This is a genomic window from Nitrospirota bacterium (assembly GCA_030684575.1).
Lineage (GTDB): Bacteria > Nitrospirota > Nitrospiria > Nitrospirales > Nitrospiraceae > Palsa-1315.
Window position 1 is genome coordinate 57,009 of sequence record JAUXVD010000003.1, and the last position, 56,710, is coordinate 113,718.

Annotated in this window: 56 protein-coding genes and 1 tRNA gene (2 of these 57 only partly in view); 35 read left to right on the plus strand and 22 right to left on the minus strand. The window is 56.3% G+C overall.

Going from position 1 to position 56,710, the window contains the following annotated elements; translation table 11 throughout:
- The 3 genes from lon to Q8N00_00600 all read right to left on the minus strand — a co-directional run.
- Positions 1–908 carry the start of an endopeptidase La gene (gene lon, locus Q8N00_00590; GenBank protein ID MDP2381280.1) on the minus strand. Its footprint begins 1,489 nt before the window's first position, so only the first 908 of its 2,397 coding nucleotides appear in the window; it begins with the start codon at positions 906–908; its stop codon lies beyond the left edge, outside the window.
- A gap of 151 nt (positions 909–1,059) precedes the next feature.
- A complete protein-coding gene (locus tag Q8N00_00595) occupies positions 1,060–2,973 on the minus strand; it encodes a hypothetical protein (GenBank protein ID MDP2381281.1) in 1,914 nt (637 codons plus the stop codon).
- Positions 2,974–3,106: 133 nt separating this feature from the next.
- Complete coding sequence (locus tag Q8N00_00600) at positions 3,107–4,285, minus strand: class I SAM-dependent RNA methyltransferase (GenBank protein MDP2381282.1); 1,179 nt, start codon at positions 4,283–4,285, stop codon at positions 3,107–3,109.
- 29 nt (positions 4,286–4,314) lie between these two features.
- Here Q8N00_00600 and Q8N00_00605 point away from each other — a divergent pair, with 29 nt between their 5' ends.
- Positions 4,315–4,854 (plus strand): NUDIX hydrolase, encoded by a 540-nt coding sequence (locus Q8N00_00605; protein ID MDP2381283.1) that lies wholly within the window; start codon positions 4,315–4,317, stop codon positions 4,852–4,854.
- Between the two features lie 196 nt (positions 4,855–5,050).
- Here the strand turns inward: Q8N00_00605 and Q8N00_00610 are convergent, their stop codons facing one another.
- The 4 genes from Q8N00_00610 to Q8N00_00625 all read right to left on the minus strand — a co-directional run bounded on the left by Q8N00_00610 (position 5,051) and on the right by Q8N00_00625 (position 6,280).
- Positions 5,051–5,365, minus strand: a complete 315-nt coding sequence (locus Q8N00_00610) for an iron-sulfur cluster biosynthesis family protein (GenBank protein ID MDP2381284.1) — start codon at positions 5,363–5,365, stop codon at positions 5,051–5,053.
- On the minus strand, positions 5,362–5,625 hold the full coding sequence (locus tag Q8N00_00615; protein ID MDP2381285.1) for a type II toxin-antitoxin system RelE/ParE family toxin: 264 nt from the start codon (positions 5,623–5,625) through the stop codon (positions 5,362–5,364). Before Q8N00_00615 ends, Q8N00_00610 begins: the two co-directional genes overlap by 4 nt.
- Before the next feature lie 7 nt (positions 5,626–5,632).
- Positions 5,633–5,836 carry a hypothetical protein gene (locus tag Q8N00_00620; protein MDP2381286.1) on the minus strand — a complete coding sequence of 68 codons (204 nt, stop codon included), beginning with the start codon at positions 5,834–5,836 and terminating at the stop codon, positions 5,633–5,635.
- 117 nt (positions 5,837–5,953) lie between these two features.
- Positions 5,954–6,280 (minus strand): PilZ domain-containing protein, encoded by a 327-nt coding sequence (locus Q8N00_00625; GenBank protein MDP2381287.1) that lies wholly within the window; start codon positions 6,278–6,280, stop codon positions 5,954–5,956.
- Between the two features lie 391 nt (positions 6,281–6,671).
- Here Q8N00_00625 and Q8N00_00630 point away from each other — a divergent pair, with 391 nt between their 5' ends.
- From Q8N00_00630 to Q8N00_00645, 4 genes are all read left to right on the plus strand, one after another.
- Positions 6,672–7,172 (plus strand): peptidylprolyl isomerase, encoded by a 501-nt coding sequence (locus tag Q8N00_00630; protein ID MDP2381288.1) that lies wholly within the window; start codon positions 6,672–6,674, stop codon positions 7,170–7,172.
- A 110-nt stretch (positions 7,173–7,282) separates the two neighbouring features.
- On the plus strand, positions 7,283–8,002 hold the full coding sequence (locus Q8N00_00635) for an A/G-specific adenine glycosylase (GenBank protein ID MDP2381289.1): 720 nt from the start codon (positions 7,283–7,285) through the stop codon (positions 8,000–8,002).
- Between the two features lie 19 nt (positions 8,003–8,021).
- Positions 8,022–8,426 carry an 8-oxo-dGTP diphosphatase MutT gene (gene mutT, locus Q8N00_00640; protein ID MDP2381290.1) on the plus strand — a complete coding sequence of 135 codons (405 nt, stop codon included), beginning with the start codon at positions 8,022–8,024 and terminating at the stop codon, positions 8,424–8,426.
- A complete protein-coding gene (locus tag Q8N00_00645; protein MDP2381291.1) occupies positions 8,423–9,139 on the plus strand; it encodes a 3'-5' exonuclease in 717 nt (238 codons plus the stop codon). Before mutT ends, Q8N00_00645 begins: the two co-directional genes overlap by 4 nt.
- A gap of 6 nt (positions 9,140–9,145) precedes the next feature.
- On the opposite strand, the gene Q8N00_00650 is transcribed toward Q8N00_00645, so the two are convergent.
- From Q8N00_00650 to miaB, 3 genes are all read right to left on the minus strand, one after another.
- On the minus strand, positions 9,146–10,063 hold the full coding sequence (locus Q8N00_00650; protein MDP2381292.1) for a hypothetical protein: 918 nt from the start codon (positions 10,061–10,063) through the stop codon (positions 9,146–9,148).
- Between the two features lie 73 nt (positions 10,064–10,136).
- Entirely contained in the window at positions 10,137–10,268 is a 132-nt protein-coding gene (locus tag Q8N00_00655) for a hypothetical protein (GenBank protein MDP2381293.1), read from the minus strand.
- Positions 10,269–10,697: 429 nt separating this feature from the next.
- On the minus strand, positions 10,698–12,068 hold the full coding sequence (miaB, locus tag Q8N00_00660; GenBank protein MDP2381294.1) for a tRNA (N6-isopentenyl adenosine(37)-C2)-methylthiotransferase MiaB: 1,371 nt from the start codon (positions 12,066–12,068) through the stop codon (positions 10,698–10,700).
- 148 nt (positions 12,069–12,216) lie between these two features.
- On the opposite strand from miaB, the gene Q8N00_00665 reads away from it, so the two are divergent.
- Positions 12,217–12,624: a hypothetical protein gene (locus tag Q8N00_00665; protein ID MDP2381295.1), complete on the plus strand. Its 408-nt coding sequence runs from the start codon at positions 12,217–12,219 to the stop codon at positions 12,622–12,624.
- 137 nt (positions 12,625–12,761) lie between these two features.
- Positions 12,762–14,030, plus strand: a complete 1,269-nt coding sequence (locus Q8N00_00670; GenBank protein ID MDP2381296.1) for an MFS transporter — start codon at positions 12,762–12,764, stop codon at positions 14,028–14,030.
- Here the strand turns inward: Q8N00_00670 and Q8N00_00675 are convergent.
- Positions 14,025–14,321 (minus strand): hypothetical protein, encoded by a 297-nt coding sequence (locus tag Q8N00_00675; protein MDP2381297.1) that lies wholly within the window; start codon positions 14,319–14,321, stop codon positions 14,025–14,027. The two genes, Q8N00_00670 and Q8N00_00675, sit on opposite strands and share 6 nt — an antisense overlap.
- Positions 14,322–14,487: 166 nt before the next feature.
- On the opposite strand from Q8N00_00675, the gene Q8N00_00680 reads away from it, so the two are divergent.
- From Q8N00_00680 to Q8N00_00710, 7 genes are all read left to right on the plus strand, one after another.
- Positions 14,488–14,859, plus strand: a complete 372-nt coding sequence (locus tag Q8N00_00680; protein MDP2381298.1) for a DUF4359 domain-containing protein — start codon at positions 14,488–14,490, stop codon at positions 14,857–14,859.
- 335 nt (positions 14,860–15,194) lie between these two features.
- Complete coding sequence (locus Q8N00_00685) at positions 15,195–18,734, plus strand: vitamin B12-dependent ribonucleotide reductase (GenBank protein ID MDP2381299.1); 3,540 nt, start codon at positions 15,195–15,197, stop codon at positions 18,732–18,734.
- Positions 18,735–18,931: 197 nt separating this feature from the next.
- A complete protein-coding gene (locus Q8N00_00690; protein MDP2381300.1) occupies positions 18,932–19,339 on the plus strand; it encodes a hypothetical protein in 408 nt (135 codons plus the stop codon).
- A 63-nt stretch (positions 19,340–19,402) separates the two neighbouring features.
- Entirely contained in the window at positions 19,403–19,765 is a 363-nt protein-coding gene (locus Q8N00_00695; GenBank protein ID MDP2381301.1) for a hypothetical protein, read from the plus strand.
- Positions 19,766–19,807: 42 nt separating this feature from the next.
- Positions 19,808–20,218: a hypothetical protein gene (locus tag Q8N00_00700; protein MDP2381302.1), complete on the plus strand. Its 411-nt coding sequence runs from the start codon at positions 19,808–19,810 to the stop codon at positions 20,216–20,218.
- Positions 20,219–20,220: 2 nt separating this feature from the next.
- Entirely contained in the window at positions 20,221–20,898 is a 678-nt protein-coding gene (locus Q8N00_00705) for a septal ring lytic transglycosylase RlpA family protein (protein MDP2381303.1), read from the plus strand.
- A gap of 281 nt (positions 20,899–21,179) precedes the next feature.
- A complete protein-coding gene (locus Q8N00_00710; protein ID MDP2381304.1) occupies positions 21,180–22,460 on the plus strand; it encodes a hemolysin family protein in 1,281 nt (426 codons plus the stop codon).
- Here Q8N00_00710 and ligA read toward each other — a convergent pair.
- Positions 22,453–24,480: an NAD-dependent DNA ligase LigA gene (gene ligA / locus Q8N00_00715; protein MDP2381305.1), complete on the minus strand. Its 2,028-nt coding sequence runs from the start codon at positions 24,478–24,480 to the stop codon at positions 22,453–22,455. The genes Q8N00_00710 and ligA overlap by 8 nt on opposite strands.
- A 220-nt stretch (positions 24,481–24,700) precedes the next feature.
- Here ligA and Q8N00_00720 point away from each other — a divergent pair, with 220 nt between their 5' ends.
- Genes Q8N00_00720 through trpA form a run of 8 tightly spaced genes read left to right on the plus strand, consistent with a single transcriptional unit; the run spans position 24,701 to position 32,014 of the window.
- The gene (locus tag Q8N00_00720; GenBank protein ID MDP2381306.1) at positions 24,701–25,354 is read left to right on the plus strand and encodes a LysM peptidoglycan-binding domain-containing protein; all 654 of its coding nucleotides are present in this window, start codon (positions 24,701–24,703) and stop codon (positions 25,352–25,354) included.
- A 12-nt stretch (positions 25,355–25,366) separates the two neighbouring features.
- Positions 25,367–26,863 (plus strand): anthranilate synthase component I, encoded by a 1,497-nt coding sequence (trpE, locus tag Q8N00_00725; protein MDP2381307.1) that lies wholly within the window; start codon positions 25,367–25,369, stop codon positions 26,861–26,863.
- A 24-nt stretch (positions 26,864–26,887) separates the two neighbouring features.
- Complete coding sequence (locus Q8N00_00730; GenBank protein ID MDP2381308.1) at positions 26,888–27,451, plus strand: aminodeoxychorismate/anthranilate synthase component II; 564 nt, start codon at positions 26,888–26,890, stop codon at positions 27,449–27,451.
- A 24-nt stretch (positions 27,452–27,475) separates the two neighbouring features.
- Positions 27,476–28,489 carry an anthranilate phosphoribosyltransferase gene (gene trpD, locus Q8N00_00735; GenBank protein ID MDP2381309.1) on the plus strand — a complete coding sequence of 338 codons (1,014 nt, stop codon included), beginning with the start codon at positions 27,476–27,478 and terminating at the stop codon, positions 28,487–28,489.
- A gap of 7 nt (positions 28,490–28,496) precedes the next feature.
- Entirely contained in the window at positions 28,497–29,318 is an 822-nt protein-coding gene (gene trpC / locus Q8N00_00740) for an indole-3-glycerol phosphate synthase TrpC (GenBank protein ID MDP2381310.1), read from the plus strand.
- Between the two features lie 10 nt (positions 29,319–29,328).
- Positions 29,329–29,961, plus strand: a complete 633-nt coding sequence (locus Q8N00_00745; protein ID MDP2381311.1) for a phosphoribosylanthranilate isomerase — start codon at positions 29,329–29,331, stop codon at positions 29,959–29,961.
- A 38-nt stretch (positions 29,962–29,999) separates the two neighbouring features.
- A complete protein-coding gene (gene trpB / locus Q8N00_00750; GenBank protein ID MDP2381312.1) occupies positions 30,000–31,199 on the plus strand; it encodes a tryptophan synthase subunit beta in 1,200 nt (399 codons plus the stop codon).
- Entirely contained in the window at positions 31,196–32,014 is an 819-nt protein-coding gene (trpA, locus tag Q8N00_00755) for a tryptophan synthase subunit alpha (protein MDP2381313.1), read from the plus strand. The genes trpB and trpA overlap by 4 nt, the downstream gene beginning before the upstream one ends.
- 110 nt (positions 32,015–32,124) lie before the next feature.
- Here trpA and Q8N00_00760 read toward each other — a convergent pair whose 3' ends face one another.
- From Q8N00_00760 to lnt, 7 genes are all read right to left on the minus strand, one after another.
- Complete coding sequence (locus Q8N00_00760; protein ID MDP2381314.1) at positions 32,125–32,727, minus strand: hypothetical protein; 603 nt, start codon at positions 32,725–32,727, stop codon at positions 32,125–32,127.
- A 21-nt stretch (positions 32,728–32,748) separates the two neighbouring features.
- On the minus strand, positions 32,749–33,888 hold the full coding sequence (traF, locus tag Q8N00_00765) for a conjugal transfer protein TraF (GenBank protein ID MDP2381315.1): 1,140 nt from the start codon (positions 33,886–33,888) through the stop codon (positions 32,749–32,751).
- 154 nt (positions 33,889–34,042) lie between these two features.
- Positions 34,043–34,705 carry an ABC transporter ATP-binding protein gene (locus Q8N00_00770; protein ID MDP2381316.1) on the minus strand — a complete coding sequence of 221 codons (663 nt, stop codon included), beginning with the start codon at positions 34,703–34,705 and terminating at the stop codon, positions 34,043–34,045.
- Positions 34,706–34,738: 33 nt separating this feature from the next.
- Positions 34,739–36,019, minus strand: coding sequence for a lipoprotein-releasing ABC transporter permease subunit (locus Q8N00_00775; GenBank protein MDP2381317.1), 1,281 nt, complete (start codon positions 36,017–36,019; stop codon positions 34,739–34,741).
- A complete protein-coding gene (gene lysS / locus Q8N00_00780; protein MDP2381318.1) occupies positions 36,016–37,503 on the minus strand; it encodes a lysine--tRNA ligase in 1,488 nt (495 codons plus the stop codon). The genes Q8N00_00775 and lysS overlap by 4 nt, the downstream gene beginning before the upstream one ends.
- Before the next feature lie 205 nt (positions 37,504–37,708).
- Positions 37,709–38,858, minus strand: a protein-coding gene (gene prfB / locus Q8N00_00785) for a peptide chain release factor 2 (protein ID MDP2381319.1) whose coding sequence is annotated in 2 segments (ribosomal slippage) — positions 37,709–38,791 and positions 38,793–38,858 — 1,149 coding nt in all. Because the reading frame shifts where the segments join, the coding sequence is not laid out codon by codon here.
- 17 nt (positions 38,859–38,875) lie between these two features.
- Complete coding sequence (lnt, locus tag Q8N00_00790) at positions 38,876–40,510, minus strand: apolipoprotein N-acyltransferase (GenBank protein MDP2381320.1); 1,635 nt, start codon at positions 40,508–40,510, stop codon at positions 38,876–38,878.
- A gap of 206 nt (positions 40,511–40,716) precedes the next feature.
- Between lnt and Q8N00_00795 the strand changes: the two genes are divergently transcribed.
- From Q8N00_00795 to Q8N00_00815, 5 genes are all read left to right on the plus strand, one after another.
- On the plus strand, positions 40,717–41,307 hold the full coding sequence (locus Q8N00_00795) for an OmpA family protein (GenBank protein MDP2381321.1): 591 nt from the start codon (positions 40,717–40,719) through the stop codon (positions 41,305–41,307).
- A 66-nt stretch (positions 41,308–41,373) separates the two neighbouring features.
- Positions 41,374–41,994 carry a hypothetical protein gene (locus Q8N00_00800; protein MDP2381322.1) on the plus strand — a complete coding sequence of 207 codons (621 nt, stop codon included), beginning with the start codon at positions 41,374–41,376 and terminating at the stop codon, positions 41,992–41,994.
- A 94-nt stretch (positions 41,995–42,088) separates the two neighbouring features.
- Positions 42,089–42,418 (plus strand): PilZ domain-containing protein, encoded by a 330-nt coding sequence (locus Q8N00_00805; GenBank protein MDP2381323.1) that lies wholly within the window; start codon positions 42,089–42,091, stop codon positions 42,416–42,418.
- Positions 42,419–43,126: 708 nt separating this feature from the next.
- Positions 43,127–45,085, plus strand: a complete 1,959-nt coding sequence (locus Q8N00_00810) for a DNA topoisomerase VI subunit B (GenBank protein MDP2381324.1) — start codon at positions 43,127–43,129, stop codon at positions 45,083–45,085.
- Positions 45,086–45,093: 8 nt separating this feature from the next.
- Positions 45,094–46,200 carry a DNA topoisomerase IV subunit A gene (locus Q8N00_00815; GenBank protein ID MDP2381325.1) on the plus strand — a complete coding sequence of 369 codons (1,107 nt, stop codon included), beginning with the start codon at positions 45,094–45,096 and terminating at the stop codon, positions 46,198–46,200.
- 38 nt (positions 46,201–46,238) lie between these two features.
- Here the strand turns inward: Q8N00_00815 and Q8N00_00820 are convergent, their stop codons facing one another.
- On the minus strand, positions 46,239–46,463 hold the full coding sequence (locus tag Q8N00_00820) for a hypothetical protein (GenBank protein ID MDP2381326.1): 225 nt from the start codon (positions 46,461–46,463) through the stop codon (positions 46,239–46,241).
- A gap of 297 nt (positions 46,464–46,760) precedes the next feature.
- Here Q8N00_00820 and Q8N00_00825 point away from each other — a divergent pair, with 297 nt between their 5' ends.
- From Q8N00_00825 to Q8N00_00850, 6 genes are all read left to right on the plus strand, one after another.
- On the plus strand, positions 46,761–47,024 hold the full coding sequence (locus Q8N00_00825; GenBank protein ID MDP2381327.1) for a thioredoxin family protein: 264 nt from the start codon (positions 46,761–46,763) through the stop codon (positions 47,022–47,024).
- Positions 47,025–47,039: 15 nt separating this feature from the next.
- On the plus strand, positions 47,040–47,204 hold the full coding sequence (locus tag Q8N00_00830) for a hypothetical protein (protein ID MDP2381328.1): 165 nt from the start codon (positions 47,040–47,042) through the stop codon (positions 47,202–47,204).
- A 113-nt stretch (positions 47,205–47,317) separates the two neighbouring features.
- A complete protein-coding gene (locus tag Q8N00_00835; GenBank protein MDP2381329.1) occupies positions 47,318–50,524 on the plus strand; it encodes a PD-(D/E)XK nuclease family protein in 3,207 nt (1,068 codons plus the stop codon).
- The gene (locus Q8N00_00840; protein ID MDP2381330.1) at positions 50,517–53,867 is read left to right on the plus strand and encodes a UvrD-helicase domain-containing protein; all 3,351 of its coding nucleotides are present in this window, start codon (positions 50,517–50,519) and stop codon (positions 53,865–53,867) included. Before Q8N00_00835 ends, Q8N00_00840 begins: the two co-directional genes overlap by 8 nt.
- Positions 53,868–53,880: 13 nt before the next feature.
- Positions 53,881–54,285 (plus strand): tetratricopeptide repeat protein, encoded by a 405-nt coding sequence (locus Q8N00_00845; protein MDP2381331.1) that lies wholly within the window; start codon positions 53,881–53,883, stop codon positions 54,283–54,285.
- Between the two features lie 21 nt (positions 54,286–54,306).
- The gene (locus Q8N00_00850) at positions 54,307–54,693 is read left to right on the plus strand and encodes a metallopeptidase family protein (GenBank protein ID MDP2381332.1); all 387 of its coding nucleotides are present in this window, start codon (positions 54,307–54,309) and stop codon (positions 54,691–54,693) included.
- Between the two features lie 174 nt (positions 54,694–54,867).
- Here the strand turns inward: Q8N00_00850 and lgt are convergent, their stop codons facing one another.
- The gene (lgt, locus tag Q8N00_00855) at positions 54,868–55,662 is read right to left on the minus strand and encodes a prolipoprotein diacylglyceryl transferase (protein MDP2381333.1); all 795 of its coding nucleotides are present in this window, start codon (positions 55,660–55,662) and stop codon (positions 54,868–54,870) included.
- 367 nt (positions 55,663–56,029) lie between these two features.
- Here lgt and Q8N00_00860 point away from each other — a divergent pair, with 367 nt between their 5' ends.
- Together Q8N00_00860 and Q8N00_00865 are read left to right on the plus strand one after the other, a co-directional pair.
- Complete coding sequence (locus Q8N00_00860) at positions 56,030–56,290, plus strand: YtxH domain-containing protein (GenBank protein MDP2381334.1); 261 nt, start codon at positions 56,030–56,032, stop codon at positions 56,288–56,290.
- A 127-nt stretch (positions 56,291–56,417) separates the two neighbouring features.
- A tRNA-Leu gene (locus Q8N00_00865) sits at positions 56,418–56,507 on the plus strand.
- A 4-nt stretch (positions 56,508–56,511) separates the two neighbouring features.
- On the opposite strand, the gene Q8N00_00870 is transcribed toward Q8N00_00865, so the two are convergent.
- Positions 56,512–56,710 carry the final stretch of a hypothetical protein gene (locus Q8N00_00870; GenBank protein MDP2381335.1) on the minus strand. It continues 356 nt past the right edge of the window, so 199 of the gene's 555 nt are visible here — the last part of the coding sequence; its start codon lies beyond the right edge, outside the window; its stop codon occupies positions 56,512–56,514.

Genomic DNA, 56,710 nt, shown 5'->3' on the forward strand with positions numbered 1-56,710 from the left:
GGAAGCTCCAGCACCAGTTCGAGATAGGTCCTGAGGACCTGATGGTCCGGCGAGGAGGGGGGGACCTTGGCCAGTTTGGCGAGTTCTCGGGCCACTTCCTTTTGTATGGCATCAGGAAGATCGGCTTCCTCGATTTTCTTCTTGAGTTCGGTGATTTCGCTCTCTTCTCCCTCGCCTTCGCCGAGTTCCTGTTGAATGGCCTTTAGTTGTTCGCGCAGGACATATTCTCGTTGAGTCTTCCCAATCTTGGCTGACGCCTCGTTGGTGATCTTGTCCCGCAATTGCAAAATCTGGATTTCTTTCGAGAGCGCTCCATAGAGCGAGCGCAATAGCTCGGTGGTCGACGAACTTTCGAGCAGCTTTTGTTCCTGCTGCACCGTGAGGTTGAGGAGTGAGGCCACGCGATAGGCCAAGGAGATGGGATTGTCCTCGTTGCTGAAGGCCACCGCAGCTTCCTGAATGCCTGGAGCCTGAATCAATCGAGGCAGGTCTGTGACCAAGTCCTGGATGGCCCGATGCAGGGCTTGAACTTCGGTGCCTTCATCGGTTGGGCGATCGATCTGCCGGGCCTGGACGAGCAGAAATGGTGTCGCCTGCTCGACCTTGATCAAGGCGACACGCTCCAGGCCCTGCACGATGGCATGGATGGTGCCGTTTTCAGACCGGCCGACTTGTTTCACGATGGCTTTGGTGCCGATGGTATAGAGGTCTTCGAGCCCCGGCTCTTCTGTCAGGGGATCGCGCTGTGCGACCACGAGGATCGTTTTCTCTTCTGTCTTCATCGCCGCTTCGACGGCAGCCATGGATCGTTCGCGCCCGACGGTCAGGGGCATCATGATCCCGGGGAATAACACGGTGCGCTTAATGGGGAGGACGGGTAGTTGTACCGCCAATGCGTCGTTATTCATGTAGATGTATCCCTTCCTCTGGGTCGGTGAAAGGAAATGAAATGAATATATGAGTGAGAGATAGCGCCCGTCGAGATGAAGTCAAGAGGAGGGATGAGGAAGTCTCGATAACTCGTCGAAATCGTGAAGTTAGATTAGGATCCGTTCATCTTCAGCGATCGACGAAGACGCTACCCTCGGGATAGAAGAACAGTTTTCCGTCACCGGGACGAGTCTCGACCGATAGTGATGGATCGGACAGCGTATAGCTGTCGGTGCCCTCAAGGTCAAAAAATGCTGCCACACTCTTCTCCGAGGAGTTTCCTAACCCGGATTTGGCCTGGTATTGGTCGGCGCCGCCCTCGTCGATGAAGAGCCCCCAGCTTGTATAGTCGGCTCGGCCAAGACCGGTTGAGCGGTCGAAGGCATAGGTGTCGTGGCCTGTGCCGGCATCGATCATGACGCTCACGCTGCTATCCCACGCGACTCCGCCGTTGTAGAAGGGGCCGGAGGAGCCATAACGATCGTCTCCATGATGGTCGATGAAGAGACCGACTCCGAAGTGCGCGGACGCGCCATGCCCATACCGAGCGGCCCGATGTTCGTCGTCACCCGCTAAGTCCAACTTCATGCCGATGCCGAAAAAGTAGCCGTGCCCTTGCGAGAAATTGGCGCTGTCGTAATGATCCTGGCCTTGGATATCCAAGAGGAATCCCCAGCCACCGGCGAGGTTGTACGGTTGCCACTCCACGTTCTTTGTCAGAATCCGTTGTCCCGCTCCGGTGCCTAGTCCGAAGCAGTCGTACTGATAGAGGGGATCGCCGGGCTTTCCCGTGGGTGCGTCTTGGGCATTGTAGGCGCTGGGATAGAAGCCGCCGCATTGATAATGGTCGTCGCCGGTGATGTCGATGACGGCGCCGACACCCAGAGGACCACCGAACCCGATGGCGAAGCCATGGCTGGTATACCGGTCGTTCCCTTCGGCATCGAGCAAGAGACCGAGCCCCCCAATGGCTGCACCCTGGGTCAGTCGATTGCCCATATAGACATCGTTGCCCTTCGCGTCGAACAAGATTCCGAGACCTCCGAAGCCTGTGCCTCCCGATCCCATGTCGAGCTGGTAGACATCGTCGCCGTCATGATCGATCAACAGGCCCACCCCCAGCCTGCCGGTGGCCAGTCCGAGCGGAGCCCCGTCGTAGGTATCGTCTCCACTGAGGTCGATGACGACGGCATTGCCCTGATCTTCGTCTGTCGATGAGGCAATCATGCCTCGATAGAGATCGTTGCCACCTACATCGATAATCAGGCCGATGCCCTTGCCCAACTCGTAGGTATTCGGTCCGGGACCACCGATGATAATCAGTCCGTAGGATGTTTCTTGAACGAACAGCACGTCGCCTGTGACGCCGTGCGGAGGGGAGGACGCGTGGATGGGCGTCGTCCAGGCTGCGGCGACCTGGTGCAGCCAGCGCTCATTAGCAAGGCGAGCGAGTACCTGGGCTGCCGCAATGAGGCTGGCATAATCCACCTGTTCCTCAAGCAGTTCGGTAAACCGGAGATCGGCTTTGATTCGAGCGCCCGTTGGCTCAGACAGATTCGAAATCTGCGGGAGGTAATGTTTCGCCATCGACTCGGCATGCAGAAATAGGAAGCGCCGTTCTGCTTCGGTGAGATTCCTCAGCGCTTTCTCTCGATGGAGTGAGGCCTGTTCCAAACTTTCGACCATGAAGGCCAAGAGGTCCCGGCGCGCGGAGCTGATCGGCAGATGGACGGGCTTGTAGAACGTGGAGGTGCGATCCATGCCGGCTTCTAGCAGGTCGAGGAGGGCTGGAAGATTGACGGACCCGCCTTCAGCCATTTTCGCTAATAAGAGCCCTTGATGTTCCAGGTCGGTGAGACCGTCCCAGGGTTGTTGCAACGCCTTGAGCGCCAGCCGACGTTTGAATTGCGCCGGGGTCTTTTCGACTGTGTCATGCGCGGCGATCAGGTCTCGATGCTGGGATCCTGTCAGTTGCTCGAAGTCCTTGCGTACGGTGGGAGCCAGTCGATCGAGCGCCGAGTCTCGTATGTGGCTGGTGGGCATGGCTGCGGAAGGTCCTAGCAGCCCGAAGAATCCTTGCACTGCGCTGCAACCAGGCAGCCAGATGAGGAGAGGCAGGCTTATGAGCAGTCGCAGGTATCGTGTCATCATTTCTGTCTTTAGCAGGGGTGAGGAATCATGCGTGATGATCGGGTAATGGGCTCGTTTTGCGCATCGATCCCGACACAATCTGAAACTCATAGAGACGACATTCGAGCGGACCATTGAAGAGCGGAATGCGTTTCGACGGTGCGAGGCCGATTAATTTCGGGACTCTTAAATCGCCGGTAAAGATATAGGCGCGCCATCCATTGAAGCGTTGTTTCAACCAGTCTCCCAGCTTGGGATAGAACGCATCAAGTTCTTCTGGTCGGCTGAGGCGGACTCCATAGGGGGGATTGATCAGGATCACGCCCTGTTCAGCCGGTGCCTCGAGGGCAAGGACGTCGCTTTCTCGCAGGCGGATATCGAATGCGACCCCCGCACCCTGAAAGGTCCGCTGGGCGATCTTCACCGCAGCGGGGTCCTGGTCGGACGCATAGATGGCCGCCGGCACCTCTGCCAGTTGTTTCACCCGTGAGGCTTCGCGCAGATGGCCCCACCGTTTGGGGTCGTGGACGATCAAGTGCTCAAACGCGAAGGTTCGCGACTGCCCCGGTGCGATCCGGCGTGCCATCATCGCCGCTTCGAGCGGGATCGTTCCGCCGCCGCACATGGGGTCGAGTAACACCTCTTTGGGCGTCCAGCCAGCGAGTCGCAGCAAGCCCGCCGCCAGGTTCTCTCGCAACGGGGCCTCGACGGACACCACTCGATGGCCTCGTTTAAAGAGCGGGTCACCGGAGGTGTCCAGATAGAAGGTCACCGTGGACTCGTCGAGAAACGCGTCGATCCGGAGGTTCGGGTTATGGGTATCGACATTCGGTCTCTTATGCCGCACCGCCATGAACTTATCGCAGACGGCGTCTTTGATCCGCAATGTGATGAAGTCCAGGCTGGTGAGTGGACAACGGCGCGCACTCACTTTCACCTTGATGGTTTGTGACGAGGTGAACCAGTCCGGCCAGGCCAGACTATAGGCGGCGCGGTAGACATCGTCTTCCGAGAGATAGGGGGCCTGTCCGACTTCCCAGAGCACGCGGCTGGCAATGTGACTCTTGAGATTGACCCAGTACATCGTGGCCCAGGGCGCCAGGAACGCGATGCCTCCGTCCGTCTTTGTGGTCATCGGCACGCCCAGGTCGTGGAGTTCCTGTTCGAGGACGCCCTCCAGCCCACTCGGGCAGGGTGCAAAGAACCGTAGTTTTGTGCTATCCATTCGAGATCACCATCCCACTGAGCTTCGCGATGAACTATTGCAGCGCCTGCGGCACGTCTGTGACGAAGAAAATTCCAGCCGGAGACAATCGTCTGCGGTTTGTGTGCGATTCATGCCAGACTATTCATTACCATAATCCGAAAATCGTCGCAGGCTGTATTCCGGAGTGGGAAGATAAAATCCTTCTCTGCCGACGCGGGATCGAACCCAAATCAGGCCTCTGGACCTTTCCCGCTGGCTTTATGGAAATTGGCGAGAGCATCGAACAGGCGGCCGCTCGGGAGACCCTCGAAGAAGCGCAAGCTCTGGTGGAGGGGATTTCTCTCTTTGCGGTCCTGAGTCTCCCGCACATCGGCCAGGCATACCTGGTCTTTCGAGGGCCGATGGGTTCACCTGAATTCGGGGTCGGTGAGGAAAGCCTTGAGGTCCAATTGTTCACGCTCTCCGCCATTCCCTGGGATGAGATCGCCTTCCCTGTGGTGAAGGAAGCTCTTCGCCGTTACGTCGACGATGTCACGCGGGGCACGTTCCAGGTCCATGTGGCGAGTCTGCCAGACCGACTCAGTTAGCCGTTCGCAGGATGCTGAAACAGGCTTCCAGCTTCGTTCTCGCATCGTTCAGACCCTCCACGTACCACAAGGGTACGCGTCGGTCCTTCACTCGCTGCGGCCTTGCTGGATGGCCTGTTTGAGCATCCTGCAGGCTTGTGCCATGTGGCCGTTGATATGCTTCAAGAGCTATTCCGCAGCCGACCAGCATTCTTCATTAGTTTAGTGTGGGAATCGTGAGGAGTGGCCGGCTGTGGCCCTCGCCGTCGTGGAGAAAACGAAACCCGCCGGCTTCGGTATAGTCGACTGTCACCCCTTCCATCCGCGGTGCACTGCGCCGATCCACTGCTATCGTGAGACCGTCGACTTCCTGCACGTCATCGTCTGGCTGGGTTGTGGCTTCCAACGTAATATTGAAGCTTAAGCGCGACTCGTCCAGGTCGCGCACGGACACCCGGACGATCGGATCCTCGGGATGGTTGACTTGGATCGATTTCAACTGTGCGATGGCGGCAACCGTGATAGCAATCATGCACGAAGCTCCCTCTGGCGAACGATGCGGTGTATGTCGACCAGGTGATCGTCCCGGTCGATGGAGTAAAAAATTCGCCATTCCTCGACCGCATATTTGGAAAGGCCTGGCAGGTCCGGCGTGATCGGTTCGTGCCTCAAGTTATCGACGTTGGAGGCAATCCATTTGGTTTTGTCCAGGAGTCGCTGTGCCATGGCCGGATCCAGGTTGGTAAGATCGTGGAGCACCGCTGGTCGATAGGCGAGTCGGTACCAGGCCATGATGTGTTTACCAGCGGAGCCCGAGCTGATCCGCGAGGTCTTCGCCTGAGAGTCTTTCCGTGCTGGAGAGGGATTCTTTCAGGCGGGCACGCAGCTCCTCGCTCAGCTGGAGTCCAAGGTCAGGATCGCCCAGTAGCTCACGTAGGCGATCGTCGACAATTCCGCGTACGAGTTCTTTGAGTTGTGCCGGGGAAAGTTGAGCGAGGTCCATAGAGACGGAGGATACGGAGGCTGATGCCTAAAATGCAACAGTCGGCGACTTTTCTGGCATGCTCATTCCCGCAGTGGCCTGGTCCTGTATCGAGAATCTTGCCAGGGAGAGGGTGCTCTACTGAAGGCCGGCTTTGGGTTGGAGCTGCTTGATCATGAGGCTCAAGCGGTCTTGTTGTGGGGCGGCTATGGTCAGAAACTCTATCCCGATGCCGGCGGATCCGGACCAGCGCACGGTGGCATTGTCGATCAGAATCGGTTGAGGTTCGCCTGGAACATGTAATTGCATGGCGATCTGCATGCCGGTAAAGGGGCTGATCAGACTCTCCACGCGACATCCCTTGGCCGAAAGGTCTCGGATTGACCCTGTATGGCGGAAATGATTCTGGTGCACTAAGGTGCTGGAGAGCGACACGGGAAACCTGGGGTGCTTTCTTGTGACCATAACGGTGCTCTGAGCCGGCTGCTAATAGGCGATGATCGCCCGGAAATGTAGCAGGGAATCCCTCCAGATAGCGAGGGGGCGCCGTTGTTTCATTCAAACAATTATTATCAGGCGCCTAGGAATTCCTGCACAAACTATGGAGAAGGGGTGGTTGTCACATCCCTGTCGTGTTCTGATGGTTCAGACTTGGCGCTGAGTGGAAAGCGAGCGAGGGCTATGATAAAAATCCTGGTCGCGAATCATAGATGAAGCCGGCCGGCATGCAGGAGCGTTCTATCTGTGGCAGGTTTTGGCTGTTCCTATTCTCAAGCGAACCATATGGAGGATTCGAGTGATGGCACGATTGGCATTCCTACGAGGTGTCTGTTCTGTTTGTGTGTTCTCTTTGGGCATGATGAGCTCTCAGGCCTGGGCCGAGGCGTCCAAGCCTGATACCGGGGCGACGGTTGCTGCCGGGAACATCGTGTCGTTGGAATACACGTTGACGCTCGACGATCAGTCCGTGCTTGAATCCAACGTCGGCAAGGAGCCGATGACGTATACGCAGGGTGCGCATGAGATTGTTCCAGGATTAGAAACTGCCATGGTAGGTATGAAAAAAGGGGAACGCAAACATGTCATTGTCGCTCCCGCTGATGGCTACGGACCGATTGACCCGCAAGCTCTTCGAGAGGTGAAGAAGGACCTCATCCCGGCTGCAGCGCAGAAAGTGGGGACTCAGCTTCAAGGCCAGTCGGCCGAAGGAGCGACGGCGTTTCCTATTGTGAAGGAAATCAAAGGCGAAACGGTCGTGCTCGATTTCAACCATCCGCTGGCAGGGAAGACGTTGCACTTCGACGTGACCGTTCTGGCCATTACCGGGGGGCAGGCCCCGGCGCAGCCGGAGAAGTAATCGCGGGGATGAGAGCTTCTTATGTCTGAATCGTTTCCACTGTGCGATCCAACGGCATTTGATTTTCGGTGGAGGCGCTTCTAAAATGCCGCCTTTGGATTGATGCTGTGATGCCCACCAGTTCTCGCGCCCGGACAACCGCTCCACCTAAAAAGAAGGCTCGTAAGAAGCCTCTCGTCCTTGACGCGTCGTACAAGCGCCGTTTTCAGGCCAGGCTTCTGAAGTGGTACGCGAAGCATGGCCGTGATCTGCCTTGGCGAAGGACCTCTGATCCCTATCACATTCTGGTCTCTGAAGTGATGTTGCAACAGACCCAGGTTGATCGGGTGATTCCGAAGTACCATGAGTTTCTGGGGCGTTACCCAAGCTTTAAAGGATTGGCTGACGCACTGGTCTCGGATGTGAAGAAGACGTGGTATCCGCTTGGGTATAATATTCGGCCTGAACGGCTCCATAGTATCGCGTGCGAGACGGTTGCGCGTTATGGGGGGCAACTTCCGAGCGCTGCGGAGGAGTTGCTGTCGTTCAAAGGCATTGGACGGTACACGGCCGGCGCCATTCGGTCGTTCGCGTTTAACGAAGATGCGCCGATCCTGGATACGAATGTGATTCGGGTGCTGCATCGGGTATTTGTTGCGAAGGGCGACCCCAAAACGCAGAAGCCGAAGCTCTGGGAATTATCTGAAGCGCTGATTCCGAGAGGGAAAGGTTACGACTTTAACCAGGCGATCATGGACTTTGGGGCGACCTGTTGCACGGCGAGGAATCCCTTCTGTGGGACATGTCCGATGAAACCAATCTGTAAGACGTATCCGTTCGTTCGGACGTAACCGGGGATGTCGGCTGGCCATGAAGGTGATTGAGGTCGCAGCAGGTCTGATCTGCCGAGATGGCCGCTATTTGATTGCCCGACGGAAGCCTGGTGTGCATTTGGCAGGGTTCTGGGAGTTCCCGGGCGGGAAGCGCGAAGCCGGTGAGACGTTGGAAGAATGTCTGCAGCGAGAGCTGTTCGAAGAGCTGAATGTTCGTATCGATGTACCGCTGCCCTTCCAGGTCATTCGGCACCAGTACCCTGAGAAAATCGTGGAGCTGCATTTTTTTCGTTGTCGAATTGAGAGCGGGGATGCCATGGCGATAGACTGCGCGGAGATTCAGTGGGTCTGGCCGCACGAATTGGACGCCTTCGAGTTTCCTCCGGCAGACCGTCCGGTTGTTGAGGCGTTACAGAGTCAGGCTATGGGGCAGGAATTATGAAAGTCGTTCTGGACATTGAGACGATTCAAGCGCCTCGGGATGAATGGGCCAGGCTGGCTGGAAAAGTTCCTGAGGACAGCGCATTCGAACCGGCAGAGGGGAGCTACGATTTATTCACGGCTGGGGCGGCAGATGAACGACGTCGCATCGACGATGAGCAATATGCGAAGTCCGCCTTCGATGGTACGTTCAGCCAGATTGTCTGTATCGGGCTATTGGAATTTTCAGACCAACTCGAACCCCGCGGGGCGGTGGCCTGGTTTGGAGGGGATGAGCGGGAGCTGCTGCGGCAGTTCTGGAGCCGATTGGCGCAGAACCGCCCGTCGCTCTTCGTCACTCATAACGGCCTGGGCTTCGACCTGCCGTTTATTCGGAAGCGATCGATGATCCATCAAGTCAAGCCGAGCGTCGAGGTGAATCTCGCCAAGTTCAGGACGGAGCCCGTCTATGACACGATGGCAGTCTGGAGTAATTGGGATACCCGCGGGTGGGTCAAGCTCGATGTGCTGGCGAGAGCGCTGAACGTCGAAACGAAGTCTGGGAGCGGGTCGCAGGTGGCCGAGATGTGGGAGAAGGGACAGGGGCTCGAGCTGGCTCGGTACTGTCTCCAAGATACGTATGTGACGTATGCCTGTTATTGCCGGATGAATTTCCGGCAGCCCCTGTCCAGCGAAGTGGTCTTACTCCAACCGGAATTGCTGAACGTCGGTTGAGGAACATTAGCGCGTCTGGGTCGCCTCAGCTTTTTTCTTCTTCGGTGCCGGTTTTGCCGATACCTTGGTCGACGTCATCGCTTTCATTTCCTCCGCTCGTTCCCGCAGTTCGCGCTTCATCCATTCTGATTCCTTGCGCAGCATATTGATCTCGGTATCCTTCTTGGTAAGCGCTTCTTTGGCTTTCCCTAACTCACCGAGCTGCTGAGCGGTCATTTGGCTCTCGCTCATATTGACCGACACCGGCTGAGCTTTCGCTGGGGCGGCTGCCGTCATGGGCGACAGGGGATTGCTCGGCGTGGCTTTTGCGGTTGGCATGGCGGCAGGCATCGGCGCTTTGGCCAAAGCATGATAGTCGATGACCATTGAGATGGCCCCGACGGCGCCACCAGCGGCATAGGCCGGAGCTGGTTCGATGCGAGCCATGGACTCAGGAAGGAAAGCGGTCGGCTTGGCGCCCTTTCCTATGGTGAGGTAGATCGATCCCTTCGAGACATACAGACTGCCCGTGGTGGGTTCAGAGCCTGACCCTGCCGATGAGGATACGCGGAACCCGACAAGCTGTTCGGGTTTCGCCTTTGATAGGCCTTGTGCGAGCAGGGGAGAAAGAAACTCTGCATCCTCATCGCTGAATACTCTCATCGGCTTGCTGCCACCAGCGGACATTTTCGACGTTCCGCTCATGCCGTCATTGCCGTAGACCCCTTTCACGATTTTTGTAATGGTCTGTTGATCGATCACCGCCGGATGGCTGGCTTCAAACGACCAATCGGTCACTTCCTCCAGTGTCACGCTACCCTTTGTATTGTGCGCCAGCTTTGTCCCGCCGGCACAGCCGCTGATGGCTAGGGTAAGAGCGGTAATTCCGACGAGGCCCTTCAGGATAGAGTTCTGCAGGTTTCTTGGTCTGAGGTCGTTTTTCATCGAGGCGCTCCTTCTTTCAGGACTGGTGTGTGGGGCGATTTCAGCGAACCGCGATGTTTCGACGGCGTCGGAACTACCAGATTCCAAGGCCCATTAATGTCACGCTCAGCGCAATCCATCCGAAGAGTCCCATCGCAATGATGGTCTCAAGGCTCGTGGAGGCATCTGCTTTTTCGCTGGCATTGTGATGTTGATTCTCGATCATGGCTCTTCTCCAAGGAGTGAGTGTGGGAAATGCGTATACGTGATTATTTGTAAAGCAAAGGCTATGCCTTCATAGGGCAAGCAAGCTGGTGCAAGAGGTGCCTGAGGGTCATGAAGGAGGAATGCGGAGAGGTTGTTACCTCTGTCCGTCTGGTAATTAAGCGATGTAATAAGCGATGTATTAGCTATAATATGATGAAATAATTTAGTAATTTATTATTTATAGATATGATTGTTTGCAGGTTTATAAAGCGGAATGGTCGAGTTTTTTCTGGAGAATTTGTTGAGAATGGGAAGTGAGTGGGCAAAATATGCCTGCTTAGTAGAGGAGTTCGTGGGCCTGTGGTGGAGGCAGATCTCGTACAGCGTTGTTCGTTTTTGGAGCCGTACCTTGCCGAGCAGTCTTTAGGGAGGGGACGATCGGCACGATTTAATTCACAGGCGGACGTTCTGCGTACAAAGTTGTGGACGACGCATCGTAAATGGCAAGGGAGAGCATGTCTCCCGGTTTGGAAGGTACTGCGCCCTTATCCCAGATGACGGTGATATTGCCATCTGATTTGCCCATACCCTGTGCGGCTGAGCGTTTGGCATCCCCTTCGACCAGGATGGGGAGAGTGCGCTTGAGATACTCCCGGTTCCGCTCGTAGGAAATGTTCCGTTGGAGGTCGAAGAGCCGCGTCACGCGTTCAGTCTTTACCGAATCGGGAACATCGTCGGGGAACTTGCGTGCCGCGATGGTGTTCTTTCGTTCGGAATATTTGAAGATGAATGCCGAGTGAAACCGTATGTCTTCGAGAAGCCGGTACGTCTCGGCGAAGTCTTCCTCGCTCTCCCCACAGAAGCCTCCAATGATATCGGTGCTGAGCACGATGTCAGACTGCAGGGTGAGGATACGGTCGACTAAGGCACGACATTCTTTATTGGTATAGGTGCGATTCATCAAGCCGAGGATGCGGTCGCTGCCGGATTGAAGCGGCAAATGAATTTGCTTGCAGATACGGGGATGCGACACGACGGCCTCTAACAATGAAAGCGGAAAATCTTTGGGGTGGGGGGACGTGAATCTCACCCGTTCGATGCCCGGTACATCCGCGACGGCCGTGATCAATCGTGTAAAGTCCCAGTTGTCGAATCGATATGAATTGACGTTTTGTCCGAGGAGCGTGATCTGCTTAAACCCTTGCTCGGCGATCCGTCGAGCTTCCTGCACGATGCCTTCTGGGTCACGGGAGCGTTCCCGCCCTCGCGTATAGGGGACTACGCAAAAACTACAGAAGTTATCGCAGCCACGCATGACGGCAATCCAGGCATTCACCTTGTCGTTTCGATCGGGTATGACATCGTGGTACGTCTCATATTCTGAAAGGTCGACCGCGATTCCCTTTTGATCCTCTCCCTCTGCTTGGGAGAGCATGGCGTTTCGGATCAACCTGGGCAGCTGGCGATAGGCATCAGGGCCAGCGAGCACATCCACGAGTGGCTGGATGTCCGTCAGCTCTTCTTTGAGGTTTTGTGCCATACAACCCAACACCCCTACGACCAATGGGCGTTGGCGCTTGAGTTTTTTCAGCTCAGATAAGTGTTTGTAGACTTTATTATGCGCATTCTCGCGAATGGCACAGGTATTCATGAGGATGACGTCTGCACGTTCCCGCTCGTCGGTAAATACAAAGCCATCCTGTTTCATCAGCGAGCGAACGAGTTCCGAGTCGTACTCGTTCATCTGACAACCGAAGGTTTCAAGATGTACTTGGGTTGGTGCGAGCGGGATCTTCATCATCTCGATAGGTTTGATCATAGCGGCGCCATTATAGGAAGATCTTCGTGATAGGAGCAAGGCACTTTAGCGAATAGGCGGTATTGTGACCTGCTCTCGGTTGAAGGGCTCCGTATCCCATGGTAGGATCTTGTCCATCGTTGCCAGCTCACTACACCGTGAGTCATTTGTGACACCTTCACCGTTGGCCGTTTCCATTCTTACCTTCTTTCTATTCCTCCTCCCTGGGGCTGGAGGATGGACGAAGGAAATTCTTCCCATCGAGCCGGATCTCAGTAGCAGAATCGAAGAACATTACGATCACGAAGCCCGGCTCTTTCTGATGCTCTATTCTCTGCATGGGAACGGCACAGTCGATTATGTCACCGGGCGTCTCGTGCAGGAATATTCCAGGAATAGTTACGGCAATCCTGTCTATGAGACTGAGGCCTATCCCATGTTCTATTGGTGGAACCACACCATGTATAACGATCCGGAGCAGGATGGTGTGAATGGCAATGAACGGGTCTATCAGGAGAATATGGAATTCGATATTTCCCGCTATAAGCCCTGCAGCTTCAACGGCCAACCCTGCTGAGTTTCGCGGTGCGACTGCGTGACAATTGTGCCTCGGCCCATGGCCAATGTTTTCCCGCCCGATATTTTTTGAGAATCTCCGAGTCTCTCTTCTCTTCCGATGATATGCTACGCCCCCATGGATATTGAAACGACTCGATGAAAACCCCATCGCTTTTACAGATTCTTGCGAACCGGCGCATTGGCATCATGTTGCCTTTAGGGTTCGCCTCGGGGTTGCCATTGGCGCTCACATCCGGGACGCTGCAGGCCTGGTTGACCGTTGTCGGCTTCGACTTGAAGACCATCGGTATCTTTACGCTCGTCGGGCTCCCATACGCACTGAAATTCTTGTGGGCTCCGCTGATGGATCGTGTGGTCCCTCCCTGGCTGGGACGCCGCCGTGGATGGATGCTCATGATGCAGCTTGGCGTCGCGCTCGGCTTGGCGGCTATGGCGGTGACGGGGCCCGGTGACCGTCCTGAGATACTGGGAATGTTGGCTCTCGTGGTGGCGTTCTTCTCCGCCTCACTCGATATCGTGTTCGACGCCTATCGGACCGATCTGCTCTTACGTCCTGAGCGGGGATTCGGTGCAGCCGTGTGGGTGAATGGTTATCGATGTGCGTTGTTGCTGGCAAGCGCGGGCGCACTCCTGTTGGCCGATCATATTGGATGGCGAAATACCTATTTGTTGCTAGCTGCGCTCATGGCAACCGGAGTGCTCACGATCCTCGTGAGTCCGGAACCGCATGAACCGGCTGCGGCACCGGCAAGCCTCGCGGAAGCAGTCGGTGGACCACTGAAAGAACTTTTTGCCCGTCCTGGGGTGCTCGGGCTTCTGGCCCTCATCGTTCTCTACAAGGTTGGAGATGCCGTTGCGGCCTCACTTCAAACTGCATTTCTGATAGGGGGGATGGGTTTCTCTGTCAGCGAGGTCGGGTATGTGAAGGGGCTTGGCCTCGTGGCCACATTGATCGGCGCATTGGCCGGGGGCGTTGCCATGGCCAAGCTCGGGATGGTCCGGTCGTTGCTCCTCTTCGGTGCCTTGCAAGCGGTCTCAAATCTTGGATTTATGTGGCTCGCATGGATGGGGAAGAGTTACGCGGCACTCACGACATCCATTCTCGTCGAGAATGTCACCGGAGGGATGGGCACCGCTGCGTTTGTCGCACTGATCATGTCGCTCTGCGACCATCGGTATACGGCAACTCAGTTCGCGTTGCTCTCCTCCCTCGAAGCGCTCGGACGGGTGTTCTCTGGGCACCCGTCGGCCGCCTTGGTCGAACTGGTCGGCTGGGCACAGTTTTTTTTCTGGTCGTTTCTCATCGCTCTGCCTGGCATCTGGCTGGTGTGGGTGCTTCGAGTGCAGTTACATCAAGAAGCCGGACGCGATGCGCAAGCCAGAGCCGGCTCAGCCGATCTATGACGATTGGATGCGGCGCTGGAGGAACAAGACGAACAGCATGAGCGTCGGAAGGGGCGCCAGGATGAAGGGCACGAGCCAGACCCAGACATTCTTTCCGCGCATGCGGGCTTGGTCGATCATCCAGACAAACACCCACGCAATCAAGCCGACATAGTTGAGGGCCATCCAGCGAGTCGTATGAATCTTGAGGCCGCTCGTGCTATCCGGAGCCGCATTGAAGAGAAAGACTCCCAATATGAGCACAAACAGCCCCAATAACGTTGCGACAAGTTGCTTGCTCCAAACAAACATGATGATCCTCCTGATACAGACCCTGTGCGCAGCGGTATTGCTGCAGCAGATATGAGGAGCGTAGGCTAATCATGCGTCTATCGTTTGTCAAAGGGGAACAGTGCACTGTCGCTCCTATTGAGCCTGTCACGAACAGGGCTCGGCAGTCATCAATCTGAGAGTGGCAATGAGTCTCCTGCGTTTAATCCTGCTGGTTGTGGTCCTGGCTGCCAGTGTCGTGCTGGCACAGACGAACCCCACCACGGATCACTACCTGATCTTTGTCCAAGCCGAACTTGCGAAGGCCATGGATCGCATGGATCAGTCCACTCCCGAACGGGAAGGGGAGGTGGTTAGAAATATCTTTCGCCGGCATAGCCAGGAGTTGCTCAATAGCATGGTGCGTCCTCATACGATCCGTCATAATTGGGGGCTCTTCAGCCAGTTTGAAACCACGGTGTTGGGTACTCGGGTTGTGGTTATCGGCATCGGTCATCGCTTCATCCCGGTTGAAGGGGTCGACGAAGCTATTTTGGCCCTCGGACGCCGCGTATTTTAATTTTTCCTCCATCGTGATTCCTCTGCCCAAAATGACCGGTATTTTCGATCAAAAGTCTGTGGATAAGTCTGCCTAAATCCCCGATAGATGGCGATTCCCAATCGTTTGCAGTTATCCACAGGATCTCCTCTGTTTCCCCAGCCACCCACTACACTTGGTGTTGACAATTCACCCTGATCGCTATATGTAGATGCACCTTAGATAGACCAAGCATCAAGATAGTAAAATATAGGCGTTCACCGCATATCAGACTGATCAAGATTGAAGCTTAATTGTTCCTGTTGGGGATTGAGAGCAGTCCCACACCAACTACGCAGACCGGGGGAGGGAAAATCGTGAGAATAGAACGCCGATTTACACATCGCGGACAAAGTCCCTATGAAGGCCTGCCGTTTTCGAAACGTTCGTCGGAAATTCGCAATCCCGACGGATCGACCGTGTTCAAGTTAGAGAACATCGATATCCCGGAGCCCTGGTCCCAGCTCGCGATCGACATTCTCGCGCAAAAATACTTCCGGAAAGCCGGAGTACCCCAGCATGATGAGCAGGGCAATCCGATCGTCGGTCCGGACGGCAATCCGAAATTGGGAGGGGAAAGCGATTCCCGGCAGGTTTTTGAGCGGCTCGCCGGTTGTTGGACTTCCTGGGGCAAAAATTTCGGTTATTTCAAGACGCCGGAAGATACAGAAGCCTTCCATGACGAGCTCTGTTACATGCTCGCGCATCAGATGGTTGCGCCGAACTCTCCCCAGTGGTTTAACACGGGGCTGCATTATGCCTATGGGCTCTCAGGGCCTGCACAAGGGCATTACTACGTCGATCCCAAGACCCGTGAAGTCGTCAAAGCTACCAATGCATTTGAGCATCCGCAACCGCATGCCTGCTTCATTCAGTCCGTCGACGACGACCTGGTCAGCGAGGGCGGTATTATGGATCTCTGGGTGCGGGAAGCGCGCCTGTTCAAATACGGATCAGGGACCGGCACCAACTTCTCCAAGCTGCGTGGCGATGCCGAACCATTGTCCGGCGGCGGCCGTTCATCCGGATTGATGTCCTTTCTGCGCATCGGCGATCGTGCTGCAGGCGCGATTAAGTCAGGCGGAACGACCAGGCGAGCTGCCAAAATGGTCTGCCTCGATTTAGATCACCCCGACATCGAAGAATTTATCAATTGGAAGGTCGTGGAAGAGCAAAAAGTCGCCGCCATGGTGACCGGCTCTAAAATCTGTGCCCAACGTCTCAATGCCGTCCTCAAGGCCTGCCATGTCGTCGATAGCGCCGGTCAGATGAAAATTGAGATCGATGCCAAGCAGAATCCTATCCTCAAGGAAGCGTTGGCCGCGGCTCGGCGCGATGCCGTTCCAGAAGCCTATGTCCAGCGGATGTTTTCCTATGCGCAGCAGGGCTTCACGCATTTTGCGTTTCATGAGTACGACACGAATTGGGACGGCAAGGCCTACCAGACGGTCTCCGGCCAGAACTCCAACAACAGTGTGCGTATTCCCAACGAATTTTTTGCGGCGTTAGAGGCGGATAGCGATTGGCAGCTGAAGCGCCGGATCGATGGCAAAGTCTCCAAGACCCTCAAGGCACGGGACCTTTGGGATCAGATCGCTTGGGCCGCCTGGATTTGCGCAGATCCCGGCACGCAATACGACACCACTATCAACGAATGGCATACCTGTCCGGAGGATGGCCGTATCAATGCTTCCAATCCTTGCTCGGAGTACATGTTCCTTGACGATACGGCATGTAATCTGGCCTCGCTCAATCTCGGTCAATTCTTTTCGACCGACGCCCAATTCGAGCTGGAGAATTTCCGCCATGCCGTCCGCCTCTGGACGGTCGTGCTGGAGATCAGCGTACTCATGGCATCGTTTCCCAGCCGTGCTATTGCCGAGAAGAGCTTTGAGTTCCGGACGTTGGGGCTTGGTTATGCCAATTTGGGTACGGTGCTGATGCGGCAAGGCATTCCCTACGACTCACCAAAAGCCTTGGCGATCTGCGGCGCCTTGACCGCCATCATGACCGGCGAGGCATACAGCACGTCCGCTGAAATGGCCGCAGAACTATGGCCGTTCCCTGGTTATGCCAAAAACCGCGACGCGATGTTGCGTGTGATCCGCAATCATCGGCGCGCCTCGTACAATGCCGCTCCGGAAGAATATGAGGATTTGACGATTACCCCGATTGGGATTCAGCCGGAGCATTGCCCGCCCGAGCTGCTCGTTGCGGCCCGCCGTGCATGGGACCGCGCTCTTGAATTGGGGACGGCCTATGGATATCGCAATGCGCAGGTGACGGTCATTGCCCCCACCGGCACGATCGGGCTCGTGATGGATTGCGACACGACCGGCATTGAGCCGGATTTTGCGCTGGTGAAATTTAAGAAATTAGCCGGCGGAGGCTATTTTAAGATCATCAATCAAAGCATCCCCGCAGCCCTCAGAACATTGGAGTATACCGAGTCTCAGATTCTGGACATCGTGAACTATTGCGTCGGCCGGCAAACCTTGCAGACTGCACCGTTCATTAACCATGAGGCTCTGAGGCAGAAGGGGTTCGACGACGCCGCACTGGCACGAATGGAAGGCGGGTTGGCGCAGGCCTTTGAGATTCAATTTACCTTTAATAAGTACGCGTTGGGTGAGGATTTCTGCCGAGAGAAGTTGGGGTTGACCGACGCACAATTGGCAGAATCCAACTTCAATATGCTGCGGGCGTTAGGCTTCACACAAGAGGAAATCGCTGCGGCGAATGACTATTGCTGCGGCACCATGACGGTGGAAGGGGCGCCACATCTTAAAGCCGAGCACCTTCCGATCTTCGATTGCGCCAACCGTTGCGGCCGGATCGGTCAGCGGTATATTGCGGTCGATGCGCATATCCGCATGATGTCGGCGGCACAACCGTTCATCAGCGGCGCCATCAGCAAAACGATCAACATGCCGGCCGATGCGACATTGGAAGAAGTGAAGTCCTCCTATTTGTTTGCCTGGAAGAGCATGGTCAAGGCGGTGGCGCTGTATCGCGACGGCTCGAAGTTGAGCCAGCCGTTGTCGGCCTCAACCGACAGCGGCAAGACGATTGAAAGCTCCTCAGAAGTGCTATCGATTGCGGAGAAGATCACCGAACGCGTGATGGTCCGGTATCTTGCAAAACGACGACCGCTTCCGAGCAGACGGAATGGGTACACGCAGAAAGCCGTCGTGGGAGGGCATAAGCTCTATCTGCGTACGGGTGAGTATGAGGACGGGACGTGCGGCGAGATCTTCCTGGATATGCACAAGGAAGGGGCCGCCTTCCGCAGCCTCATGAACTGTTTTGCGATTGCCATTTCACTCGGTCTCCAGCATGGCGTGCCGCTGGAGGAGTTCGTCGAAGCCTTCGTGTTTACCCGCTTCGAGCCGAATGGGCCGGTTAAGTTGAACGACCGTATCAAGATGTCCACGTCGATCATCGATTATATCTTCCGGGAGCTGGCGGTGACCTATCTCGATCGTTATGACTTGGCACAGGTCCAGGAAGAGGATCTTCGCATGGATTCGGTCAAGAAAGACGAGCAGGATCCTGAATGCGTTGAGGAGGAAGCTACTCCTGAAACGCTGGCATCGACTTCAATTAGTACGGAGATATTCCCGTCGCGAAGGGGCGCCGCGCCTCGCCATAAGAGCAACGGCCATGGGAATGGTCATACGAGCGTTTCCCACACCGTCGAACTGAAGCGTGAAACGTTGACCTTGACCGCGATCCAAATGGCCCGTCAAAAAGGTTATGAGGGTGATCCCTGTTCTGAATGTAAGCAGTTCACCATGGTACGGAACGGAACCTGTCTGAAGTGTGAAACCTGCGGCACCACGAGCGGCTGTTCATAGGAGAACTGTACATGGGAACTAAGACCATAGCTGTGAAGTGCAGACTCTGTGGCGTACAATATGAGAGAAAGATCAGTATGACTGCTTCTCTTACAGGGTCAGAGACCCGTTCAGATTGTCCCAATCCAAACTGTGCCTCAAAAGGATTTAATCCACTCTTCGTTGAAAAACGAATTTCGTAACCAGAGTGTTTCTAAATGAGCATGATTCTTCGAGAGCAGGGTATCGAAACCATTCATGATCAGGTGGTCAGTCTGGTCGCCCAGCGATGGGCCAAGGCGTTTCATTGCAAGGTCACCATTCACACCAGTCTTGAACAGGATCCCTGGGCGGATCCTCAGCAGCAGTGCGATATCGTCGGCTGGCAGGTGAGTTCCACCGCGAATACGATGGAATGGATGGCTGAGGTGGAAACCGCCGACTCAGTCGGGGATCCTGAGACTCTGTTGAAATGGACGCAGGCGATGGGGCACGGTATTCCATTTTATCTGCTCGTGCCACGCGGCTTCAAAAATTCGGCACAGAAGCTGGCAGAGCGGGGTTCTGTCCATTGCAGTGGTATCTACGAGTACACGTTTGTGAACGATCTTTGCCAGGTGCTCTGATGGATAGCCTGTTCAAAGTTGGGGAATGTTGTTTCGCGTGATCGTCGTATCGATGGAGATGAGATGAGTTTTTTAAGCCTTCTTCCTCAAATCAATGTTCCCGCGATCGAGCCTAGAGGCTCCGACGACTCTTGCCAGGCCGAACAGTTTGTGAATCGGCTTAAAGCCCGTCTTGCAGAAATGCAGCGGGACCTTGCCACGCATGAACAGCTGGACGTGGTTGCCTTTCTCCCTTCTGGCCAAGCGATTTCCGTAGAAGTCATGGGTTACGACAATCCGGCACTCGTCACCCTGCAAGGCCAGGAGCAGGGGAGCGGCAAATCCTGTACATTGCTCGCACATCAATCGTCGCTACAAGTATTGGTGTCGATAGAAATGATTCCCTTCGGCGCTCAGCGGAAAATGGTGAATTTTGAAACTCGCTGAAACGAGCATCCTCACTTACCACGACGTCACGGAGTAACCCCCATGCCCACAACAACACAATTGGTCATCAGCGGAAAGAGCAAGCCAGGCGTCATCGCCCAAGTGGCCCAGGTTCTCGGAGATGCGAAGGTCAACATCAAGGCTTTCTCTGCGCCGGAGGTCATCGGAGCGGGAAAACTGAGGCTCTTGGTTGCCGATCTGGAGGGGGCCCGTGCCGCATTAAAAGCGGCGAAGATCAGATTTACTGAAGAAACGGCGCTGATCTTGAGTTTGAAGAATAAGCCAGGGGCTCTCAGGGAAGTGGCGGATTTGCTGACGAAGTCGCGTATCAATATTAAATGCGGTTATTGCACACCCTCCCGCGAAGGGAAACGTGCCATCGTCGTCCTGACGGTCTCACATACGGCGAAAGCGCTGACCGTCTTGCAGGATCAATCGCTCGACGAATTCTAGTCATGTCTCGCCGACCTCAGGCCTGCTGCGCTCGTTGGCTGGTTCTTCTTTTCGTCACCCTCCTGGCCGGTACCATGGCCGCTTGTGGAGGCACTCCCAAACCGGTCTATTTCCCAGGCTATCCGATTGGATTTGTCGAACGAGGCGTCGCCTCGTGGTATGGACCTGGATTTCACGGGAACAAGACGGCAAACGGTGAACGGTATGATATGCATCAGCTGACGGCGGCTCATCGGACATTGCCGCTTGGTTCCATTGCGGTCGTGCGATCGCTGAGTAGCGATCGACAGGTGACCATCCGCATTAACGATCGGGGTCCGTTTGCGAGAGGTCGTGTGCTCGATCTCTCACTCGCCGGGGCGCAAGCGCTCGGGATGACCGGAGCAGGAACCGATCAGATTGAATTGCGGGTCGTGGGGTATCAAGGACGAGCGGCCGATATGGGGGTCTTGCGGGTACAAGTCGGGGCATTTTCCGATCAACAGAATGCGCTCACTCTGTTAGAACGGGGCAAACATCTCTACCAGGGAGGCAGAATCCAGACGGTTGATCTGCCTGAGGGAAAGCGATATCGAGTCCAGATCGGTCAGTTTTCTACGGAGGCCCAGGCGGAAGCTGCCGCATCTCACCTCGATTCCGTCCTAGGGCTCCAATCCTTTGTATTTCGCGACGATCCGTAGTATCAGTTTCAATAAACTCGCCATTCCAATTCTTCAGCTATTCTGCGAACATGCAATGCAACTGTTTGATATTGTGACGTGTTTTCATCATATGCTTGCTCGCCACACCGTCCTATGGTACATGTAGAGTCCAATGGATACAGGCCCGATAAGTCCCTATCACGTTACTCCGTTCTCCCACTTCTCACATTGCTGGTCTAAGGCGATAGGGGATAGCCCCTGGATTCTCCGGCATTCAAGGCCGACCGGTATGGCCGGTCGCTTCTAATAGATTGCAATCTATGGATATTCTCATCCTCTTGGGTCTCATTATTATTTCGGCAGTTATCTCTACGGCCGAAATCGGTTTCTTTGCAGTCAATGAAACGAAGCTGAAGGCACTGGCCCTCACGGGCAATGCCCGAGCAAAGTTGGCACTTCATCTCCGCAGTGACCCGCAAAAACTCTTGTCGACCATTCTTGTTGGCGACCGCCTGATCGGTGTGGCGACGCCGATGTATGCCACCTTCCTGACGCTGAACATCTATGGAGGCCGTAATTTCTTTGATGAGGCGATTGCCGTCATGGTCGGTCTGCTGACCTTTGTGCTCTTGGTTGCTGTTGATGTGATCCCCAAAACATTAGCCGCTAAATTTGCAGTTCCCGTGACGCTGAACATGGCCTACCCTGTCTATGGGGTTCAGTTGCTGCTCAAACCGTTCCTATTTGTGATGGTCCCTCTGATCCATAAGTTGACCGGAGGGAAGGGACTGACGCTGCCCCTCGTGACCGAAGAAGAGCTGAAGATTATGCTGGATGAGGGAGGGAAGACGGGGACGATCGAGGTCGAGAAGGTGAAGATGATCAAGAACGTCTTCCAGCTCAAAGATATCACCGCTGAAGACGCGATGACCCCTCGCCTCTATGTCTTCTCCTTGGATGGGAATCTGCGCCTGAAGGAGGCCCAAGAGCTTCTCTACAACTCGAAATATTCACGGATTCCCGTATATGACGGGACGATGGATAACATCACGGGCATTCTGTACAAGACGAGAGCACTCACTGAACTCGCCAAGGGGCGGAATGAGGCCAAGCTCAATGATATTGCCTATCCGCCGCTGTTCGTGCCGTCCGGAAAAACCGCAGACGACCTGATGAAGCAGTTTCAGCAGGAGAAACGCCATATGGCCGTCGTGGTGAACGAGTTCGGTGGCGTCATGGGGATTGTCACACTTGAGGATCTTCTCGAAGAAGTGGTCGGGGAGATCATGGACGAAACAGACATCACCGAAGAGCTGATCAAGCGGCTAGGGAAGAACCACATTTTGGTTCACAGCAGGACTGAAGTGCGCAAGGTCAACGACTTCCTGAAGGTCGATCTCGGCGACGAAGCGGTGACGATCGGAGGGCTCATTCAGCAGGAGCTTGGAAGAATTCCCAAGGTGGGAGAAGAAGTGCGGATCGCCAACTGTCGAATCCTCATCCATGAAGCCGAGCCTCGATCCATTCGAAGTGTCCAAATCTTTCGTGAAGAGAAATCGCCGGCTCACGTCGAATCCCAGAACCTCGACCTCGTCAGCTAGGCTTGCCCCTTTCCTTTCCAATCAAGGCGGCGAACTCCTGCTCCGTCAGAATCGCTACCCCCAGCACACGAGCTTGATCCAGTTTGGAGCCCGGGTCTCGTCCCGCGACCACGTACGACGTCTTTTTACTCACGCTTGAGGCAACGCGCGCTCCGGCCGTTTCGACGGCTTGCTGTGCCTCATCTCGTGTGAAATGATCCAGTCCCCCGGTAAACACGATTGTCTTTCCCGCGAGCGGAGATTCCATCCGGTCACCTCGGGCCATGCCCGGCGCGATCTGCAGCCCCAATGTTTGGAGTTGTGCGATGGCTTCTCGATTGCGTGGCTCAGACCAATAGGCCACCAAGCTGTCCGATATCTCAGGGCCAATTTCACGAATCTGCAGAAGCCGCTCCCGATCTGCTGCCATGATCTCTTCAAGAGACGTGAACTCACGGGCTAGGACTTTGGCGATATGTTGTCCGACTTGTCGAATCCCAAGTCCCATCAGAAATCGATCGAGTGAAACGGCTGCACTGCCCGCAATCGACTCCACGAGGGCTGTGGCAGACCGATCGGCAAATCCTTCAAGCCGAACGAGATCGGCGTTGGTCAGGCGATAGAGATCGGCGAGTGATCGTACCAGTCCCTCGTCAACCAGCTGCGCCACGGTCTTCTTTCCTAAGCCTTCGATGTTGAGCGCATGTTTGGACGCAAAGTGTTCGATTGCCCCCTTCAATTGGGCGCCACATACCAATTGACCGGTACAGTAGAAATAGGCACCCTCGCGGCCGACGTTCGATCCGCAGACCGGACAGTGATCCGGCATCAGAAAGGGAGCGTTCCGTCGTTCATCGGGGATGGGGACACGTTCAGCAATGGCGGGGATCACATCGCCGGCCCGTTCAACTTTGACGGTATCCCCGATCCGAATATCTTTTCTGGCGACCTCATCGGCGTTGTGTAGGGTGGCTCGACTGATGGTGACGCCACCGACTTCCACCGGTTTCAAGAGTGCGACTGGTGTGAGGGTTCCGGTTCTCCCGACGGACACGACGATATCCTGTATGACGGAAATTTCCTTGCGCGGGGTAAATTTGTAGGCGAGGGCCCAGCGTGGGCTGCGGGACTTCATCCCCAGGCGATGTTGCCAGTCTCGGCGATTCACTTTCACTACTACGCCATCGATTTCATAGAGTAGCTGGTCCCGGATCGATTCCGTTTCGCGGTGAAAGGCCATTACGTCATCGATCGAGGCACAGAGCCGCCGATGCGTCGGCACCGGGATCCCCCATCGGGCCAATTGTTCAAGCTCCTCCCAATGTGTGAGTGGCGCGGGTGTGGAGAGGGCCATGATTTCATAACAGGTCACAACCAATGGACGGGTCGCGGTAATCGTGGAATCCAATTGCCGGAGAGAACCAGCGGCCGCATTGCGTGGATTCGCAAAGGCGTCGTCGCCTCGTTCGGTGATCCGTCGATTCAAGGCTTGGAAATCATCGAGGCGCATGTATACCTCGCCCCGTACGACAAGATGGTCAGGAAACCCTGACTGTGCCTGTAATTGCAGCGGGAGCGAACGAATCGTTCTCAGGTTGACGGTCACATCCTCTCCGGTCGCTCCGTCGCCCCTGGTCGCTCCACGGGTGAACATCCCATGGTCGTAGACCAGTTCGACCGATAACCCATCGAACTTTGGTTCCGCGCTGTACTCAACGGCAGGGGTTTCCAGTTCGCGTTTCATCCGTTGGTCGAATGCCCGGACCTCCTCCTGATCGAGAATCGAGTCCAGACTGAGCATCGGCTGCTCGTGGGGAACCTTGATCAGCGACTCAAGCGGTGGCGCGCCGACCCGTTGGGTCGGGGAATCGGGCGTGACAAGTTCAGGATGCGCTTGCTCCAGATCGATCAGCTCGCGGAATAGACGATCGTACAGGGAATCAGCAATTTCTGGACGATCCTTGACGTAGTAGAGATAGTCGTGGCGTCTGACTTCGTCTTTGAGCGCGATGAGTCTGGCAAGGATGTCGGCGTGGGCCATAAGGCTTGGATGGTAACGAACAGAGGATGTGACGGTTTCGAACGTACCATAGGGGTAGGGAGTGGGTCAAACGACGAAGGTGCCATATTCGCTTTGACTTTCGCTGCGTTAGACATTATTCTACTGCTTCTATTTGAGTCGTTTTTTCAGTGCATGGCAGTCGGTGTCCACTTCCTGCTGCGAGAGGGAAGGTCCCTCTCGACCGTCAGAGGAGGTATCCATGAAAGAGGAGAATTACGTGATCAAGTCAATGTCCAGATCCATCTATCACGGTGTGACGATCGTCTGTGGAATGCTCCTATTGAGCGGGTGTGTGATGGCCGAAAAGTACGAGGCGGAAAAGGCGCGCAGCCTGAACTTTCAACGGCTGTTGGCCCAGGAAGAGAAACGAACCGGCGAACTGGATAATGAAGCGAAGCGGGGCAAGAAAGAACTGATGGAGTTTGAGGCCAGAAACCGGGAGCTCACGGCGCAGGTGCAAGCCGTTCGGGAGCAAATGGCCCGTGTGCAGGAAGAAGCCGACGCGATGAAGGAGTCGGCGCTGCTGGAACGTAAAGCCAAGGCCGATATGAAACGTGCCGCCTCGCCTGGGCGCAAGGCGCTGCAGGTTGAACCGACTCTCGATACGACCGATACCGTGGACCTGAGCGCGACTGCTCTCGGGATCGCTCCGGAGGTTCCGGCTGTGTCAGGGGCAGTAGAGTCGTCGATGGGAAGCTTGCGATCGCCCACCGTTCATGTCGTGAAACCCGGCGAAACGCTTTACCGGATCAGTCGGAAGTATGGCGCCACTGTCGATAAGATCAGGAAGTGGAACAGACTGCCGGACGACATTATCGAAGTAGGGCAGAAGCTCATCGTAGGCCAAGAGTAATAGGACGATACCGTGGCGCCGCCGCAATACTCGCTCAGCCTCGACCAATTTCGGCAATATGCCGAACAGGGTAATCTCATTCCGCTCTATCGAGAGATTCTCGCGGACTATGAAACCCCCGTCTCTGCCTTTTCCAAAATCGATCATGGCCCCTCCGCCTACCTCCTAGAGTCTATTGAGGGGGGTGAGAAATGGGCGCGTTATTCCTTTCTCGGCAGTGGTTCGCCCGTTGTCGTCTACGAAGATCGTGGCGACCTGGTTGTCGTGCAGGGTACACGCAAGAAGCGTATTCCCAGTCGTGGAAATCCGCTTGAACGTCTGCGTGAGATGATGGAGGGTTATCGCCCGGTGACGGTGCCGGACCTGCCCCCGTTCGTCGGCGGTGCTGTTGGATATCTGAGCTACGATATGGTGCGGACGTTCGAGGACATGGCCGCCAGGCAGAAGGATCCTCTGAATCTGCCGGACTGTGCCTTCCTGCTCACCGATACCATGCTGATTTTCGACAATGTCGCCCAGAAGATCAAAGTCGTGTCTACTGCGCATATCACGGCGAAGGGGGAGCGTGGCCTCAAGGCCGCCTACCGGTTAGCCACGGAACGGATCGAGCGCATGATCGCGCGGCTGAAACGTCCGCTTCGCCGTGCTCGTCCGCATCGCCGCCGGAAGCCGGTGACGTTTACGTCGAATATGAGCAAGGCAGATTTTGAGAAGATGGTCGTGCGGACGAAGGAATATATTCGGGCCGGCGATATCGTCCAAACCGTGGTTTCTCAGAGATGGGAGACCAACCTGCAAGCGCCGCCGTTGCAACTCTATCGCGCCTTACGTGTGGTGAATCCGTCTCCCTATATGTATTACCTGCGTATTGCAGGGGTTGAGCTGGTCGGCTCCTCTCCTGAGACGCTCGTCCGGTGCGAAAACGGTGTCATCTCTCTTCGTCCCATTGCCGGCACGCGCCGCCGCGGGGCCACGCCGGAAGAAGATCAGCAGATGGAGAAGCGGTTGCTGGCGGATGAGAAGGAACGGGCCGAGCATGTCATGCTCGTGGATCTCGGGCGGAACGATGTCGGACGTGTGGCGAAAGCAGGGTCGGTCGTGGTGGATTCACTCATGCACGTCGAGCGGTATTCGCACGTCATGCACATCGTCTCGAATGTGACAGGGCAACTGGATGAGTCGAAGACCTCGTACGACGTATTGCGGGCTTGTTTTCCTGCCGGTACGGTCTCCGGCGCGCCGAAGATTCGCGCGATGCAGATCATCGATGAACTCGAGCCGACCAGGCGCGGGCCCTATGCCGGCGCGGTGGGATACCTCAGCTTCTCCGGCAACATGGACATGTGTATCAACATTCGCACTGTCGTCGTCAAAAAGCACCAGGCCTTCATCCAAGCCGGGGCTGGCATCGTTGCCGATTCGAATCCTGAACATGAATATGAAGAGACCTGCAACAAGGCTCAGGCCATGATGAAGGCTGTCCAATTGGCCGAGCAGGGATTGGAATGACCTGCGCGAGATACGAGTACTGACATGCTGCTGATGATCGACAACTACGATTCCTTCACCTACAACCTGGTGCAATACTTCGGGGAGTTGGGTGAAGATGTTCGGGTGTTTCGTAACAATAAGATTACGATTGAGCAGATTGAGTCGCTGAAACCCAGCCGCATCGTCATTTCTCCAGGGCCCTGTACGCCGATGGAAGCGGGTGTGTCGGTCGAGACCATCAGGCATTTCGGCGGGCGACTTCCTCTCTTGGGCGTCTGTCTCGGCCATCAATCTCTGGCCGTGGCGTTTGGCGGTGACGTGGTTCGAGCTGAACGGTTGATGCACGGGAAAACGTCGAAGATCCGGCATGACGGGAAAACGATTTTCTATCAGCTTCCCAATCCCTTTGATGCCACTCGCTACCATTCCCTGATCGTGAAACGGGACACCCTTCCGTCCTGCTTTGAGATCTCCGCCGAGACGTCGGAAGGGGAAATCATGGGCTTGCGCCATCGCTCATTGGGCATTGAAGGGGTGCAGTTTCACCCAGAGTCGATCCTCACCACGGCGGGGAAGGACCTCCTCCGTAACTTCCTGAAGTTGTAGGAAGGTCCGCCTGATTTCCCAGCCATGATCAAAGACGCAATCGCCAAACTTGCCGACCGCTCTTCTCTCACCGAGCTCGAAGCCGAATCGGTGATGTTGGAGATCATGGAAGGCGCAGCGACTCCGGCCCAAATTGCCGCCTACTTGATGGGGCTTCGTCTCAAGGGAGAAACCGTCGAAGAAATATCCGGTTCCGTGCGGGCGATGCGAGCCAAGGCTGTCCGCATCGCCATCGGAGATCCTCTCACCGTGGATCCCTGTGGTACGGGCGGGGATGGCGCGCATACGTTCAATATTTCCACGACGGTTGCGTTTGTCATCGCAGGGGCAGGATTAACCGTGGCGAAACACGGGAACCGTTCGGTGTCATCCAAGTCAGGAAGCGCAGACGTTCTCTCGGCGCTCGGGGTGAAGATCGATCTACCGACGGAGCGGGTGGCCGATTGCATCAATGAAGTGGGCATCGGCTTTCTCTTTGCCCCGCTCTACCATGGAGCCATGAAACATTGTGCCGGTCCTCGACAGGAGATGGGCATTCGAACCATGCTGAATCTCTTAGGCCCGCTGGCCAATCCGGCAGGAGCGACCATCCAAGTGCTCGGCGTCTATGAGGGGAGATTGACCTCTCTGTTGGGAAACGTCCTCATGCATTTGGGATCGCAACATTGTTTTGTCGTCCATGGGATGGACGGACTCGATGAGATCACCCTGACCGCAAAGACGCAGGTGTCAGAGGCCAAAGGGGGCGTGCTGTCGAACTATCTTCTGGATCCGGCGGATCTAGGATTGGCACTGGTCCCGGCGAAACAGCTCGCAGGAGGGACGCCACAAGAGAACGCGCTGATCACGCGTGACATTCTTCAGGGGCGTAAAGGCCCCAAACGGGACATCGTCTGTTTGAATGCCGCTCCGGCTCTTGTCGCTGGGCGCAAGGCGACAACTCTTCAAGATGGTTTCCGTTTGGCTGGCCAGGCCATCGATTCAGGCGCTGCCGCCGAGAAATTGGCGCGCCTCATCACATTTACGAATAGGGGATGACGGTCTCGTGATTCTTTCTCGTATTCTGGAGCATAAGAAAGCGGAACTCCGGCATAAGCAAAGCCGCGGGTACCTCTCTGAGCTGAAGAAAAGAATTCAGGACGCACCAGGTGTGTTAGGTTTCGCCGTCGCTCTCGAAGCGACAAAAACGGCCGGCAGCCCGTCGCTGATCGCCGAAGTTAAAAAGGCCTCGCCCAGTCTTGGTCTCCTCCGGCCCGAGTTCTCCGAGCGGTTTAATTACCTCGAGATTGCCAAGGCCTACCATGCGCATGGCGCGTCGGCTCTGTCTGTCTTAACCGACAAGGATTTTTTTCAAGGCAGTCTCGACTACCTTCGCGAGATCAAAGAATCGGTGCCGATGCCTGCCTTGAATAAAGAGTTCATGGTCGAAGAGATCCAGTTTTACGAGGCGCGTGCCTACGGAGCCGATGCCGTGCTTTTGATCGTCGCAGCATTGGAACGTCAGCAATTAATAGACTTCTATGCGCTCGCTCGCGGGTTAGGGCTGGATGTCTTGATCGAAACTCATCATGAGCGAGAACTCGACAGAGTGTTGGAGCGTGTCCCGGACGCGCGGCTGATCGGTATCAACAATCGGGACCTCAAGACCTTCACGACGGATCTAGGCGTGACTCTGCGGTTGGCTAAACGAATCCCGGTGGACAAGCTGATCATCAGTGAAAGCGGGATCCACACACGTGCTGATGTCGAACGGCTCGTCGAAGCCGGTATCCATGCCATGCTCGTCGGAGAATCGCTCATTCGCGCAGAAGATACGGCGGCCAAGATCCGCGAGCTGATGGGAATACCGGATTCATCTCATATCTAATATGTCCTATATCGCTAAAGTGAAAATCTGTGGCATTACCAGCGCTGAGGACGCGAGGGTTGCTGTCGAGGCCGGTGCCGATGCTCTCGGCTTTATTTTTTATCGAAAGAGCCCTCGATACATCGAGCCTGCGGTGGCCAGGCAAATCATTATGAATCTGCCTCCCTTGGTGATCCCGGTGGGGGTCTTCGTCAATGAAGAGTCGCAAGCCGTTCGGAATGTCATGGACGAGTGTGGCCTCGCATTCGCCCAGTTGCATGGGAATGAAACCGCGACCTATTGCCAGGAGTTAGGCCGTCCGGTCCTCAAAGCACTCCGCGTGAAAGACCGGAGTGCATTTCTTGCGTTGGCGGAATATCGTGGACGGGCCGGCGTTCGAGGGTTCGTGCTGGATGCATTTTCCGATCAGGCCTATGGGGGCACCGGACAGGTGATCGATTGGGCAGTTGCCGCAGAGGCCGCCAAGGCTGCGAACATTCTCCTGGCTGGAGGGCTCACTCCGGACAATGTCGGGGAGGCGATCAAGGCTGTGCAACCCTATGGCGTGGATGTCAGCAGCGGTGTGGAGCGTGAGCCAGGGAAGAAGGATCACGAGAAAGTGCGCGCATTTATTCGCGCTGCCAAGGTTGTCTCTCAAGACTAGCCACGTTTATACTAAATCGACATCAAACGAATGTGAGGATGACGATGGGCGCAGTTCCCAACAAACAAGGCCGCTTCGGTGCCTACGGTGGACGGTATGTTCCTGAAACACTCATGCCCGCGTTGCTTGAGTTGGAAGAGGAATATGCCCGTGCGAAAAAAGACCGGCGCTTCCAGTCCGAGCTGGCCTCTTATTTAAAGCACTATGTCGGTCGACCCACCTCGCTCTACTTCGCGCAACGACTCACCAAGCGTCTGGGTGGCGCGAAGATCTATTTGAAGCGTGAAGACCTCTGTCATACCGGCGCCCATAAGATTAATAACGCGATTGGCCAGGGGCTGCTGGCCTTGCGGATGAAGAAGCCGCGCATCATCGCTGAAACAGGGGCCGGGCAACATGGCGTAGCGACGGCAACCGTTGCGGCGATGTTCGGTTTGCAATGTGAAATCTACATGGGGACCGAGGACATGCAGCGCCAGGCGCTGAACGTCTTCCGGATGAGATTGCTCGGTTCGACCGTGACCGGTGTCGATGCCGGGAGCCGCACGCTGAAGGATGCGATCAGCGAAGCCATGCGGGATTGGACGACGAACATCCGCACGACGCACTATATTCTCGGTTCAGTGCTTGGGGCCCATCCCTATCCCATGATGATTCGGGACTTCCAAGCCATCATCGGGCGAGAAACCAGACGTCAGATCCTGGCAGCAGAAGGCCGGTTGCCGGATTGTCTGATCGCCTGCGTCGGTGGCGGCAGCAATGCGATGGGACTTTTCCATGCGTTCATCAAAGACAAGAAGGTGAAGATGGTGGGCGTCGAGGCGGGAGGCCTGGGGGTGGCAAGCGGAAAACATGCCGCGCGTTTTGAGGGAGGTAAACCTGGCGTCTTGCAAGGCACCATGACCTATCTCCTCCAGGATGACGATGGGCAAATTAACCTGACGCATTCCGTCTCGGCCGGGTTAGATTATGCCGCAGTCGGCCCCGAACATAGTTATTTGCGGGATCAAGGTCGCGCCTCCTACACCTCGGTGACCGATGATGAAGCGATGGCGGCGTTCGACTTGCTGGCGAGAGAAGAGGGGATCATGCCGGCTCTCGAAAGTGCCCATGCCATTGCCCACACGGTGAAGGTAGCGCCCACGATGAAGAAGAGCCAGATCCTGGTCGTGAATCTCTCCGGTCGTGGAGATAAGGACGTGCAACAGGTCGCAAAGATGCGAGGAATCACGTTATGACATCGAGACTGGACCGAACCTTTGCACAACTTCGACAGAGGGGAGAGCAGGCCCTCATTGCCTATGTGATGGCAGGCGACCCTTCACTGGAAGAGACAGCACAACTGGTTGTGGAGTTAGAACGTGCTGGAGCCGACATCATCGAGTTGGGTGTTCCATTTTCAGACCCGATCGCCGATGGTCCCGTGATACAGCAGGCAGCGGAGCGAGCGCTGCGCAGCGGGACGTCGCTCCGCAACATCCTTCCCATGGTGACCAGACTGAGGACTCAGACTCAGATTCCATTGGTCTTGATGGCCTACTACAATAATATCCATGCATTCGGCCCTGAGCGGTTTTGCCATGAGGCGGTCCAGGCCGGTGTCGATGGGCTGATCGTGCCGGATATGCCGCCGGATGAAGCGGGCCCGCTCAAAGGCCCTGCTGCAGCAGCAGGGCTTCAACTGATTTTCCTCCTTGCTCCCACGAGTACAGCTGATAGGAGAAAATTCGTGGCGCGCCAATCACAAGGCTTCGTGTATTACGTGTCGCTCACCGGGATCACCGGCGCAAAACTGCTGAACGTGGCCGATGTGGCGAAGAATGTCGAGAAGATCAGGAAGGTGACGCAGGTGCCGGTGGCGGTCGGCTTCGGAGTGGCGACACCGGAGGATGCGGCCAATGTGGCCGCCATTGCCGATGGTGTCATTGTCGGCAGCGCCATCGTAAAGCAGATTGCCGCGCACCAGCAGAAGCCGGATATGGTCAAGCAGGTCGGGGAATTTGTCCGCTCATTGAAAACGGCGATGAAGGCATCGCTGGCTAAGGCCCGCTAGTCGTCGACTCGACATCTCTCTGTATGAAAAGCAGGGAGAGGCACTCCCCCATCTCTGATGGGCAGGTCAGAATCTCAACTGTGACGAGAATAATTCAGGCGGGACAGGAACTATCGTTTGGCTTGGGGGGGCATGGCCTTAATCATCTCTGCTGCCAGCTCTTTCGCTATATCTTTTAAGTTCGGGCGATAGAACATATAGCTGCTCGACCGTTCATGGCGCGCCTTCCAGACGGTGGTGCCGGTTGTGGCGTCGACAAGACGGATGCTCAGGCCCACGCGCCCGACGTTATCGCCTTCCTTGCGCATGTATTCCCAGGAGTTCACTCGGACGACTAGGAAGGAGTCCACGTTCATCGCCTTGCCCAACTTCAGCGCCGAGTCCTTGTCGGACTGGCCGGTCATTTCCAGACGTGAGAAGTAGAACACCAGCGCATCAAACGCTTCCTTGGACGCTTGGAAGATATCCGTCACATTTTCTGGAGACACGACGCGTTCGATATTGGCGACCTTATTCAGCGCGGCGGATAAGACTTCTTGAATATCCTCGCGTGCGCTGTCGTATTGGCTGGCCATGGGAGGGAGCACCGCAATGGCTTGAGGCCGGAACATTCTCGCCCCTGGTCCTTCCCAGACTTCCTGTAAGCCGCCACAGCCGGCAATCAGGAGCGGAAGTACACAGAGGAGGATGGCGCGTCGTAGGTGATGCAGCATGAACATGGGTTCAGTATACCATTAGAACGTCAAAGAGAGAGAAAGAGAGCCCAGTGCTCCCTTCTCACGAAAATCATATCCGCCCCCGACATCCATACGAAAGGCAAAGATCCGTAGGCCCAGCCCTGCAGTCGGGGTAAAGGGAGTATTGGCATCTTTCATGTTTTTAAAACCGCCAACCCGAAAGGACAGAAACTCTGACAAAATGGTCTGTTCCGCACCAAGGCTCAAGATCTGGCTCTTCACTCCAGGCACAAATGTTTTATTCGCCATGGCATCGACATCCGCGGTTAAGGTGAGAGAAGAGTAGGGGTTGATGGCCATACCGCCGCGAATTTGCGGCTCCAGCTTCAATTCTCCACCGCCTGCGGCCGTGAAGGTCGGTTGATTGATATCTTTGGCCACGGCACCAAAGCGGAGCCATGAGGAGGGGCGGTAGATGGCACCCACGTCGATTCCAAATGCTGTCGAAAGCGTGGACTTCCCAAAGTTGTCTCTCACCGATACGTCGGTTCCTCCGGTGAGCGTCGTATTCGCATTGTAGGAGGCGCCTTGGATGATTTTCCCTGTTACGCCAACCGAAAATGTCTTATCTGCGAACGCATAGGCATAAGAGAATGCCAGCTGTCTGGCCTCCAGGCCACGGAGCGCCATGGTTCCAGCTAAATTCACGGCTGCTCCATTTTGAGTCGCTGTAGCTGGAGCACTGACGAAGGCACCACCTGTTGCGACATCGGAAACATTCAGGCCGAAGGCATGCTCACCTAAATGGCCTTTGATATAGAGGCCCGTTGATCCATTCAACGATATCGCGGCGCCGGGTTTATTGATGCGAGCGGCGATGTCTTGAGCCTTTGCAAGATTTGCAGCGGTGTTCGGATCATTTGGATTGAATTTCTCAAGGTCGTGGATCGCATCTGCAATACCGAGACGATCGAAGACCTGAGCTCCGCCTAGTACTCTGATATCCACCGTTTGCGTCATGGCCAAGCCGGCCGGGTTCCAATAGGTCGCCAGGGCATCTGTCGTGACCGCGACTCCCGCACCACCCATACCCATGGCGCGAGGACCCACCGTGACGAATTCCACCGCACATACTTGTGCGGGAAGCGCCAAGATCATCAGAGACGTCACCGTGTACAGCCACCGCGAATAGATCATTGAACGCCATTTCCAAGGAGTTGAGATATTTTGCTGAGTCTATTGGATGAAGCAGCTCTCGTCAAGGGTAGACGAGGGGACTCTCGCGCAGGTAAACGGGGGGATTGTGCCGTCTCGGGAGTTTGAGAAAATAGATCAGATGTTCTGGGCGGTCTTAGACGATCTGGCCATCCTGCATCTGTATGATCCGGTCGGCCTGACCTGACAGCTTATCGTTATGGGTCACGATGACGAAGGTCGTTCCGCGGGCTTTGTTCAGCTCGCGCATCATCGCAAAGAGGGCATCGCCCGTATGCGTATCCAGGTTTCCGGTCGGTTCATCGGCCAGCACGAGATCCGGCTTCTGTAAGAGGGCCCGTGCTACTGCCACACGTTGTTGTTCTCCACCGGACAACTCACCAGGCTTGTGATGCAGGCGGGATCCCAGCCCGACTTCCTGCAACAAGGCGATGGCTTCAGGTTCAATATCTGCTTGTTGTCGTCGCTGGATCAGGGCCGGCATACAGGCATTCTCAAGTGCGGTGAACTCCGGCAGGAGATGGTGAAATTGAAAGACGAACCCGATCCGCCGATTCCGAAATTCTGCCTGCTCATGTTCCGACATCTGAAACATGTCCTGACCGTCGAAGTAGACCGTGCCTGTCGTGGGCCGATCGAGCATCCCGATAATATGGAGGAGCGTGCTCTTTCCGGCTCCCGATGCCCCGACGATCGAGACAAGTTCGCCTCGTTGAATGTCTAGACTGATGCCTTTCAGCACCGTCAGCTCATTTCCGCCCATGACAAAGGTCTTCGAGAGATCAGTGACACGAATCATAGACACCCAGCGGGCTTAAGTGGTGAGACGAGTTTATTCATAACGAAGGGCCGCCACCGGCTCGAGTTTGGCTGCCTGACGAGAGGGGAGAAGCGTCGCGGCAAAGCTGATGAGGATCGCCGAACCGGCAACCAGGAGCACATCGGAGGCCAACACGTGTACGGGTATGCGTGAGATGTAATAGACCGTCGGATCGAACGTCCAAAACGTTTGGATCAACCAGAGAAAGGCATAGCCAAGCGGAATGCCGATGACGGTGCCGGTCAGTCCGATGATCAGTCCGTTCAGCATGAAGATCCGGCGAATGCTTTTCTTCGTGGCGCCCATCGCTTTCAAAATAGCGATCTCTTTTTGTTTTTCGGTCACGATCATCGTGAGTGTGCTGACGATGTTGAACGACGCCACGATGGTAATCAGGACCAACAGGAGAAACATCATCGTCTTCTCAAGCTTCAAGGCAGAAAAGAGGTTGCGGTTCATCGCCATCCAGTCGCGCGCCCCGTAGGTAAATCCCAATGCATGTTCCACCGATCTGGCGATCTCATCGGCGCGAAAGACGTCGGTCACCTTGATTTCGACGCCCGTGACTGACCCACTCATGTTGAAAAACTTCTGCGCCTCGGCAAGGTCGATATAGGCCAGCGAGGAGTCGTATTCATACATGCCGGATTGAAAGATACCGGCGACGGCGAAGGTCCTGATCTTCGGGACCATGCCGATGGCGCTAATGGGACCAGCAGGAGGAGAGACGACATTTACCGTATCACCCATAAAGGCGCCGAGTCGCAACGCGAGTTCTTTTCCCAGGATAATTCCGGGCCTTTCGATGTCGACCGGGGTTCCGGTTGGATCGTCAGCCGGCGGTTGCTTGATCGTGATGGGCTTCTGGAGATCGCTCAACTCGCCAGTCGAAAGATTCTTGGCCAGCTCCGTGACCGTTCCTTCCCGTTGGGGATCGATCCCCCTGATCACGACGCCTTGCACGCCGGATGGCGTGGTCAGCATGACTTGCTTCAGGATAAAGGGGGTTGCGGCGACCACATCCGGCACCTCCTGTACCTGTATGGCAACCTTGTCGTAATCGGTCATCCCGTCTTTCATGCGGTCCTGCACGATGATATGGGCCGTCGTGCCGAGAATCTTAGCCTGGATGTCCTCTTTGAAGCCGGTCATGATGCCAACGGTGCCGATCAAGGCAGCCACGCCCAGCGTAATGCCCGCAATCGATACGAAGGTGTTGAGTGAAATCGTCCGGTTGCGCCGTTTGGCCCGCAGGTATCGGAGCCCGACAAAAATTTCGTAGGGAACGGTCATTGTGGTTTCTCAGGTCTCAATTGTGGAAAGAGGACGACATCGCGAATGGACGCTTGGTTGGTCAAGAGCATGATTAAGCGGTCGATGCCGATGCCTTCGCCGGCGGTCGGTGGCATGCCGTACTCCAAGGCGCGCAGAAAGTCTTCGTCGACCAGATGAGCTTCTTCGTCGCCGGCTGCCCGTTGCGCCGCTTGCCCTTCAAATCGCGACCGTTGATCCAGGGGATCGTTCAACTCTGAAAACGCGTTGGCGATTTCGCGGCCTGCGATATAGAGCTCGAACCGGTCGGTCAGGGCCGGGTTCGAGTCTTTGCGTCTGGCGAGCGGAGAAATTTCGATCGGGTAGTCGGTGATGAACGTCGGCTGAATCAGACTCGGTTCGACCGTTTCCTCGAACAGTTCATTCACGATATTGAAGAGCGGCCAGTTGGGGTCGACCGCGACGCCCAGTTGTTTGGCCGCGGCAATCGCTAGATCCTTGTCCTGCAGGACAGAGGGACTCAGGTTGTTCACTTCCAGGATCGACTGATGATAGGACCAGCGCCTCCACGGAGCCGTGAGGGTGATTTGTTTGCCCTGATAGTCGATCACCGTGGTGCCGAGGACCTGTTGTGCCAGGGAGGAGATGAGTTCTTCCGTGAGGATGATCAGGTCCTGATAGTCGGCATAGGCCATATAGAACTCGAGCATCGTGAACTCAGGGTTATGAATCGTCGAGATGCCTTCGTTCCGGAAGTTCCGATTGATTTCGAACACGCGGGGAAAGCCGCCGACGATCAGCCGCTTTAAATAGAGTTCCGGTGCGATGCGGAGATAGAGATCGACCCCGAGGGCATTATGGTGCGTGACGAAGGGTTTGGCCGCCGCACCTCCTGGAATCGGATGCATCATCGGCGTTTCGACTTCCAGGAACCCTCGTTCGATCAAGAAGGTACGAATGCCGGCGATGATTCGGCTGCGCGTGGCGAAGATGCCATGGATCTCGGGATTGGAAATCAAGTCGACATATCGCTGCCGATAGCGGGTCTCCACATCCGTCAAGCCATGCCACTTTTCCGGAAGCGGTCTGAGGGCCTTGCTCAAGAAGGTCAGTTGGGTGACCTCGACGGTAAACTCATTGGTCTTGGTACGAAAGAGGAGGCCGGTCACACCGATCCAATCGCCCAGGTCGAGCTGCTCGGCGACACGATAGGCTTGTTCAGTGAGATGGTCTTTCTTGAGATAGACTTGCAGCCGGTCCGATCCATCCTGCAGGACCGCGAAGCCGGCCTTGCCGAAGCGCCGCAGTGCGACAATACGTCCGGCAAAGGTGCAGGAAATCTTTTCTTCTTCCAGGACTTCTTTGGTCTTTTCGGAGTGGAGCTTGATCAGCTGGCCTGCACGATCCTTGACTTCGAATCGCGCTCCGTAGGGGGCCACGCCTGCCTCACGCAGGACATCGAGCTTCTTGATCCGTTGCTGCTGCTGTTCGTTCAGTTCGTCCATGATGTACGCCTTTATCAATTGTCTTTCCCTGCTTGGCAGGGTGCTGAAAAAGTCCGCCAGCGTCGTTCTCAGCTCATCGAAATCCTCAACGTACCCCTGAGGGTACGCCTCCGGTTTCGACTCGCCTGCGGCCTTGCTGGACAGCCTTTTTGAACACCCTGTGCGGATGCTCGCTCGTTGTGCCGCAACACCTTTTTCTAGCCTATCAGCTGTCGAACTCGTCCGTTCCGGACTGTTGATAGCTGAGCGCGGTTTTCCCGAGCTGCTTCATCTTTAAATAGGCCTCGATAAAGCCGTCCAGATCACCATCCATCACGGCGGCGACCTGGCCCACTTCATGCCCGGTCCGGTGGTCTTTCACCATTTGATAGGGCTGGAATACATACGAGCGAATTTGGCTACCCCAGGCATTGTCTTTCTTCTCGCCCACGATGGCGTTGAATTCCGCCTCTTTTTTCTTCAGCTCCAGTTCGTAGAGACGTGCCTTCAAGACCTTCATGGCGCCATTGCGATTTTGTAGCTGCGATCGTTCGTTCTGACATTGGACGACGATCCCGGTCGGCAGGTGGGTCATCCGAATGGCGGTCTCCACCTTATTCACATTCTGGCCACCGGCGCCGCCTGCCCGAAAGGTATCGATTCTGAGGTCTTTGTCTTCGATCACGAGGTCGATCTCCTCGTCCACCTCAGGATAGACGAATACCGAGGCAAAAGAGGTATGCCGACGCTTGTTGGCATCGAAGGGCGAGATGCGAACCAATCGATGAACGCCTGCCTCAGCCTTGAGATAGCCATAGGCATAGGGGCCCGTTACGGACAGGGTCACGCTTTTCACTCCGGCTTCTTCTCCGGGAATTAAGTCCAACGTCTCGATCTTGAACTTCTTGCTCTCGGCCCAACGGACGTACATGCGGAGCAGCATCTGCGCCCAGTCTTGTGATTCTGTCCCGCCGGCACCGGGATGGATTGCCACAATCGCATTGTTGGCATCCAGCTCGCCGGAAAGCAGCAGTTCAAGCCGCAGGGCGGCAAGTTTCGGCTCGAATTGGTCGAGTTCGGCTGCCAACTCTTTCAGGAGTCCGGTGTCGTTGGTTTCTTCCGCGAGCTCCAGTAAGGCGCCAATATCATTGATCTTCCCATCGATCTCGCGCCACTCTTGCAGCTCACGCTCGATCGTGGACTTTTTCCGGCTGATCTTGGCGGCTTTCTGTGCGTGGTTCCAAAAACCAGGTTGTGAGGTCTGTTCGTCCAGATGTGCCAGCTCGGTTGTCATGCGAGCGAAGTCAAAGATGCCCCCGTAGTTCCGTTACCGATTGTCCAACGGCCCGAACGCGAATCCGTATCTCATCCAACATGGAGCGATCCTTTCACATTACACCGGTGTGGCAGCCACGGTGTTGGGCTCAGGGCCCTTGGTCCTGAAATAGCTGAACAGGAACAACAGGAGGCAGATTATCACACAGCCGTAGGCAAACACATCCCCGTGGCGGCTGTAAAACGTATGCGGGCGCCAGACCTGCATCGTGCCTTGAGCGGTGTGTTCCGTGAAAATTGGCGTCGCTTCGACGATGCGTCCGAACGGATCGATGAAACCGGAGATGCCCGTGTTCGCGGCACGGGCAAAGGCTAGATGATTCTCGACCGAACGGAAGACCACCATCGCAAAATGCTGTGAGGGCGCAGCCGAGCGGCCAAACCAAGCATCGTTCGTAATCGTCACGAGGAACTCCGCCCCATTCGCGGCGAATCGCCGCACGAGGTCGGGGAAGATCACCTCGTAGCAGATCGCCACGCCGAACTTGACCGGTCGCGGCGATGAGCCGGACGTACCTACCGCCGCCGCTTGCGGCTTCGGTGTTACGGTGAGAATCGTGGGACCAGGTCCCGCTTCGAAATCGCCGATGCCTTCGACCAATTTGTCGAGGAAAAACAGGAGCGAGGATTTCAGTGGAATATATTCTCCGAAGGGCACCAGATGATGTTTGTCATAGCGACCCAGGAGCTGGCCGTCTGGTGCGAGAAGATAGGCACTGTTCAGCAGATAGGGATGCCGATCTGGGTAATGCCGTACGGCAGGGCTTCCAAATAAGATCGGAGCCTGAGCCCGATTGGCCAGTGCGATCAGTTGCAGTTGATAGACCGGCTCATGCTCAAAGACGAACGGGGTGGCGGCCTCCGGCCAGATCACCAAGTCGGTGGCACGGCCCAGTTGTCCCGTGAGCCGGTCGAACCGCGCGAGGGTCTCCTCCCGATAGGCGGTATCCCACTTCGCGGCCTGATCAACGTTCGGCTGCACGACTCCCACGCTGATGGACGAGCGAGGGATACCGGAAAACGGCGCTCCAGATAACGTCCGAAGCCCATATTCCCATGAGAGCGCGACCAGCAATGCCGTCATCGCGACGAGTTCCCACGGAAGTTTGGCCGGACGGAATCCCCGCAGTAGCGGCATCAGACAGGACAGGAGTTCGGCCAGCGCGACATTGACGAGCACAATGAGAAACGAGACCCCATAGACCCCCATGTGATCCGCGATTTGAATTACTTCAATTGTTCGATATTGCGAATAGCCGAGGAGGCCCCAGGGCATGCCACTCAGCGCATAGGTCCGGATCAGTTCGAGGCTCACCCACAAGCAGGGGACGGCAAAGAGACCATAGCGGGGAATCAGGGTTCGGCACCAGACGGCTCCGGCAGCATAGAGACCGATATAGAGGCCGAGGTAGGCCGTCAGCAGCAACATGATGCCGTAGCTGATCACCAGTGGAACCTTCCCGTAGGTGGTCATGGCGGTCACCACCCAGGCCATCATCCCGGTAAAGGCAATGGTGCCGCAGAGCCAGCCGATCCAGAACGCCTGTTGCTTGCTCTTGCCGTCCAGGGCCCAATGCAACGGCACAAGGGCAATCCAGGCCATCAGACCGAGGTCGTAATTCGGGAAGCTCAGCGGGAGGAAGAGCCCACTCGCGCCAGCAAGGACGAGTGAACGCGCGAGGGAATGGGTCATACCCGCACCTTAGCGAAAGCCGTAAAGGGATGCAACTTCCTGCTCTCCGAAGCGGGCACGGTCCAGCGCGGATGGGGGGGAAGATTATGGGTTGACGGGCCCCGGCCGAGTACTTATAAATAGGGAGGATGACAATCTGTTCGCGAGCATGCTGAATAAGATGAAACCGTTCACCCAAAGATCACGTCAATGTGAGGAGGCCCGTCATGGATCGTAGAGTTATCAGTCTGTCTGTCACTGTGAGCGTCATGCTCCTGTTCTCGGGCTGCTCCGGCAAACAAGTGGCGTCGTCATCCGGAGATCAGTCCTCCAAGTCCGGCCAGGTCAAGAGCGAGTCGATCCAACCGGATGCGATTAAGCCGATACCCTTGGAGCGATCGCTCGACCGGCCATCCGGTAGCGGGACCATTCCTGCCGGTAGCGCCTCATCCAATCCTTCGCTCCTGTCCGGGGCTACGTCAGGCGGCGCTGTACTCGGCGATGTGTTTTTTGCATACGATCGTTTCCAAGTCGACAAGGACGCCATGCCGATCCTCGATAGCAATGCCCGCTGGCTTCGTGCCAACGGTAGTAAGACGGCGCTGATCGAAGGCCATTGCGATGAACGAGGGACCCTCGCCTACAACCTTGTGTTGGGTGAGAAGAGGGCGCGCGCGGCGAAGAAATACCTTCAAGATCTTGGCGTTCCGTCCGCTCAGCTTCAGATCACGAGTTACGGGGAAACGAGACCCTTCTGTGAGCAGCAGAACGAAGAATGTTATCAACAGAACCGCCGTGCGCATTTCGTCACGAAATAAACATGGGTCGGTACAGTCGCAAGCCCCATGCGCTGCATCAGACCATTTACCACGAAGGAGGCATCTGTGAAGTACGCGCATATCGTCGGATTCGGGCTCCTTGGAATCGTTTTGACGGCTGGTTGCGCTGGCAAGGGCGAGCGCATCGCTCTCAAGGTCCCTATGTCATGCGGGGCCGATGAGAAGGTGGCTGCAAAGCATGCCGCAACCGTCTCAATTCAGCCATTTGAAGACAGTCGCACAGACCGGTCATTGCTCGGTAGCCGGCAACATCTTTGGGGCGGGGAGAGTCACTTCAGCCTTTCGAGCGGCACGCTCGGTGATGCCACGGCACAGGCCTTTGCCGACTATCTCAACTCGAAAGGCTGGAATGCGACCGTTGCCAAAGGCACCGGAGCCATAGGGGCCGATATGACGATGACCGGCAAACTGGTCGATGTCGGGGTAGAGGCGAAGAGCGGTATGGGGCAGACGACCCTCAACGCTAAGAACCGGATGGTTGTCCAAGTCAAGAACCACGTGGATGGGAGTCAAGTCCTCGAGACGTTGACCAGTACAGGAACCAACCAGGTGTTCTGGTTCGATCCGGAGGATGCGCAGGAGTTGCTCAACGAACTCTATAGCAAGAACTTTGAAAAGTTCGTCGCCGATACCAAGCTCGATGGCAAGATCCTCAAGCTCAGGTAGCTGAATGGTCACTACGGAGCGGGAGGCCTTCGATGCGGGGATCGGTGATTGCGATCCCCGCAGAGTCCTGTCGAGACCGGAGTCTTGAATCAGCATGGAACGTCGCCAACACCGGCGGGTACCGGTACAGGTGCAGGGATTCTTGTTGGGGAACTCGCATGAAACCGAAGCGGTGACCCTCGACCTGTCAGTCGGTGGCGCCAAGTTCGATTGCGACCTCGAAGTCTTTCCCGGCAAGGTGCTCCATGTGCGACTCATCATTCCGGGGTCTGAAGAATCGGTCTCGATTGCGGATGCGCGAGTCCAGTGGGTGGGGGAGGACATGTTCGGAGTCTCGTTTCAGAATGTCCATCCTGGCGAACTGGATGAGTTGGAGCAGCTCATCGACGAATATGAAGAGGCCGAAGGCGGAGGTCACGCATAATTGTGCCAATGCTTGACTCGCTCCCATCGGGGGAATATCGTATCGCTGTGGGGGGAGCTTAACGCCCCGAGGGAATATGGTTCATCAGGGGATCGAGCGTTGGGATGGTGTGCAAGCCCAGCTTGACTGGGAAGCCTAAAGTCCCGCCGAGATTTCCGCCGTACCTAGCTGTCCTCGGCAGGTGCGCGCTCCTCCCACCCTAATTAGGATGCTGAAAAAGTCCTCCAGCTTCGTTCTCGCATCGTTCAGACCCTCAACGTACCCTCCGGGTACGCCTCGGATCTTCACTCGCTGCGGCCTTGCTGGAAGGCCTTTTTGAGCATCCTTCTGGCGTGAGTACCCGTTGCGCCGCTCGTTCAGGCCATCGAAACTTCGGCGTAGCACAATAATTTTCCTGCAGCCTACTAATCTCTCTTGCATCCTGGTCGGTAGTTTTTCCATCTCACCGCCGCGCCATGGTCCGATTAATTCTTTTGCTGCTCATCCCTCACGCTGACATCAAGAAGCACGCGTGACCATTTCACTGGCTTCGGATGGCCTGAGGGTTTGCTGAACCGCTCAATCTGTGTACAATGCCGTTCCGTTTCATTGCGTCAATTTTTGAGAGGATGAATGGCCAAGCACAAGGCTCCCTTATCGGTTCCAACTACTGCATCTTCCTCGAAAGCAGCCACTCAACCACCTGCATCCAAGAAACCAGATTCTCGTGTGGCCCCGGCCGTCACGGCGGTTGAGATGGGCGCCCGGCAGCGGGAGATTTCCGTTTCCGAGTTCTTCACGAAAAACCGTCATCTGCTCGGGTTCGACAATCCGCGCAAAGCGCTGCTGACCTGCGTGAAGGAAGCGGTCGACAACGCGTTGGATGCCTGCGAGGAAGCGGGAATTCTCCCTGAAGTCACGGTGCAATTGGAAGCCGTGGCCATTGGAACGGCGGCTATCCCGCCCGCGAGCCAGGCCACCCGGTTCAGGATTACGGTAACGGACAACGGCCCTGGTATCGTTCGCCAACAGATTCCACGAGTCTTCGCCAAGTTGTTGTATGGCTCAAAATTTCATCGCCTCCGGATGAGCCGCGGTCAGCAGGGGATCGGTATTTCAGCGGCGGGCATGTACGGACAGCTGACGACGGGTAAGCCGGTGAAGATCATCTCGCGGACCGGTTCAAAAGCGGCGGCTCATTACTTCGAAGTGCAGATCGATACGAAGAAGAACGAACCGCTGGTTCATGAGAACAAGCAGATCGAGTGGGACCGGCCGCAAGGCACGCAGGTGGCGATCGAAGTTGAAGGCCGTTATCAGAAGGGCCGCGCGTCGGTGGACGAATATCTTGAACAGACGTCGATTGCCAATCCGCACGTGAGACTGATCTATCGAACGCCGGAAGGCGAGACGAAGGACTATCCCCGCGCCTATCACGAGCTGCCGCCCTCGCCGAAGGAGATCAAGCCGCACCCCTACGGCATCGAATTCGGGATGCTCCTCAAGATGCTTCAGGAGAGTAAGTGCCCGACGCTTTCGAGCTTTCTGCAGAGCGAGTTTTGCCGGGTGCCGCCTGCGCTCGCCGATGAGATGTGCAAAGCGGCGAAGGTTTCGCCCAAGGCGAAGCCCAGGGACGTTCGCGGCGCAATCGCTGAAACGCTCTATCACACCATTCAAGCGACGAAGATCATGGCTCCCCCGACGAATTGTCTGTCGCCTATCGGCGAGAAAGCGATTCTCTCGGGCCTCTACAAACAGATCAAAGGGGAGTTTTACACGGCGGTGAGCCGTCCTCCCGCCGTCTATCGCGGCAATCCCTTCATCATCGAAGCAGGCTTGGCCTTTGGTAAAACGCCTGAAAGCGCGACGAAACCGGAGAAACAGGCGATGCCGTTGGCCGAAGGGGAGGAGGAGGAGGGAGATTCGGAACTGGCGCGAGTGATTCGCTACGCGAATCGGGTTCCACTGCTCTATCAACAATCGTCCTGTGCGACCGTTAAAGCGGTGCTTGCCACGACCTGGCGCAACTATGGGATTTCCCAGTCGCGCGGGGCCATGCCGGCAGGGCCGATGGTGATCTTTGTGCATATGGCTTCCGTGTGGGTTCCTTTTACGAGCGAGTCCAAGGAAGCGATTGCCGAGTATGACGAGATTCACAAGGAGATCACCTTGGCGCTCCGCGAATGCGGGCGGCGACTCGGACTGTTCTTGCGGCGGCGGGAGCGGGCAGCCAGTGAGTTCCGGCGGCGCAATATTTTCGAACTCTATATCGAGGAAGTCGTCGAAGCCTGTAACCGGTTGAAGGGTGGGAAACTTCCCACTGCGAAGTTGAAGGCGCAGCTGCAGAAAATTGCCTCCTCGCGGACCGGCGGTATCAAGACGGATGAAACGCTCGGCAAGACAGGCGCTGGACCGGAAGGTCTGCCGTACTCGATTATTGTCACAGCGGAAGGTATCGAAGGAGAGGTGCCATCTGTGGCAACCAGTGACGAGGCGGTTGCTGTCACAGAGCCGTTGCCCTCTACTGATTCAAGCCGGACCGGCGCGACGAAGCCGAAGCCTGGCAAGAAAAGAGCGAGGTCGACCGCACAGGCTCCATCGGCTCCGAAGAAGAGCGTATCCGTAAAGAAGCCAGCCGGCACAAGCCGCGCAGGTCGCACGGTTCACAGATCACGAACGCGCAGATAGGATCACGCATGGCGAAAACGAAATTGACAAGGAATGGGGCGGTTGAAAAGAAATTGATCGGTCTGGCCGATCTGGTGATCGCCGCCGCCCAGCAGGCCAAAGATCCGACGATGGCGATCCCGATTCGGGCCCTCTCGAACGTGACGTTTAACGAGCGCAAGGGCCTGCTCGAGATGGGCAAGAAGAAACAGGCGCGTTCGTTCTTCAACGTGGGTATGGCCAAAAAGTTCATGCAGACGATACTTGTGGCGGACGCGCTCTCCGAACTCCAGCGCGCGGAACTGACGACCTCGCTCAGAGAGATCTATTACCGGACCAAACATACCATTCAGGATTCGAACGAGAATACGTTCGATACCCAGGACGAATCGGACCCGATCATCGAGGATTTGGAAGTGTCGCTCTCGGCGCTCCGCGAAGAGTTGCATGTCCGCGCAGAGAATGGCGGAAGTGTCGTCGGCCCGCTTGTGCTTGGGGACGACGGCGATCGCGTCGATTGCGCCAAGCTGGGGAAAGGCGGCTACTCGGTCCCGTCGATTGTCGAGCCGGAGTATGTGGAGATCCGTCGTTGCACGGCGGATTTCGTGCTGTTGGTTGAAAAGGGTACGCAGTGGAACCGCCTTTCTGAAGACAAGTTCTGGCGGCGGTATAACTGCGTGCTGCTGACAGGAAATGGGCAACCTCCACGCGGGGTACGCCGCCTGGCGCGGCGGCTGCACGAAGAGTATCGGCTCCCGGTGTACGTCTTGGTCGATAACGACCCCTGGGGGTATTATATCTACTCCGTCGTCAAGCAGGGCTCGATCAATCTGGCCTTCGAGAGCGAACGCATGGCGATCCCCAAAGCCAAATTCATCGGTCTGTCCAGCGCCGACCCTGAACGGTACGAACTTCCGCGAAACGTCGGGATCAAGCTGAATGACAAGGATATTGCCCGCGCGAAAGAACTGCTCAACTATCAGTGGTTCCAGAAACCGGCTTGGCAGGAGGAAATCAAGCGGATGCTTGCCAGCGGACTGAAGTATGAACTGGACGCCCTCGCCAACAAAGACTTCCAGTATCTCACGAAGAAATATCTTCCGCGGAAACTGAAAGAGAAGGATTGGCTGGACTAGCCCAATCCTTCTCTTTCAACGTGTCTCGGAAACAGGATTTAGGCGTCGGGCAGCATCATGTAGAGCCCGATCATGATGATCGGCGCTGCGACATACATCGCTTTTTTGCCGAAGCTGTCGTAGACGCCATAGATCAAGATTACGCCCATGAGCGAGAAGTAGAGTTGTCCGATTCCTCGATACCCCGCACTGTGTTCCACCGCCAGCGCGAGTGTGGGCGATCCCAGGATCAGTACGGCTAAAAAGGTTATCAGTCGGTTCATGTGAATCTCCTTCTCGATGAGGTTAAGGCCCGTGGGGTCATGTCGATAGCGGCGAATGCTGCACAGACTACAACGCCTTCATGGCGATGGGCACCAGAAGGGCGTAACGTTTTTCCAGGACAGTTTGATAGGGCCAGGCAAAATTGGGCTAACAAGGGGTCACGATATACCTCTACGATACATAGACAGCGACACCATGCTGCGCCTTCCACTGAGGGAAGTCAAACGACCGCCTCTCCCTTGCTTGCTCCCCCGTTCGACCCGGTGTTAAGATCCCGCAGTTGATGGAGGAAATCGATGCCGAACATTGTGCTGTTAGTCTCGCCGAGCTGTGGGGCTTGCCCCTCGGCAAAGAGTCTCTGGAAGCAACTTCGAGTCAAGTATAGCTTCGGCTATCGAGAGGTGGATATCACCACCGAGGATGGACGGAGCCTGGCCGATCGGCATTCGGTGAGGGCGGTGCCAGCTACGATTATCGATGGGCGATTGACCTTTGTCGGGGTGCCCAGTCGCGAGAGTGCCGAGAAGGCCTTGCTGCTCAAAATGAAACCGCGCGACTAAGAGAAGGACCATCCCATGGTTGATGACGACGACGACGATTTCGAGTTGCCTGTGCTCCCTGTCCTGGATAAGGGGCCTCCGCCTGAATGCCCGATGTGCGGCGAATCGATGGGATTCATCGATGGCGGCTGGTGCTGCGTGGATTGTAACGGCGAGTTGTTGGGGCCTGAAACGGGCTAGCCTGTGAGTCGTGATCTGTGATGAGTGATGCGGCCTGGCTACAATAAGAACATCATGGCGCTCTGTCCTGTGCTTGCTAGTCACCCATCACCGATCACTCGACACGGTTCCTGATGCTTCGCATCGTCACCGGACCTTTCCATCCAGCGCTTGATCGTGCCTTCGTCGAGGACATTCGCTCCTGTAAGGCCGATCATCCGTTTGCTCCGCTCGCCGTCATTGTTCCTTCGGCCGCTCTCGTCGAACAGCTGAAACAGTCCCTCACGCATCACGAGCCGCGAGCCTTCCTCAATATCCATTTTCTGACGTTCCACCAGCTCGCCCTCCGACTGCGTGACGATTGCGGGGGGGAGGCCGGGGCCGGTCCCGCTCCACCCCTACAACTGGTCGATGATTTCTTCTTTGAACAATTGGTGCGACAGGTGGTTCGGCGTCAGCTTCCCGGGCTCGAGCCGCTCACGCGATTGCCTGCGTCACCAGGAACGTGGAAGGGCCTCTGGGCGACAGTCCGCGACTTGAAAGATGCGGTGGTCGATCCGGCGACGGCCTTGAAGGCGCTCTCGGAAGGGGTGTTCGAGGAAGACGATCGAACCTGGCTCCGTGCCCTGTTCACCCTGCATGCCGCAACAATGGAGGCCAGCCGATCGCTCGGGATTGGTTCCCCCGATGACTTGGCTGCCACACTCGGGCTGGATCTCTCCGGCACTTCGTTTATTCGCGGGATGCACCGCCTGTTCTACTATGGTTTCTACGACCTCTCGCAGGTCCAACTCTCATTTTTTCAATCGGTGATCCGCGCCGCCCCGACGACGTTATACTTCCCGCTGCAGAACTCCCCGGCATTTTTCTTTGCGCGCCAATTTTTCGAGCGACATCTCCTTCCGTTGGCAGATAGCCATGAGGATCGGAGCGGGAAAGGGGACCCCACCATCACATCGGAACGGGTCGAGCTTTCCGTCACCCATGTGATCGGGGTCGAGGAGGAGTTAGCGACGGTCTGCCGTGAGATCCTGACGTTGGTCGAGGTGAACGGCTATCGTTTCGACGAGATCGGTGTGGTGGCCCGCACGTTGGAGCCTTACCAGGCCAGACTGGAATCGGTATTCGTTCATCATCTGGTGCCGTTCACGACGACGGCGGGGAAGCCGCTGTCGCGTGAACCATTGATCAAAGTCCTCTTGCGCCTGGCCTCGCTCCCGCTGAATGACTTCGACCGTTCCGCCATGCTGGACGTGGTCACGTCGCCCTTCTACCGCATACCGGGGAACGATTCCTCGACCGCCGGTTTTCGGCCCGATATCTGGCGTTCCCTCGTCTACACCTTGGGGATTACGAAAGGGGAGGAAGAGTGGAGGCGGTTGGCAGAGTCGGCCAGTTCGTCGATCCTCCGCGATGCCGCGGCAGCGCGTGACGAAGACGACGACCAGATAAGGGGCGAGACTGGCCAGGCTCTTCAGCTCACATCTTTGTGGGAGCTCGTATCGCGATTGATTCAGGATTGCCGGGCGCTTCCGGCGGAAGGATCGATCGGCACATTGACCGAAGCCTTCGTCATGCTGGTTCAATCTCATGTGTCTGTGCCTGGCTTGTCCGATCTGTCGTCGCATGAGTCACCTGAACCGTCCGATCTTACCAAGGTTGGCTCGCTGATACGGTCCGCGCTGGACCGGCTGCGTGAATTAGATCCGCTAGGAGGGGACCTCTCTTGGAGGGAGTGGGTTGAATTATTCCAACGGGTAGTAGACGAAACCCGCATACCGATCGACGAGGAGCGGCACCAGGGCGTTCAGGTGCTGGATGCCATGACTGCCCGTGGCAGGAACGTCCGAGCGCTCTTTGTGCTTGGCATGAATGAAAAACTCTTTCCGCGATATGTTCGTGAGGACCCCTTTCTGCGCGACCGCCAACGCGTCGTGTTGGAATCGACGTTGGGCTATAAGATCGATGAGAAGTTAGCCGGGCATGAGGAAGAAGTCCTGTTATTTGAGCTCCTCAGCCGTTCGGCCACCAATCGACTGTATCTGTCGTACCAGCGAGCCGATGAAGCCGGGCGAGTCATGGCGCCGTCCGGCTTCATTGCTATGGCGATGCGCGATCCACGATTTGTCGGAAAGCCGGAAGAATCGGTCCCTCGACGGCTGACTCAGCGGATCAGTGCACAGCCCTCGATCCAAGACCTCTTACCGGCCGAAGAATTGTCCTTGGGTTGCCTCTTGCAGGGCCACGATGCAGGACCAGTACTTGAGGTCATGGGGCGGGACCTGCGTCTCTTCGAGCAAGGCCTCGCAACCTTGAAGATCATTGAGAGGGAATCCCCGGAGCTCGGTCCGTTCGACGGGATTATCGGCGTTCAGGCCGCAACGTCACCGGCTGCTGCGAGACGGAGTTTTTCGCCGACAGCGTTAGAGCGTTATGCGACCTGCCCCTTCCAATATTTCGCGGATAAAGTTCTCAAGTTGGAGCCTGTGCGGCGGCTTCAGCAGGACCATCTGCCTCCCTTAACGATCGGGAGCCTGGTTCATGAATCTCTTCGGCTGAGCTATGAGAGACTGGTGTTGCTCGAGTGGCCTGATGGACCGCTGACCGAGGCCAGACTGCAATCCACAGTGCAGGAAGCCGTCCTCGCTCGCTTTGCCGCCCATGCGGCAAGTCAGGGGACGAGGCATGCGTTACTCTGGACCATGGCCTGTGAGCAGGTGACAGCGTTGGTGTTGGCCGCTGTGGCCTCCGACCAGGCAGAATATCTGGCAACCGGGTTCCGCCCCGTTGCGTTTGAAGCGGTAGCTCAAGGAATCGTCCAGCTGGAATCCGATGGGCCAACGGTTTCGCTGAAGATTCACGGGACCTTGGACCGTGTCGATTATCGATCTGATCCGCCTGCGCTTCGTATCGTGGATTATAAGTTTAAGCAGGGAAATGAAATCAGCCCTGTGGATCGAAACCTCGCCCTGTCGGCGGTGCGCGGATTCCGTCTGCAACCGCCGCTGTATGCTCGCATGACACTGCCGTCGCTACCAGCCGCAACCGAGGTGCAATTGCTCTTCCTGGCTCCGCAATGGAAGCAGCAGATTTCTCGCTCGACGTTTGAGGCCGGACTCTGGACAGGCCACACCGGTGCGCTGATCGGGCAGACCCTCTCTGCCCTGATCCAGGGTATCGCGAACAGAGAATTCTTTATTCTCCCCGATGGGTATTGCGACTACTGCGAGTTCTCCGGTGCCTGTCGTCGCCATGATGCCATGGCCTGGTGGCGCTCCTATCGTTCCCCCCAGGCCCGAGTCTTACGCAAGTTGAGAAAGCAAAAAGTACAGGATGAGTGAATCGCTGACATTGATGGACTCCCAGGATCGGCTCCTGGCAGAGACCACCTGGGATCGCAATGTCGTGGTGGTAGCAGGAGCCGGAACCGGCAAGACCACGATCCTTGTCAACCGTATCCTCAACTTGCTGCTGAGAGAGCCAAACCCCTTGGCCATCACGGAGGTTGTGGCTCTCACCTTCACCAATAAAGCCGCCGCTGAAATGAAGCAACGGCTCCGCGCGCAGCTTCTTCGCCTGACTGAGCAGGCCGATGATCTGAGCGCCATCTTCCGGACCCGGTATCATCTCTCGGCTGAACAAGTGGCCGAGCGGGCCAAGACGGCGCTTGAGCAGATGGAGAAGGCGCAGATCGGCACCTTACATAGTTTCGCCGCACACCTCCTGCGACTCCATCCACTGGAGTCAGGAGTAGACCCATCATTCCAAGAGGATGATGGGTCGCGCTTCAAAGAACTATTTCACTCAAGTTGGGATCGTTGGCTGGACGATGAACTCGGATCAGGGGGACCACAACATGCCCGCTGGCGGCTGGTCCTCGCCGGGGCCTCCCTCGACGATCTCCAGCAGTTTACCGCCGCCCTCGTCGGGGACTTTGTCGATCTGGATGAGCTGGAACGTCAATGTCGATCCAACGCTCTGGAGGGCGCCTTTCGTGATTGGGTGGCGGCAACCCATGGCCGTGCGACCACGATCCTTGCGGCACAGGATCGACCTAAACGGCGTAAGGCGGAGCAGATGCTCGCCGCTGCGGTGCAGTTGCTGGCACTCTTACTTGAGCAGGGGCCGTTGAGACTTGATGACTTCACTCCGGATGAACGGGCTGTCCTGGGGAAAGATCTCGGGAAGCCGCCTGCAGGATGGGATGAAGATACGTTCCAGGAGACATCAGCGATCATCGGACTCGCCCAACAACTTCTGACGGTGAATCAGACCTACTTTCAAGAGGTGATCACGCTCGTCCGGCCATTTTTGGATCAGGTCCGCCAGGGGTTTCACACCTCCGGGTGGATCGCATTCGACGGGTTGCTGGCTCGGGCCAAAACTCTCTTGCGCGACCATCCGGCTGTCCGTACCAGGATCAAGCAGACCTATCGTGCAATTCTGGTCGATGAGTTTCAGGACACGGACCCGGTCCAGTACGAGATCATCCTCTACCTCGGCGAGCGGGCGGGCAGCCATCAGACTGCGTGGCAAGACGTCGACTTGGAACCGGGGAAATTGTTTATCGTGGGGGATCCCAAGCAATCGATCTATGCCTTTCGCCGGGCCGATATCGAAGCCTTCGAACGGGTCGTGGAGAAAATTCGAGCGGGCGGGGGAGGTGTCTATTCTCTGGTCACGAATTTTCGCAGTGACGGGGCCGTGCTCGATGTGGTGAACAATGTGTTCGACCGGCTCTTTCATGCGACGGAACATGTGCAACCGGCCAATGAACGGTTGGCCGCGAGGCCTCAACGAAAGCCGGAAGTCTCAGTCTCCGGGGCGCAACTTCGACTGGTCACGCCGGGAAAGGGCGAAGAGGAATTCGATGTGCAGACGGCAACCAGGGCGGAGGCGGAAGCGCTGGCGCGTTGGCTGAAGGAGGAGCTGTTCGTCGGGACGATCGTCACAGATCGCGACCGCCGCGAAGGCCCGCTCCAGCCGGGCCACATTGCGCTGATCTTCAGAAAGTTGACCCAAGCACAGATCTATCTCGACGCTCTTCGTCGGTATGACATCGCCTATATTACTGACGGGGAAAAGCATTTCTATCAGCGGCAGGAAATTATCGATGTGGTCAACCTCCTCCGGGTCATCGACAATCCTCACGATACGATCGCGTTAGTCGGGGTCTTACGCTCACCCCTTGGCGGTATGGCGGATGGCGATCTGCTGGCTCTTCAACAGGTAGAGGGGTTGGACTATCAGCAACGAGAGCGGCTGTCATCCTGGACCCATCCTCAGGCGAAGATGGTGACGCAGCTGTATGAGCGATTGGCCGAACTGCATCAGCTCGCCCCCTTGCGGCCAGTGCCTGACGCTATCGATTTGGTCTTCGAACGATTGCCGGCCCTCGAGTTGGCCGCGGCATCGCTCCACGGTGAGCAAGCTGTGGCCAATTTACGGAAGACCAGAGATATGGCCGAAACATTGGCTGATCGTCCCCATCTGACGTTGACCGGGTTCGTCAACTTGATGATGACCAGAGTGGCTGAACAGCCAGATGAAGCAGAGAGCGCCTTGGCCGAGGAATCACTCGATGCGGTTCGGGTGCTGACCATCCATAAGGCCAAAGGATTGGAATTTCCTGTGGTGATTCTTCCCGGCCTGCACCAGGGTTCCAAGAATCTCCGCAAGGGACCGTCCATCCATCATGATTGGTCGAGTCGCTGCTATAGCCTGCAGATGGGAGGCCAATCGAACCTCGGAGCCCTGCTGGTGGACATGAAGATGGCGGCGCGGGAGGAGGCCGAGCAGAGACGTCTGCTCTATGTCGGGATGACCAGGGCGCGTGATCTGCTCGTGTTATCAGGTGGGCAGACCAGCAAGCCGGGGCATGACACGGTCCTTTCTCTGTTGGGCGAGGTCATATCAGACGAGCCGACGTCACCGATGGATGGCCAGATTTGTATCGGAACAAGCCGCCTCACGCGTGTCATCACAGAGGCCACGGTGGCCGCGAGACGTCATAGGCAGGAGCCGCGATCGGCGGTCGCTCCTGCTCCAGCCCTTGGCCAGATTCTGACTCGTCGCCAGGCGAGGCAGGTCGAGTGGGAGCAGCGTCGAACGACGCCGCGACGACTGACCCCGTCCGGCCTGGCAGGAAGCAAGCCCGAGACTCGGCTGCATCGGACCGTCTCTACACGTGATGCTGATCTGGCCCGCTTGATCGGAGTCTGTGCTCATGCGGTGCTCGAACAGTGGGATTTCACCAGGCCTCGGTTAGACGTCAGTATGGTGATTGAACAGGCCTGTCGTCGCTATGTCGCACAGGATCATCCTCAATTGATCGCTGCCGTGATGGCGGATCTCACCGGGATTTTTGAAGCCTTTCTCTCATCAGAGCCCTACGCAAGGCTGCAACGCGCGACGGTGCTGGGACGAGAAGTTCCTTTCGTCATGCCTGTGGGCGAGGATCAGATGATGGAAGGGGTGATCGACGTGATTTACCGGCTTGACGACCAGATCTGGATTGCCGACTATAAGACGGACGATGTGGCGGCGGCTGACGTCCCGGCCAGAGCCGATCGTTATCGGTCCCAAGCGGAGCGATATTCGCGTGCCGTCGCAAGTGCGTTAGGATTGTCGGCTCTTTCGTTTCAGTTTATATTTTTACGGCCAGGTGTTGCGGTGAATGTCTAGGAGGAGGTCGCCCATGAACCCCAGATTCGTCAGTATTATTGCACTCTGGATTCTCACCGCTTGCACGAGTCCGTTACCGAAGCCTCTCACGGTCTTGGAGGCTCCGGCAGGAGTCTCTCCTGCCGTGGCAATGCAACTCGATAAGGGCAACGCGCTGTTCGCAGAGCAGAAGTGGGTTGAGGCTGAGCAGATCTACCGTCAAGCCATCGCCACCGAACCGACGTTGGCCGAGGCGCACTACAACTTAGCTTCTACGTTGCATCGTGCAGGCAAGGTCGCAGAAGCCAAAAAACATTACATGGAAGCAGCGAACCTCGCTCCGGGGAATAAAGTGATCTGGGATGCGCCCCCACTTCGTGCGAGCAGTTTCAACGATAACCTCAATAAGAAGTCCTATCTGGATCCTAAGCCCTATTAGTCCTCGCGAGGAATTCCTGCGATGTCACGTTCTCGACAGCCATTGACTGTTTCGCCGGAAGAGTTCGAGGCCTGGATTCAGGAGGCACTCGCTGAGTTACCGCCACCATTTGCAGCGCTTGCCGACGACGTTTCCATCGTGGTTGAGGAAGAGCCTTCTGTCGAAGTGCTGAAGGATCTTGAATTGGATTCGAAAGACGATCTACTGGGGCTGTATCAAGGCTCGCCTATCGACGAAACGTCGTTCTTTCAACCTGCCGGTGAGTTGCCTGCAAGAATCGCGATTTATCGAGGTCCCATCCTCCGTCTCTGCCGGACGAAAGCGGAGGTCATTCATGAAGTCCGCGACACGGTGGTCCATGAACTGGGACACCATGTCGGGTTGGATGACGAAGAGATGCCGTACTAGCAGGATGCTGAAAAAGTCCGCCAGCTTCGTTCTCGCGTCACTCAGAGCCTCAACGTGCCACAAGGGTACGCCTCGCCTCTTCACTCGCTGCGGCCTTGCTGGACGGCCTTTTTGAGCATCCTGAAGCTAGCCAAGCCCCCTAAATGCCTTTAACCTAGTTACCCCAGGCATGACCTAAATTTTAGCCTGTACCAGGGTTCGACGCTGATATCCAAGCGTGAGCATGAAGACTCCTACCAGGATCATGGGGAAGGAGAGAAGTTGGCCCATCGAGAAGGAGCCCAGGACAAATCCGAGGTGCGCGTCCGGCTCGCGAAAGAACTCCACGATCATCCTGCACATTCCGTAACCGCCGATGAACCCCCAGAAGAGAGTCCCCGGGGGCGGCATCGTCTTCGCGATGATCCATAAGACGGTAAATAACAAGACTCCCTCAAGACCTGCCTCGTAGAGTTGAGAGGGATGGCGGCAGGCAGGCCCTCCGTTCGGAAACACCATGCACCAGTCGACATCGGTCGCTCGACCGTATAATTCTCCGTTGATGAAATTCCCGAGTCGCCCGAATCCTAACCCGATTGGTGTAGCTGCCGCCGCTAGGTCTGCGACGGTGTAAGCGGGGATGGCCTGACGTCTACTGAACCAATACAAGGCAACAATGACGCCGAGTAGGCCTCCGTGGAAGGACATGCCCCCTTCCCAGACTGCGAGGATCTTGATCGGATGCTGTGAATAGTATGAAAAATTATAGAATAGCGTATAGCCGATCCGTCCTCCGATGAAGACCCCTAACGCAGCCCACACGACCATATCGTAGATCTGATCTTTCGTGAGGGGCAGTCCCCTCGAACTCACTCGACGCATAATCAGGAAATAGGCGCCCGTCAGTCCGATCAGATACATCAGACCGTACCAGCGAAATTGTAGCGGACCCAGCTCAAGGAAGACGGGACTGATGGAGGGGTAGGGTATTGCCTGCAAGAAATTCATGTCTGCCTCGTGTGGCCAATTGGCAGGATCATAGGTGAGGACCTTGATCATTGCAAGCACGTGGATGCACCGCAGGGAATGTTCCTTCTGATCGTTGTCAGAGGCCAGTTTGCGACGTCTACATACTTTCGTATGTTGGTTTTCTGTCACGCCTGTGTCGCGATCTGTGAGGAAAACACAACGGAGAATTAATGGCTCTTAATCGTCGGGCGAGGCCTGCATCGAATTGTGGGGTATTTTCGTGGTTATTCGTCTGGCATGTTTACTGCTGAAGTGCATACACATGAATATGCAGCGGGCCGACAATCATGTTCATGTTTCTCATCTCACCATTTCAAGGAGGTTCACCATGTCAGACCAGGGACGTCAGGTCGCAAAGGTTGCAGCGTTGGTGGCAGGTGGGGCGGTGATCGGAGCGGGGATTGGATTACTGTTCGCGCCGCAAACGGGAGCCGAAACCAGGCGCGAGATCGGTCGTTATGCGAAGAAGGCCCAAGTCCAGGCGACTCGCTGGGGCCGAACGGTCCAATCCGGGGTGAAGGAAGTGATGGATCGCAGCAAGACGTTGATCCAAAAGGATGCGCAGAGACTGCGGATTGAAGCGGTCTAATTGAAGCGGTTCGCGCAGCGAAGAAACTGATGGCGCAAACAGCTTGTCTACGGGCTGTTTGCGCCGCAACACCGGCCTTGACCGACCTGGACCCCGATGCTAGAGTCCGGCCACTGCGGCTTTTGCTGCCGGAGTGGCGAAATTGGCAGACGCAAGGGACTTAAAATCCCTCGGTTCCAAAAGGACCATGCCGGTTCAATCCCGGCCTCCGGCACCAACCGCTACCATTTTCCCAGCCAGCCTCGACAGCCTGCGAAGTAGGCAAAGACAGCGATGCTCAGGATAATCGCCATCTGGATCACATGCTGCACTAAGACATCCGGTGCAATCCATCGACTCATAAATAAGAGTCCGGCCGATACGACGGTGACCGCAAGTGTCGTACGCTTCGGGCAGGGGCGAAGACGGCGGCCCTCATAG

Bases quoted from the DNA above. Each gene is read 5' to 3' on its own strand.
- Q8N00_00705 (MDP2381303.1), top strand. From the start codon at position 20,221: ATGTCTCGCCGACCTCAGGCCTGCTGCGCTCGTTGGCTGGTTCTTCTT.
- Q8N00_00620 (MDP2381286.1), bottom strand. From the start codon at position 5,836: ATGGACCTCGCTCAACTTTCCCCGGCACAACTCAAAGAACTCGTACGC.
- Q8N00_00615 (MDP2381285.1), bottom strand. From the start codon at position 5,625: ATGGCCTGGTACCGACTCGCCTATCGACCAGCGGTGCTCCACGATCTT.
- Q8N00_00645 (MDP2381291.1), top strand. From the start codon at position 8,423: ATGAAAGTCGTTCTGGACATTGAGACGATTCAAGCGCCTCGGGATGAA.
- Q8N00_00625 (MDP2381287.1), bottom strand. From the start codon at position 6,280: ATGGTCACAAGAAAGCACCCCAGGTTTCCCGTGTCGCTCTCCAGCACC.
- Q8N00_00775 (MDP2381317.1), bottom strand. From the start codon at position 36,019: ATGACCGTTCCCTACGAAATTTTTGTCGGGCTCCGATACCTGCGGGCC.
- Q8N00_00630 (MDP2381288.1), top strand. From the start codon at position 6,672: ATGATGAGCTCTCAGGCCTGGGCCGAGGCGTCCAAGCCTGATACCGGG.
- Q8N00_00840 (MDP2381330.1), top strand. From the start codon at position 50,517: ATGAGTGAATCGCTGACATTGATGGACTCCCAGGATCGGCTCCTGGCA.
- trpD (MDP2381309.1), top strand. From the start codon at position 27,476: ATGATCAAAGACGCAATCGCCAAACTTGCCGACCGCTCTTCTCTCACC.
- Q8N00_00675 (MDP2381297.1), bottom strand. From the start codon at position 14,321: ATGTTTGTTTGGAGCAAGCAACTTGTCGCAACGTTATTGGGGCTGTTT.
- Q8N00_00600 (MDP2381282.1), bottom strand. From the start codon at position 4,285: ATGGATAGCACAAAACTACGGTTCTTTGCACCCTGCCCGAGTGGGCTG.
- Q8N00_00860 (MDP2381334.1), top strand. From the start codon at position 56,030: ATGTCAGACCAGGGACGTCAGGTCGCAAAGGTTGCAGCGTTGGTGGCA.
- Q8N00_00605 (MDP2381283.1), top strand. From the start codon at position 4,315: ATGAACTATTGCAGCGCCTGCGGCACGTCTGTGACGAAGAAAATTCCA.
- Q8N00_00815 (MDP2381325.1), top strand. From the start codon at position 45,094: ATGGCGAAAACGAAATTGACAAGGAATGGGGCGGTTGAAAAGAAATTG.
- mutT (MDP2381290.1), top strand. From the start codon at position 8,022: ATGAAGGTGATTGAGGTCGCAGCAGGTCTGATCTGCCGAGATGGCCGC.
- lysS (MDP2381318.1), bottom strand. From the start codon at position 37,503: ATGGACGAACTGAACGAACAGCAGCAGCAACGGATCAAGAAGCTCGAT.
- traF (MDP2381315.1), bottom strand. From the start codon at position 33,888: ATGATCTATTCGCGGTGGCTGTACACGGTGACGTCTCTGATGATCTTG.
- Q8N00_00700 (MDP2381302.1), top strand. From the start codon at position 19,808: ATGCCCACAACAACACAATTGGTCATCAGCGGAAAGAGCAAGCCAGGC.
- trpA (MDP2381313.1), top strand. From the start codon at position 31,196: ATGACATCGAGACTGGACCGAACCTTTGCACAACTTCGACAGAGGGGA.
- ligA (MDP2381305.1), bottom strand. From the start codon at position 24,480: ATGGCCCACGCCGACATCCTTGCCAGACTCATCGCGCTCAAAGACGAA.
- miaB (MDP2381294.1), bottom strand. From the start codon at position 12,068: ATGATCAAACCTATCGAGATGATGAAGATCCCGCTCGCACCAACCCAA.
- Q8N00_00710 (MDP2381304.1), top strand. From the start codon at position 21,180: ATGGATATTCTCATCCTCTTGGGTCTCATTATTATTTCGGCAGTTATC.
- Q8N00_00820 (MDP2381326.1), bottom strand. From the start codon at position 46,463: ATGAACCGACTGATAACCTTTTTAGCCGTACTGATCCTGGGATCGCCC.
- Q8N00_00720 (MDP2381306.1), top strand. From the start codon at position 24,701: ATGAAAGAGGAGAATTACGTGATCAAGTCAATGTCCAGATCCATCTAT.
- Q8N00_00760 (MDP2381314.1), bottom strand. From the start codon at position 32,727: ATGCTGCATCACCTACGACGCGCCATCCTCCTCTGTGTACTTCCGCTC.
- Q8N00_00805 (MDP2381323.1), top strand. From the start codon at position 42,089: ATGGAACGTCGCCAACACCGGCGGGTACCGGTACAGGTGCAGGGATTC.
- Q8N00_00730 (MDP2381308.1), top strand. From the start codon at position 26,888: ATGCTGCTGATGATCGACAACTACGATTCCTTCACCTACAACCTGGTG.
- Q8N00_00795 (MDP2381321.1), top strand. From the start codon at position 40,717: ATGGATCGTAGAGTTATCAGTCTGTCTGTCACTGTGAGCGTCATGCTC.
- Q8N00_00680 (MDP2381298.1), top strand. From the start codon at position 14,488: ATGAGTCTCCTGCGTTTAATCCTGCTGGTTGTGGTCCTGGCTGCCAGT.
- Q8N00_00650 (MDP2381292.1), bottom strand. From the start codon at position 10,063: ATGAAAAACGACCTCAGACCAAGAAACCTGCAGAACTCTATCCTGAAG.
- Q8N00_00690 (MDP2381300.1), top strand. From the start codon at position 18,932: ATGAGCATGATTCTTCGAGAGCAGGGTATCGAAACCATTCATGATCAG.
- Q8N00_00835 (MDP2381329.1), top strand. From the start codon at position 47,318: ATGCTTCGCATCGTCACCGGACCTTTCCATCCAGCGCTTGATCGTGCC.
- Q8N00_00670 (MDP2381296.1), top strand. From the start codon at position 12,762: ATGAAAACCCCATCGCTTTTACAGATTCTTGCGAACCGGCGCATTGGC.
- Q8N00_00695 (MDP2381301.1), top strand. From the start codon at position 19,403: ATGAGTTTTTTAAGCCTTCTTCCTCAAATCAATGTTCCCGCGATCGAG.
- Q8N00_00655 (MDP2381293.1), bottom strand. From the start codon at position 10,268: ATGATCGAGAATCAACATCACAATGCCAGCGAAAAAGCAGATGCCTCC.
- Q8N00_00610 (MDP2381284.1), bottom strand. From the start codon at position 5,365: ATGATTGCTATCACGGTTGCCGCCATCGCACAGTTGAAATCGATCCAA.
- Q8N00_00850 (MDP2381332.1), top strand. From the start codon at position 54,307: ATGTCACGTTCTCGACAGCCATTGACTGTTTCGCCGGAAGAGTTCGAG.
- Q8N00_00830 (MDP2381328.1), top strand. From the start codon at position 47,040: ATGGTTGATGACGACGACGACGATTTCGAGTTGCCTGTGCTCCCTGTC.
- lnt (MDP2381320.1), bottom strand. From the start codon at position 40,510: ATGACCCATTCCCTCGCGCGTTCACTCGTCCTTGCTGGCGCGAGTGGG.
- Q8N00_00825 (MDP2381327.1), top strand. From the start codon at position 46,761: ATGCCGAACATTGTGCTGTTAGTCTCGCCGAGCTGTGGGGCTTGCCCC.
- Q8N00_00845 (MDP2381331.1), top strand. From the start codon at position 53,881: ATGAACCCCAGATTCGTCAGTATTATTGCACTCTGGATTCTCACCGCT.
- Q8N00_00770 (MDP2381316.1), bottom strand. From the start codon at position 34,705: ATGATTCGTGTCACTGATCTCTCGAAGACCTTTGTCATGGGCGGAAAT.
- trpB (MDP2381312.1), top strand. From the start codon at position 30,000: ATGACGATGGGCGCAGTTCCCAACAAACAAGGCCGCTTCGGTGCCTAC.
- Q8N00_00635 (MDP2381289.1), top strand. From the start codon at position 7,283: ATGCCCACCAGTTCTCGCGCCCGGACAACCGCTCCACCTAAAAAGAAG.
- Q8N00_00595 (MDP2381281.1), bottom strand. From the start codon at position 2,973: ATGCCCACCAGCCACATACGAGACTCGGCGCTCGATCGACTGGCTCCC.